57 protein-coding genes and 1 riboswitch (1 of these 58 running past the window's edge) are annotated in these 55,595 nt (G+C 68.0%); of the genes, 13 read left to right on the forward strand and 44 right to left on the reverse strand.

Features of this window, described 5'->3' with window-relative positions; translation table 11 throughout:
- Window positions 1-158: 158 nt before the first annotated feature.
- Window positions 159-1,679, forward strand: coding sequence for an aldehyde dehydrogenase (NADP(+)) (locus tag ABFX18_RS11420; protein WP_346058390.1), 1,521 nt, complete (start codon window positions 159-161; stop codon window positions 1,677-1,679).
- A gap of 122 nt (window positions 1,680-1,801) precedes the next feature.
- Here the strand turns inward: ABFX18_RS11420 and ABFX18_RS11425 are convergent, their stop codons facing one another.
- The 4 genes from ABFX18_RS11425 to ABFX18_RS11440 all read right to left on the reverse strand — a co-directional run bounded on the left by ABFX18_RS11425 (window position 1,802) and on the right by ABFX18_RS11440 (window position 5,027).
- On the reverse strand, window positions 1,802-2,155 hold the full coding sequence (locus ABFX18_RS11425) for a hypothetical protein (RefSeq protein ID WP_090147223.1): 354 nt from the start codon (window positions 2,153-2,155) through the stop codon (window positions 1,802-1,804).
- Between the two features lie 92 nt (window positions 2,156-2,247).
- Window positions 2,248-3,906, reverse strand: a complete 1,659-nt coding sequence (gene purH, locus ABFX18_RS11430; RefSeq protein ID WP_346058391.1) for a bifunctional phosphoribosylaminoimidazolecarboxamide formyltransferase/IMP cyclohydrolase — start codon at window positions 3,904-3,906, stop codon at window positions 2,248-2,250.
- 74 nt (window positions 3,907-3,980) lie between these two features.
- Window positions 3,981-4,586, reverse strand: coding sequence for a phosphoribosylglycinamide formyltransferase (purN, locus tag ABFX18_RS11435; RefSeq protein WP_090147218.1), 606 nt, complete (start codon window positions 4,584-4,586; stop codon window positions 3,981-3,983).
- Window positions 4,587-4,595: 9 nt separating this feature from the next.
- A complete protein-coding gene (locus ABFX18_RS11440; RefSeq protein WP_346058392.1) occupies window positions 4,596-5,027 on the reverse strand; it encodes an OsmC family protein in 432 nt (143 codons plus the stop codon).
- Between the two features lie 96 nt (window positions 5,028-5,123).
- Here ABFX18_RS11440 and ABFX18_RS11445 point away from each other — a divergent pair, with 96 nt between their 5' ends.
- The 3 genes from ABFX18_RS11445 to ABFX18_RS11455 are packed head-to-tail and all read left to right on the forward strand — an operon-like array spanning window position 5,124 to window position 7,437.
- Window positions 5,124-5,882, forward strand: a complete 759-nt coding sequence (locus ABFX18_RS11445) for a methionine ABC transporter ATP-binding protein (RefSeq protein ID WP_090147214.1) — start codon at window positions 5,124-5,126, stop codon at window positions 5,880-5,882.
- Window positions 5,879-6,559 carry a methionine ABC transporter permease gene (locus ABFX18_RS11450; protein ID WP_090147210.1) on the forward strand — a complete coding sequence of 227 codons (681 nt, stop codon included), beginning with the start codon at window positions 5,879-5,881 and terminating at the stop codon, window positions 6,557-6,559. Before ABFX18_RS11445 ends, ABFX18_RS11450 begins: the two co-directional genes overlap by 4 nt.
- A 53-nt stretch (window positions 6,560-6,612) precedes the next feature.
- Window positions 6,613-7,437 carry a MetQ/NlpA family ABC transporter substrate-binding protein gene (locus ABFX18_RS11455; protein WP_346058393.1) on the forward strand — a complete coding sequence of 275 codons (825 nt, stop codon included), beginning with the start codon at window positions 6,613-6,615 and terminating at the stop codon, window positions 7,435-7,437.
- Here the strand turns inward: ABFX18_RS11455 and ABFX18_RS11460 are convergent, their stop codons facing one another.
- The 4 genes from ABFX18_RS11460 to ABFX18_RS11475 form a co-directional block, all read right to left on the reverse strand.
- The gene (locus ABFX18_RS11460; protein WP_346058394.1) at window positions 7,438-8,004 is read right to left on the reverse strand and encodes a nucleoside/nucleotide kinase family protein; all 567 of its coding nucleotides are present in this window, start codon (window positions 8,002-8,004) and stop codon (window positions 7,438-7,440) included.
- Complete coding sequence (locus ABFX18_RS11465; protein WP_336661376.1) at window positions 8,004-9,584, reverse strand: ABC transporter permease; 1,581 nt, start codon at window positions 9,582-9,584, stop codon at window positions 8,004-8,006. Before ABFX18_RS11465 ends, ABFX18_RS11460 begins: the two co-directional genes overlap by 1 nt.
- A 119-nt stretch (window positions 9,585-9,703) precedes the next feature.
- On the reverse strand, window positions 9,704-10,789 hold the full coding sequence (locus ABFX18_RS11470; protein ID WP_346058395.1) for a thiamine ABC transporter substrate-binding protein: 1,086 nt from the start codon (window positions 10,787-10,789) through the stop codon (window positions 9,704-9,706).
- Window positions 10,783-10,891: riboswitch (TPP riboswitch) on the reverse strand. (Overlaps the previous gene by 7 nt.)
- Window positions 10,892-10,897: 6 nt before the next feature.
- Window positions 10,898-12,805 (reverse strand): cell division protein PerM, encoded by a 1,908-nt coding sequence (locus ABFX18_RS11475; protein ID WP_346058396.1) that lies wholly within the window; start codon window positions 12,803-12,805, stop codon window positions 10,898-10,900.
- Window positions 12,806-12,905: 100 nt separating this feature from the next.
- On the opposite strand from ABFX18_RS11475, the gene ABFX18_RS11480 reads away from it, so the two are divergent.
- A complete protein-coding gene (locus tag ABFX18_RS11480; protein ID WP_346058397.1) occupies window positions 12,906-13,895 on the forward strand; it encodes an epimerase in 990 nt (329 codons plus the stop codon).
- Window positions 13,896-13,901: 6 nt separating this feature from the next.
- Here the strand turns inward: ABFX18_RS11480 and ABFX18_RS11485 are convergent, their stop codons facing one another.
- The 7 genes from ABFX18_RS11485 to ABFX18_RS11515 form a co-directional block, all read right to left on the reverse strand.
- Entirely contained in the window at window positions 13,902-14,672 is a 771-nt protein-coding gene (locus ABFX18_RS11485; protein ID WP_336661372.1) for an ABC transporter ATP-binding protein, read from the reverse strand.
- Complete coding sequence (locus ABFX18_RS11490; protein ID WP_200329772.1) at window positions 14,669-15,493, reverse strand: ABC transporter permease; 825 nt, start codon at window positions 15,491-15,493, stop codon at window positions 14,669-14,671. The genes ABFX18_RS11485 and ABFX18_RS11490 overlap by 4 nt, the downstream gene beginning before the upstream one ends.
- Before the next feature lie 9 nt (window positions 15,494-15,502).
- Complete coding sequence (locus ABFX18_RS11495) at window positions 15,503-16,501, reverse strand: aliphatic sulfonate ABC transporter substrate-binding protein (protein ID WP_346058398.1); 999 nt, start codon at window positions 16,499-16,501, stop codon at window positions 15,503-15,505.
- Between the two features lie 169 nt (window positions 16,502-16,670).
- Window positions 16,671-17,573 (reverse strand): succinate--CoA ligase subunit alpha, encoded by a 903-nt coding sequence (gene sucD / locus ABFX18_RS11500; protein ID WP_090147185.1) that lies wholly within the window; start codon window positions 17,571-17,573, stop codon window positions 16,671-16,673.
- A gap of 30 nt (window positions 17,574-17,603) precedes the next feature.
- Entirely contained in the window at window positions 17,604-18,770 is a 1,167-nt protein-coding gene (gene sucC, locus ABFX18_RS11505; protein WP_200329776.1) for an ADP-forming succinate--CoA ligase subunit beta, read from the reverse strand.
- A gap of 84 nt (window positions 18,771-18,854) precedes the next feature.
- Window positions 18,855-19,868: a GGDEF domain-containing protein gene (locus ABFX18_RS11510; RefSeq protein WP_346058399.1), complete on the reverse strand. Its 1,014-nt coding sequence runs from the start codon at window positions 19,866-19,868 to the stop codon at window positions 18,855-18,857.
- Window positions 19,869-19,881: 13 nt separating this feature from the next.
- On the reverse strand, window positions 19,882-20,841 hold the full coding sequence (locus ABFX18_RS11515; protein WP_346058400.1) for a GGDEF domain-containing protein: 960 nt from the start codon (window positions 20,839-20,841) through the stop codon (window positions 19,882-19,884).
- Window positions 20,842-21,071: 230 nt separating this feature from the next.
- Between ABFX18_RS11515 and ABFX18_RS11520 the strand changes: the two genes are divergently transcribed.
- Window positions 21,072-21,713 carry a TetR family transcriptional regulator gene (locus ABFX18_RS11520; RefSeq protein WP_200329782.1) on the forward strand — a complete coding sequence of 214 codons (642 nt, stop codon included), beginning with the start codon at window positions 21,072-21,074 and terminating at the stop codon, window positions 21,711-21,713.
- An 80-nt stretch (window positions 21,714-21,793) separates the two neighbouring features.
- Here the strand turns inward: ABFX18_RS11520 and ABFX18_RS11525 are convergent, their stop codons facing one another.
- Window positions 21,794-24,364, reverse strand: coding sequence for an ATP-dependent helicase (locus tag ABFX18_RS11525; RefSeq protein WP_346058401.1), 2,571 nt, complete (start codon window positions 24,362-24,364; stop codon window positions 21,794-21,796).
- 89 nt (window positions 24,365-24,453) lie between these two features.
- Here ABFX18_RS11525 and ABFX18_RS11530 point away from each other — a divergent pair, with 89 nt between their 5' ends.
- Complete coding sequence (locus ABFX18_RS11530; protein WP_346058402.1) at window positions 24,454-25,473, forward strand: asparaginase domain-containing protein; 1,020 nt, start codon at window positions 24,454-24,456, stop codon at window positions 25,471-25,473.
- Between the two features lie 39 nt (window positions 25,474-25,512).
- Here ABFX18_RS11530 and ABFX18_RS11535 read toward each other — a convergent pair whose 3' ends face one another.
- Entirely contained in the window at window positions 25,513-26,559 is a 1,047-nt protein-coding gene (locus ABFX18_RS11535; protein WP_346058403.1) for a glycerophosphodiester phosphodiesterase family protein, read from the reverse strand.
- A 124-nt stretch (window positions 26,560-26,683) separates the two neighbouring features.
- On the opposite strand from ABFX18_RS11535, the gene ABFX18_RS11540 reads away from it, so the two are divergent.
- The gene (locus tag ABFX18_RS11540) at window positions 26,684-27,508 is read left to right on the forward strand and encodes a Bax inhibitor-1/YccA family protein (protein ID WP_090147165.1); all 825 of its coding nucleotides are present in this window, start codon (window positions 26,684-26,686) and stop codon (window positions 27,506-27,508) included.
- A 495-nt stretch (window positions 27,509-28,003) separates the two neighbouring features.
- Here ABFX18_RS11540 and guaA read toward each other — a convergent pair whose 3' ends face one another.
- The 7 genes from guaA to groES all read right to left on the reverse strand — a co-directional run bounded on the left by guaA (window position 28,004) and on the right by groES (window position 35,188).
- Entirely contained in the window at window positions 28,004-29,587 is a 1,584-nt protein-coding gene (gene guaA, locus ABFX18_RS11545) for a glutamine-hydrolyzing GMP synthase (protein ID WP_090147490.1), read from the reverse strand.
- 8 nt (window positions 29,588-29,595) lie between these two features.
- The gene (locus ABFX18_RS11550) at window positions 29,596-30,105 is read right to left on the reverse strand and encodes a DUF3817 domain-containing protein (protein WP_200329788.1); all 510 of its coding nucleotides are present in this window, start codon (window positions 30,103-30,105) and stop codon (window positions 29,596-29,598) included.
- 55 nt (window positions 30,106-30,160) lie between these two features.
- Entirely contained in the window at window positions 30,161-31,009 is an 849-nt protein-coding gene (locus ABFX18_RS11555) for an SURF1 family cytochrome oxidase biogenesis protein (protein ID WP_346058404.1), read from the reverse strand.
- A 10-nt stretch (window positions 31,010-31,019) separates the two neighbouring features.
- Complete coding sequence (locus ABFX18_RS11560; RefSeq protein WP_346058405.1) at window positions 31,020-32,141, reverse strand: GuaB3 family IMP dehydrogenase-related protein; 1,122 nt, start codon at window positions 32,139-32,141, stop codon at window positions 31,020-31,022.
- Window positions 32,142-32,299: 158 nt separating this feature from the next.
- Complete coding sequence (guaB, locus tag ABFX18_RS11565; protein WP_346058406.1) at window positions 32,300-33,802, reverse strand: IMP dehydrogenase; 1,503 nt, start codon at window positions 33,800-33,802, stop codon at window positions 32,300-32,302.
- Between the two features lie 75 nt (window positions 33,803-33,877).
- Window positions 33,878-34,801 carry an EamA family transporter RarD gene (gene rarD, locus ABFX18_RS11570; RefSeq protein WP_346058407.1) on the reverse strand — a complete coding sequence of 308 codons (924 nt, stop codon included), beginning with the start codon at window positions 34,799-34,801 and terminating at the stop codon, window positions 33,878-33,880.
- Window positions 34,802-34,891: 90 nt separating this feature from the next.
- The gene (groES, locus tag ABFX18_RS11575; RefSeq protein WP_346058408.1) at window positions 34,892-35,188 is read right to left on the reverse strand and encodes a co-chaperone GroES; all 297 of its coding nucleotides are present in this window, start codon (window positions 35,186-35,188) and stop codon (window positions 34,892-34,894) included.
- 235 nt (window positions 35,189-35,423) lie between these two features.
- Between groES and ABFX18_RS11580 the strand changes: the two genes are divergently transcribed.
- Both ABFX18_RS11580 and ABFX18_RS11585 read left to right on the forward strand, forming a co-directional pair.
- A complete protein-coding gene (locus ABFX18_RS11580) occupies window positions 35,424-35,903 on the forward strand; it encodes a DUF4190 domain-containing protein (RefSeq protein ID WP_090147152.1) in 480 nt (159 codons plus the stop codon).
- Window positions 35,904-35,943: 40 nt separating this feature from the next.
- A complete protein-coding gene (locus ABFX18_RS11585) occupies window positions 35,944-37,182 on the forward strand; it encodes a THUMP-like domain-containing protein (RefSeq protein WP_428833698.1) in 1,239 nt (412 codons plus the stop codon).
- A 71-nt stretch (window positions 37,183-37,253) separates the two neighbouring features.
- On the opposite strand, the gene ABFX18_RS11590 is transcribed toward ABFX18_RS11585, so the two are convergent.
- The 7 genes from ABFX18_RS11590 to glmS form a co-directional block, all read right to left on the reverse strand.
- The gene (locus tag ABFX18_RS11590; RefSeq protein ID WP_090147149.1) at window positions 37,254-37,712 is read right to left on the reverse strand and encodes a DUF981 family protein; all 459 of its coding nucleotides are present in this window, start codon (window positions 37,710-37,712) and stop codon (window positions 37,254-37,256) included.
- Between the two features lie 126 nt (window positions 37,713-37,838).
- Entirely contained in the window at window positions 37,839-38,921 is a 1,083-nt protein-coding gene (gene tsaD / locus ABFX18_RS11595) for a tRNA (adenosine(37)-N6)-threonylcarbamoyltransferase complex transferase subunit TsaD (protein WP_346058410.1), read from the reverse strand.
- Window positions 38,918-39,436, reverse strand: coding sequence for a ribosomal protein S18-alanine N-acetyltransferase (gene rimI / locus ABFX18_RS11600; RefSeq protein ID WP_346058411.1), 519 nt, complete (start codon window positions 39,434-39,436; stop codon window positions 38,918-38,920). The genes tsaD and rimI overlap by 4 nt, the downstream gene beginning before the upstream one ends.
- Window positions 39,433-40,077 carry a tRNA (adenosine(37)-N6)-threonylcarbamoyltransferase complex dimerization subunit type 1 TsaB gene (gene tsaB / locus ABFX18_RS11605; RefSeq protein ID WP_176698285.1) on the reverse strand — a complete coding sequence of 215 codons (645 nt, stop codon included), beginning with the start codon at window positions 40,075-40,077 and terminating at the stop codon, window positions 39,433-39,435. The genes rimI and tsaB overlap by 4 nt, the downstream gene beginning before the upstream one ends.
- Window positions 40,074-40,631: a tRNA (adenosine(37)-N6)-threonylcarbamoyltransferase complex ATPase subunit type 1 TsaE gene (gene tsaE, locus ABFX18_RS11610; RefSeq protein ID WP_346058412.1), complete on the reverse strand. Its 558-nt coding sequence runs from the start codon at window positions 40,629-40,631 to the stop codon at window positions 40,074-40,076. The genes tsaB and tsaE overlap by 4 nt, the downstream gene beginning before the upstream one ends.
- Complete coding sequence (locus ABFX18_RS11615; protein WP_346058413.1) at window positions 40,628-40,999, reverse strand: holo-ACP synthase; 372 nt, start codon at window positions 40,997-40,999, stop codon at window positions 40,628-40,630. The genes tsaE and ABFX18_RS11615 overlap by 4 nt, the downstream gene beginning before the upstream one ends.
- A gap of 67 nt (window positions 41,000-41,066) precedes the next feature.
- Window positions 41,067-42,917 carry a glutamine--fructose-6-phosphate transaminase (isomerizing) gene (gene glmS, locus ABFX18_RS11620; protein ID WP_346058414.1) on the reverse strand — a complete coding sequence of 617 codons (1,851 nt, stop codon included), beginning with the start codon at window positions 42,915-42,917 and terminating at the stop codon, window positions 41,067-41,069.
- Window positions 42,918-42,949: 32 nt separating this feature from the next.
- On the opposite strand from glmS, the gene coaA reads away from it, so the two are divergent.
- Window positions 42,950-43,942, forward strand: a complete 993-nt coding sequence (gene coaA, locus ABFX18_RS11625; protein WP_200329800.1) for a type I pantothenate kinase — start codon at window positions 42,950-42,952, stop codon at window positions 43,940-43,942.
- A 59-nt stretch (window positions 43,943-44,001) separates the two neighbouring features.
- On the forward strand, window positions 44,002-45,234 hold the full coding sequence (locus ABFX18_RS11630) for a coiled-coil domain-containing protein (RefSeq protein WP_346058415.1): 1,233 nt from the start codon (window positions 44,002-44,004) through the stop codon (window positions 45,232-45,234).
- A 101-nt stretch (window positions 45,235-45,335) separates the two neighbouring features.
- Here the strand turns inward: ABFX18_RS11630 and glmM are convergent, their stop codons facing one another.
- From glmM to ABFX18_RS11650, 4 genes are all read right to left on the reverse strand, one after another.
- Window positions 45,336-46,685: a phosphoglucosamine mutase gene (gene glmM, locus ABFX18_RS11635; RefSeq protein ID WP_090147139.1), complete on the reverse strand. Its 1,350-nt coding sequence runs from the start codon at window positions 46,683-46,685 to the stop codon at window positions 45,336-45,338.
- Between the two features lie 17 nt (window positions 46,686-46,702).
- A complete protein-coding gene (gene rpsI, locus ABFX18_RS11640; protein ID WP_090147138.1) occupies window positions 46,703-47,182 on the reverse strand; it encodes a 30S ribosomal protein S9 in 480 nt (159 codons plus the stop codon).
- Window positions 47,183-47,215: 33 nt separating this feature from the next.
- Window positions 47,216-47,662: a 50S ribosomal protein L13 gene (gene rplM / locus ABFX18_RS11645; RefSeq protein ID WP_010156429.1), complete on the reverse strand. Its 447-nt coding sequence runs from the start codon at window positions 47,660-47,662 to the stop codon at window positions 47,216-47,218.
- Between the two features lie 152 nt (window positions 47,663-47,814).
- The gene (locus tag ABFX18_RS11650; RefSeq protein WP_346058416.1) at window positions 47,815-48,708 is read right to left on the reverse strand and encodes a tRNA pseudouridine synthase A; all 894 of its coding nucleotides are present in this window, start codon (window positions 48,706-48,708) and stop codon (window positions 47,815-47,817) included.
- 97 nt (window positions 48,709-48,805) lie between these two features.
- Here ABFX18_RS11650 and ABFX18_RS11655 point away from each other — a divergent pair, with 97 nt between their 5' ends.
- Complete coding sequence (locus ABFX18_RS11655; RefSeq protein ID WP_346058417.1) at window positions 48,806-50,707, forward strand: acyltransferase family protein; 1,902 nt, start codon at window positions 48,806-48,808, stop codon at window positions 50,705-50,707.
- A 102-nt stretch (window positions 50,708-50,809) separates the two neighbouring features.
- Here the strand turns inward: ABFX18_RS11655 and rplQ are convergent, their stop codons facing one another.
- From rplQ to secY, 9 genes are all read right to left on the reverse strand, one after another.
- Window positions 50,810-51,292, reverse strand: coding sequence for a 50S ribosomal protein L17 (gene rplQ / locus ABFX18_RS11660; protein ID WP_090147135.1), 483 nt, complete (start codon window positions 51,290-51,292; stop codon window positions 50,810-50,812).
- Between the two features lie 45 nt (window positions 51,293-51,337).
- Complete coding sequence (locus tag ABFX18_RS11665; protein ID WP_058594071.1) at window positions 51,338-52,324, reverse strand: DNA-directed RNA polymerase subunit alpha; 987 nt, start codon at window positions 52,322-52,324, stop codon at window positions 51,338-51,340.
- 153 nt (window positions 52,325-52,477) lie between these two features.
- Entirely contained in the window at window positions 52,478-52,876 is a 399-nt protein-coding gene (gene rpsK, locus ABFX18_RS11670; protein ID WP_010156423.1) for a 30S ribosomal protein S11, read from the reverse strand.
- 47 nt (window positions 52,877-52,923) lie between these two features.
- On the reverse strand, window positions 52,924-53,292 hold the full coding sequence (rpsM, locus tag ABFX18_RS11675) for a 30S ribosomal protein S13 (protein WP_090147134.1): 369 nt from the start codon (window positions 53,290-53,292) through the stop codon (window positions 52,924-52,926).
- A 221-nt stretch (window positions 53,293-53,513) separates the two neighbouring features.
- Complete coding sequence (rpmJ, locus tag ABFX18_RS11680) at window positions 53,514-53,630, reverse strand: 50S ribosomal protein L36 (RefSeq protein ID WP_005050492.1); 117 nt, start codon at window positions 53,628-53,630, stop codon at window positions 53,514-53,516.
- A 69-nt stretch (window positions 53,631-53,699) separates the two neighbouring features.
- Window positions 53,700-53,921 carry a translation initiation factor IF-1 gene (gene infA / locus ABFX18_RS11685; protein ID WP_010156420.1) on the reverse strand — a complete coding sequence of 74 codons (222 nt, stop codon included), beginning with the start codon at window positions 53,919-53,921 and terminating at the stop codon, window positions 53,700-53,702.
- 192 nt (window positions 53,922-54,113) lie between these two features.
- On the reverse strand, window positions 54,114-54,956 hold the full coding sequence (gene map, locus ABFX18_RS11690) for a type I methionyl aminopeptidase (protein WP_336661356.1): 843 nt from the start codon (window positions 54,954-54,956) through the stop codon (window positions 54,114-54,116).
- A 3-nt stretch (window positions 54,957-54,959) separates the two neighbouring features.
- Complete coding sequence (locus tag ABFX18_RS11695) at window positions 54,960-55,559, reverse strand: adenylate kinase (RefSeq protein ID WP_200329809.1); 600 nt, start codon at window positions 55,557-55,559, stop codon at window positions 54,960-54,962.
- Window positions 55,556-55,595, reverse strand: the final stretch of a protein-coding gene (gene secY, locus ABFX18_RS11700) for a preprotein translocase subunit SecY (protein ID WP_090147129.1). It continues 1,286 nt past the right edge of the window; 40 of the gene's 1,326 nt are visible here — the last part of the coding sequence; the start codon falls outside the window, past its right edge; its stop codon occupies window positions 55,556-55,558. The genes ABFX18_RS11695 and secY overlap by 4 nt, the downstream gene beginning before the upstream one ends.

Genomic DNA, 55,595 nt, shown 5'->3' on the forward strand with positions numbered 1-55,595 from the left:
CGGCACAGATCACGTTTCGAACACGATCGCTGATGCCCCTCCCGCACGGTAGACCGGTCATCGACTGTGCATGAGAGACGGCACGACTCGACGTCGCGCCTGAAAGAATGGCAGCGGTTCCCGCAAGCACTGATGCCCCGACAACGAAGGATCGATGCATGACTCACGAAGCGCTTTCTCCTGATCTTGAGGCCGTCATCGCACGCGCCACCACCGCCGCACCCCACCTCGCCACCACCACCGCCAACCAACGAGCACGAGCCCTCGTCGCCATCGCCGACGCCCTCGAAACCGCATCACCCGACCTCGTACACATCGCACTCCGCGAGACCGGCCTCACCCAAGCCCGACTCACCGGCGAAGTCACCCGCACCGCCGTCCAACTCCGCCTCTTCGCCGACACCATCGTCGACGGCGGCTACCTCGACGCCCGCATCGACCCCGCAGACCCCGACTTCGCCCTCGGCCAACGCCCCGATATCCGCCGCACCCACATCCCCCTCGGCCCAGTCATCAACTTCTCCGCCTCCAACTTCCCCTTCGCGTTCTCCGTCATGGGCGGCGACTCCGCAGCGATCCTCGCAGCAGGATGCCCACTCATCGTGAAAGCCCACTCCAGCCACCCAGACCTCTCCGACGCCACCGCGGAAGTCGCCACACGCGCACTCACCCAAGCAGGCATGCCCGAAGGCACCTTCCAACTCATCCACGGCCGCGAAGCCGGAGTGCAGGTCTTGCAGGACCCCCGCATCAAGGCCGGATCCTTCACCGGCTCCATCCGCGTCGGCCGCATCCTCGCCGACATCGCCGCGAACCGGCCAGCACCCATCCCGTTCTTCGGAGAACTCGGCAGCGTCAACCCCGTCTTCATCACCGCCGACGCCATCACGGAACGCGCCGACGAGATCGCCACCGGCTACCTCGCCAGCGTCGCAGGCTCCGCCGGCCAGCTCTGCACCAAGCCCGGCTTCGCATTCATCCCCGCAGGCAGCGCACTCCCCCAGGCCATCACCCACAACGCGACCGACGTCCCCGAGCATCGCCTCCTCGACCCCCGCATCGCGAAATCCTACGACGAACGCCGCACCGCCGTACTGGGCACCGCCGGAGCGAACCCGCTGATCCCCGGCGGCATCCGCTTCGACGACGACGGACAGGGCTGGGCCACCCCCACCATCATCGCGATCAGCCTCGACGACTTCCGAACCGGACGCGACACCCTCCTCGAAGAATCCTTCGGCCCGCTCTCCATCCTCGTCGAAACCCCCACCGGCACCGACCTCGCAGCCCTCATGCCCGAGTTCTACGAAGGCAACCTCTCCGGCACCCTCCACATCAGCGAAGCCGAAGCCACCGGAGAAACCGACAACGCCCCCCAACTACGCGCCCTCATCGCCGCCCTCGCGAACCAAGTCGGCCGCGTCCTGTTCAACGGCTGGTCCACAGGCGTCGCCGTCACCCCCGCCCAACAGCACGGCGGCCCCTGGCCCGCGACAACGAACGACTCCTCCACCTCCGTCGGCACCGCAGCCATCACCCGCTTCCAACGACCCGTCGCCTACCAGAACGCACCCCAAGCACTCCTCCCCGAAGCACTCCAAGACACCAACCCGCTAGGCATCCCCCAACACATCAGCCCAGCAGGCCAATCACACCACTGGGGCACACGCTGGCACTAACCCCCACCGCAACCGACCCGCACGAACCCGAATCCACTGCGCGACGGGCGCAAATGGACCCGCCGGCACACAGCAAGACCCCCGAGAGGCTCAGCCTCTCGGGGGTCTTCGTTCATCGACGATCAGTGCCAGAGCACGGCGAGCACCACGTTCACCACCGACAATCCGGCGATGGCGCCCAGGAATCCACCCGGAACGGGCTGCTTCTTCCGGCCGATGAGCACGACTGCGATCAGTACGAGCAGCACGACGAGCTTCACGCCGATCTTCGCGTTGTTCGGCTGGCCTCCGGTCGCGTAGACCATGCCGACGAGCAGCAGGCCGGTCGCCAGCAGCAACCACGCGCCGTGCAAGATGCCAGGAGTGATACGAGCGCGTGCTTCCTTCACCGCCGACAACTGTGCGAGCGTGCTGCCGAACACCGCGCCGAATCCGACGATGTGCAGGACGATGAGTATTCCCTTGACGATTTCCACGTCTCGATTCTCCCGGGGCGAGCACCCTGCCGCAACGAAGGCGAGGCTTGCTCACACCAGATGAATGAAGGAAAAAACCGCAGATCAGAGGATCAGTGGAAGAAGTGCCGCTCGCCCGTGAAGTACATGGTCACGCCTGCTGCCTGAGCCGCATCGACGACCTCGGGGTCTCGGACCGACCCGCCCGGCTGCACGACCGCGCGCACGCCGGCGTCGAGCAGTACCTGCAGGCCGTCGGCGAACGGGAAGAACGCGTCGGAGGCGGCGACCGATCCTCGCGCGCGGTCTCCCGCGCGCTCCACCGCGAGGCGGCAGGAATCGACGCGGTTGACCTGGCCCATGCCGACACCGACCGAAGCACCCCCCTGCGCGAGCAGGATGGCGTTCGACTTCACGGCGCGGCTCGCACGCCACGCGAACTCGAGATCGGCGAGCGTCGCGGCATCAGCGGGCTCGCCCGTCGCGAGCGTCCACTCGGATGCCGGTGCGAAGGAGCGATCGGAATCCTGCAGCAGGAACCCACCTGAGACCTGACGCAGCTCCACGGGGTTCGGCTGGTAGTCGGCCGGCAGCACCAGCAGTCGCACGTTCTTCTTCTGCGTGAGCACGGCGAGGGCGTCGGGCTCGAAGCCGGGAGCGACGATGACTTCGGTGAAGATCCCGGCGACGGTCTCCGCCATCGCCTTCGTGACGATGCGGTTCGCCGCGATCACGCCGCCGAACGCAGAGACGGGGTCGCACGCGTGCGCGAGTTCGTGAGCGGCGGCGATCGGGTCGGCCGCATCTTCTGGCGCGACGGCGATGCCGCAGGGGTTCGCGTGCTTGATGATGGCGACGGCGGGGCGCTCATGATCGAACGCGGCGCGGAGCGCGGCGTCGGCATCGACGTAGTTGTTGTACGACATCTCCTTGCCGTGGAGCTGCGCGGCCTGTGCGATGCCCGATCCTTCGTTCTCCGTGAAGAGTGCGGCCCGCTGATGGCTGTTCTCGCCGTACCGCAGCACCGATTCGCGGAGCCCGAAGACCTCGTAGCCGACGTACTCCTCGGTGGTTTCGAAGATGCTGTCGATCGACGCCTCGCTCGAATCGGCTTCGGCGGCAGGCGCCTCGCCCCACTCGGCGTCCTCCTGCTCGAGGAACCAGTTCGCCACGGCGGCATCGTACTGGGCCGTGTGCACGAACGCCTCAGTGGCGAGCGAGCGGCGCTGGGCGAGCGTCGTTCCGCCGGCCCGCACGGCGGCGATGATCTCGTCGTAGCGTCCGGGCGAAACGACGATCGCCGCGTTCGCGTGGTTCTTCGCGCTCGCCCGCACCATCGCGGGGCCGCCGATGTCGACGTTCTCGATGACGTCGGCTGCCGGCTTGCCCGATGCGACCGTCTCTTCGAAGGGGTAGAGGTTGACGACCACGAGCTCGAACGCCGCGTAGCCCAGCGCGTCGAGCTGCGCGCGATGGTCGGCGAGGCGCAGGTCGGCGAGCAGTCCGGAGTGCACGGCGGGGTGCAGCGTCTTCACGCGGCCGTCGAGGGCCTCCGCGAATCCGGTGACCTCGGAGACATCGGTGACGGCGTGGCCCGCCTCGCGGATCGTCGCAGCGGTCGAACCCGTCGAGACGATCTCGACCCCGTTCTCGGCGAGCGCGCTGGCAAGGTCGAGCAAGCGCGTCTTGTCGCTGACCGAGATCAGCGCGCGTCGCACGGGCACGACGTCCCGGTGCTCGTAGAGGCTGGGGTCGTGGCTCTGAACTGCCATGCGGCGGGACTCCTTAGGTCGGTGTTCGCAGTCTGGATACGATTCGGGTGCTGAGGCGCTGATCGAGCGCAGGATCACCGCGCGCCGGGCAGCGCGAGCTCTCCGAGTGCGATCTCTCGCACGGTCTGCACGAGCAGGGGGCGTTCGAGCTGCTTGATCCGCTCGTGGAGCTCGGCTTCGGTCTCGCCGGGGCGGACGTCGACGGCGGCTTGTCGCAGCACCGGGCCGGTGTCGACGCCCTCATCGATGACGTGCACGGTGACCCCGGTGCGCTCGGCGCCGGCGGCGAGCGCGTCGCGCACCGCGTGGGCCCCGGGGAATGCGGGAAGCAGTGCCGGGTGCGTGTTGATGAGGCGGGGACTGAAAGCGCGCACGAAGCCCGGGGGAAGAATACGCATGAGTCCGGCACTCACCACGAGACCGGGGTGCGGGCCGGTGCCGACGTGGTGCTCTTGGATCGCCGCGGCGAGCACCTCGCCCCATGCCTCCCGAGAGTCCGAGTCGCGGGGTCGCACGACGAATGCGGGGATCCCTGCGGCGCGCGCGTGCTCCAGGCCGGGCGCGTCGGTGTCCGATCCGACGCAGGCGATCTCTGCCGGGAAATCGGGGTCGGCGGTCGCGTCGATCAGCGCCTTGAGGTTGCTGCCGCCACCGGAGATGAGAACCGCGATTTTCAGCACCGCATCAGTTTACGCGACGGCCGTCACCCGTACCGCCGAGCGACCGCTGAGCATGCGGGACACCGGGCAGCGCTCGTGCGCGGCTGCGGCGAGCGCGTGCGCCTCGTCGAGCGGTACGCCGTCGAAGCGCAGTTCGGCTGCTCCGGATAATTCGAACCCCTGGTCGGTCAGCGGGTGCAGCGAGATCTCCACGGTTGCTTCGACGTCGGTGCCCGGCCCCGCGACGACGCGAGCTGCCGCGTTCAGGCATGTCGCCCACGACAGGGCGAGCAGTTCCTCCGGGTTCGTGGCTCCCGCCCGGTTCTCCGCGGTCGGCGACGCGACGCGCACGCGCAGGCCGCCGTCGACGAAGCTCTCCCCGCTGATGCCGTCGGAGTTGCGGGCCACTGCGATGTAGATCGGTGGCTCGGGTGTTCGGTGCGTCGTTTCGCTGCTCGGCATGGTGCTCCTGACGTGACTTGCGGTTGCGGGCTGCGCACTCTATGTTAGACCCAGTCTAATTAATATGTTTCATGAAAGCACTGTGGTGAAGAGCTGATGAGCGACGCAACGACCACTTCGACGGCGGTCGTCTTCGACGGCGTGAGTCGTCGCTTCGTTCACGGTGAGGCGGAGGTCGACGCGCTCTCCGATGTCAGTCTTGACATTCCTCGCGGTTCGATCTTCGGAGTGCTCGGCGAGAGCGGCGCGGGGAAATCCACGCTGCTGAGACTCATGAACGGTCTCGATCTGCCGACCAGCGGACGCGTGATCGTCAGCGGTACGGATCTCGCCGCGCTCGGCTCTCGAGAGTTGCGCGCCATGCGGCACCGGATCGGCGTCGTCTTCCAGCACTTCAACCTGCTCGGCAATCTCACGGTGCGCGCGAACATCGCCCTCCCGCTGCGCCTGCAGCATCGCCGCGACCCCGCGCGCGTGACCGCAATGATGGAGTTCGTCGGGCTCGCAGGGCTCTCCGACCGCTATCCGGCTCAGCTCTCCGGGGGGCAGCAGCAGCGAGTGGCGATCGCCCGCGCACTCGTCACCGACCCTGAACTGCTGCTGTGCGATGAACCCACGTCCGCGCTCGACACGCACACGACGGCGGAGATTCTCGAACTGCTGCAGGCGACCCGGGCGGAGTTCGGAACGACGATCGCACTGGTCACCCACGAACTCGACGCGGTGAAGGCCGTGTGCGACGCCGCAGCGGTCTTCGAGCGAGGACGCCTGCTCGACATCGTCGAGGTTCCCCGAGTCGCACAGCACCGGGAGCCCCGATACCTCGATCACGTGAAATCGAGGCTCGCATCTTGAACTTCTGGAACGAGCTCGACCGTGTCTTCGGGGAGCACGGCGGAGAGATCGCCCGAGCACTGGGCGAGACGGGCTACATGGTGCTCGCGTCGATCATCGTCGCGGTCGTCCTCGGCACTCCGCTCGGCATCGTGATCACCCTCACACGACCGGGCGGCGTCATGCCGAGACGTGCGATCTGGAGCGCGGCCAACGCGTACGTCACCATCGTGCGCTCCTTCCCGTTCCTGCTCTTCGTCGTCTTCATGATTCCCCTCACGCGCCTCGTCTTCGACACGAGTTTCGGCACCGTGGCCGCGACCTTCCCGCTCGGCTTCGTCGCGGTCGCCATCTACGCCCGCCTCACCGAGCAGATTCTGCTCGAACTGCCGAGCGGATTGCTGCTCGCGGCGGAGTCGATGGGCGCGAGCATTCCGCAGACCGTGTTCCGCTTCCTCCTCGTCGAGGGGCGATCCGGTCTGGTCTACGCACTCACATCGGCGACCATCAGCTTCGTCTCCTACTCCACCGTGCTCGGCGTCGTCGGCGGAGGCGGCATCGGCGACTTCGCGATGCGGTACGGCTACCACCAGTACGACTTCACTCTCATGTACGTCACGATCGCGCTCATCGTCGCCTGCGTCATGCTGCTGCAGAGCGTCGGCACACGCGTCTCCCGCGCGATCGATCACCGCTGAGCGGTGCGGACGACCCTCCCCCTCGATCCCCCATCCTCGACAGAAAGCACCCCATGCGCCATCGCCTGATCATCACCGCCACTGCCGCCACCGCCGCTCTCCTGACCCTCGCCGGCTGCGCCACTGGCCCAGACGCTGCCGATGGCTCGGGCGCGGAAGGAGGCCAGGAGACGCGGACGCTGAAGGTCGCGGCGACCACCACTCCGATGACTGACGTCGTGGAGGCCGCAGCCGAGGCGATTGCGGCACCGTACGAGATCGAACTCGTCGAGGTCGCCGATTACGTGCAGCCCAATTCGATGCTGCAGCACGGGGAGCTCGACGCCAACTTCGTGCAGCATCCGCCGTTCATGGAAGAGTTCAACGCGGGCAACGACGCGTCGCTCGTGGTCATCGAGCCCGTGTATCTGACCGTGGTCGGGATGTACTCGAGCACGCACGCGAGCATGGACGAAGTGCCGGAAGGAGGCCGCATCGTCATTCCGCAGGACACCTCGAACGCCGCCCGGGCGCTGCAGATGGTCGCGAAGGCCGGACTGATCGAGCTCGACGCAGACGCCGACACCTGGTCGGTGACGGTCGACGACATCACGAAGAACCCCAAGAACCTCGATTTCGTGGAGGTCGACATCATGCAGCTCTCGGCGGCGTACCCTGAGGCCGACGCCGTCTTCCTGCACGGCACGTTCGCCCGCCAGCTGGGCCTCACACCGGAAGAGGATGCGATCGCCGTGGAGCAGGACCCTCAGTTCGCCGTTTCGCTCGTATCCCGCGAGGACAACGCCGATTCGCCGGAGGTCGCCGCACTCGCAGAGGCGTTCCACAGCGACGAGGTGCGTCAGGCGCTCGAGGACGCAGAAGTCCCGGTGGCCTTCTAATCACCCGATCGGGTCGTCGCAGGCGGAGATGGCGATCGTACGATCGGCGAGCTCCCACGGACGGTGCCACGCGTACAGCTCCTCCTCCTGGGCGGCCCAGCGGTCCCAGTGCGGGGCGTAGACCTCACCATCGCGTGCGAGCGCGCGGCGCTTTCGCGTCACCGCCTCGACCTCGAGCCAGACGCTGCGCACCCGAGGCAGTGCCGCTCCTGCGGCGGCGGCCCAGTTCTCGGCCGCTGCGAGGTTCTCAGCGGTAATCGCACCGCATCCCTCGATCACGAGCGGAACCCGCGGTTCGATGCGCTCGCGGGCACCGAATGCAGCCGCGATCCAGTCGTACGCACGATAGCTGCTCGTTCGCAGCGCGGCCGCGAGCGCGAGCGACCCGGCGGCGAGCCCATCCCACCCCGGGTACAGCGCCTCCACGTGCAGCACCTGCGCAGGCCGGAGCAGGGCCGCGAACGTCTGCACCATACGCTCCGCGAGATGCGTCTTCCCCGAGCCGGAGCGGCCGTCGATGAGCAGCACGTCGCAGTCGGCGAGCTCCTCGAGATCCAGATCCACCATCAGAACTCCCGGTTCCCGTCCGTGCGCCAGCGTTCGGCCGCCAGCATGATGCCGGCCGTCAGCACGCCGAGCACGACCGCCCCCGCGAGCCCGGCCCCGTAGCTCTCGGGTGCCTGATGGCCGATCAGCGCGGCGACCACGACCGGGAGCGTCTGCTCCCCGGGTCGCACGAGGAAGGACGTGGCTCCGAATTCCCCCAGCGAGGTCGCACAGGCGAAGCCGAGCGCGAGCCCCGCGGAACGTCCGAGCAGGGGCAGATCGATGGTGCGCAGCATCGCGAGCGGGCCGGCGCCGAGCGACGACGCCGCGTCGCGCAGCTCGGTCGGGATTCCCCGGAGCACGGGCAGCAGCGTGCGCACGACGAGCGGCAGCGCGACGAGGGCCTGAGCGATCGGGATCAAGACGGTCGAAGTTCGCAGATCGAACCCGATGCCGAGCGGCCGATTCATGGTCAGGAGCAGACCGAAGCCCAGTGTCACTGCTGATACGCCGAGCGGCAACATCACGAGCGCGTCGAAGGCCTCGATGCCCCGTCGGAGCGATCGGGTGCGAGGGCGACGGGAGAGGACGAGGGCCAGCAGCATGCCGAGCACGATAGCGATGAGGGCAGCCACCGCGGCGATGCGGAGCGAGGCTCCGATGGCCTCGAGCACCGTGCCATCGATCGGCAGCGCTTCCGGCGGATCTGCGAGCGCGGCGTAATTCGCCAGCGTCCACCTCCCTTCCCGGTCCCTCAGCGAGCGCGTCACCAGAGCGGTGAGCGGGAGCACATGCAGCAGCAGCAGCGTCGCCCCCACCAGCGTCAGCACCGGAGCATCGACTCGCCGTGGAGGCGTTCCGCGCCCCCGCTCCTCGCGCAGCACGACCGCGCGCTCTCCGGCGCGGCGCAACTGCGCCGACACGGCGAGCGCGGCGGCCACGATCGCGAACTGGGCGATCGACAGCACCGCCGCGCCGCGGAGGTCCAGGAACTGAACGGTGAGCCGGTAGATCTCCGTCTCCACGTTCGCGAAGGCGGTGCCGCCGAGAATGAGCACGATGCCGAACGAGGTGGAGCAGAAGAGGAACACGAGCGCCGCGGCGGACGCGATGGCGGGGCCGAGCGCGGGGAGTGTCACGATGCACCAGGCGCGCACCCGTGATGCGCCGAGCACTCGCGCGGCCTGCTCGGAGGTGTCGTCGAGGCGGGCCCAGAACCCGCCGACCATGCGGGCGACGACGCCGACGTTCGGAAATGCGAGTGCGAGTACGACCGCGGCGAAGCTCTGGTCCAGCCCCCACGATCCCAGCGGCCCTCCCGGTCCGAGCAACGCCGAGAATGCGACGCCGACGACCACCGAGGGCAGCACGAACGGCACCGTGAGCACCCCTTGCAGCACCCGCTTGCCGCGAAAATCGAGACGGTAGAGCGCGTAGGCGGCTGGTACCCCGAGCGCGAGGGAGAGCGCAGTCGCGAGCCCCGCTTGGGCGAACGTCTGGCCGATGACCCGCCAGGTGCGTTCCGCGCCGAACACCTCTGGCAGACCGCTCAGATCGAGTCGTCCCCCGTCGACGAACCCTGTCGCGACGAGCGAGAACACCGGCCAAACGAAGAACAGGGCGAGGAACGCGAGCGGCAGGGCCGCCGCCAGCGTCCACGCTGCAACGCCCCACGGGCCGAGAGCGGCACGTGGGGCGCCTCGGCCAGTCGGGCGGATGATCAGAGGCCGATCTGCTCGCTCAGGGCTTTGAGCCAGTCCTCGCGACCCGACTCGATCTCGCGGGAGCTGAGGTCGTGCGTCCGCCCCGGCGCGGGCGACGGCGCGAATTCCGTCCATGCCGAGGGCAGTTCCACAGCCGCATCGACGGGGTTCATGTACATCGCGTCCGGAATGGTCTGCTGGAACTCCTGCGACACGAGATAGTCGACCACGGCCTCGGCGCCGGCCTCGTTCTGAGCACCCCTCAGCACCCCTGCGTACTCGACCTGCCGCGTGCACGTGTCGAGCAGCGCGGCAGTGCTCGACGCCGTGCCAGCCTCGTCGACCGTGAAGGCCGGAGACGAAGCGTAGGAGACCACGATCGGCCGCGTACCCGCTTCGCCGCCCTGGGTGAACTGACCGTAATACGCGTCGCTCCACCCCTGCTCGATGCGCGCTCCATTGTCGACGAGCCGCTGCCAGTAGTCCGCGAAGCCGTCCTCCCCGAATTCGGCGACGGTGCCGACGAGGAACGAGGCCCCCGTCGACGAAGCGGTCGGGTCGAGCAGCACGGCGAGATCGCGATACTCCGGCTTCGCCAGGTCGTCGTAGGTTCGCGGCTCCGAGATCCCCTGATCCGCGAACCAGGCGGTGTCGATATTGATGCAGGTCGCGCCATGGTCCACTGCGACGAGGCCGGAAGCCGGATCGCCGTCGACGGCGAACTGCTCAGCGCCCTCGGGCAGCTGCGCTGGAGCGTAGTCGGCGACCACGTCGTTGTCGATGAGACGCGAGGCGAAGATGTTGTCGACGCCGAAGAACGCATCGGCGATGGGCGCACCCTGGGTGAGTACGAGCTTGTTCGTGAGCTCTCCCCCGTCGCCGGCTGAGACGACCTGTACGTCGTACCCGGTCGCTGCGCTGGCGGCCGCAGCGAAATCATCGTTCGGGAACGAGTCGTGGACGGCGAGCGTCACCGTCTTCGTATCCGGCGCTTGCTCCGCACCGCTCGCGCATCCGCTCGTTCCGAGGCAGAGCAGTGCCCCGAGCGCGAGCGCGGGCAGTGCGCGGTGCCGCGCACGATGAGAATTGGGCGTAGGCGTCATTGAGGCGTCCTTCCTCCGCTGGCATGAACCAGATCAGGTGAACGGTCGGAGCTCGCGTGCTCCCTCTCAGCCCCGCGCGCCGGGACTCCCGTGGATTGCCCTCTTACCCTAGTGCCCTCGCCCCGGCCACCGCCAACCCGATCGACGTTCGGGCTTCGACTCCTCCGCCGCGTCGTCGCTGGGCGTCGCCTCCGCGTCCCACGAATAGGCCTGCACGAGTGTCGCCTCGTCGATCAGCTCGTCGGAATCGCGACGGGCGTCGGGTCGTGACTCCGCCTCGCCCTCGTCCGAGGCATCATCGACTGTCGGCTCGTCGGAGCCGGAACGCAGCGGTTCGGCCGGCACGAAGGCCTCGGTATCGAACGCCTCGGTATCGAACCCCTCCGTGTCGAAGGTCTCGGTGTCGAACGTCTCGGTGCCGAACCCTTGACCGTCGCTCGCCTCGGCACGGGTCGGCTCAGTGCCGAATGTTTCGGCGTCGAAGGCCGCAGTGTCGAACGCGTCGGTTTCGTCACCTGCGGTACGCATCGCGTCGATCTCGTGCATGTCGGCGGTCGCGTCTTCGACAGCGCGCCGTCCTCTGGCGGCATCTCGATCCGCGGCCAGGACGAGTGCCTCGTCGACCGCCGTCTCGAAGTCGACGTCGTCGCTGTCGCCACCGGCGTCGGCACCGGCACCGACGCCGGCACCGACGCCGGCACCGGGAGCAGGGTCTGCGGCTGCTGCTCGGCCAGGCAGCAGACCGCCCGACGCAACCGCTGCTGGAACGACGGATGGCAGCGCGGCGCGGAACTTCGCCGCATCGAAGCGTCCCGCGATGACGCCGATGAGCAGGCCCCCGCCCACCTCGAGCGCGATGAGCCCCCCTGTGAGCCAGGGGTCGGGGCCGTTCGACGCGAGGCGATCCGGCCCCATCGACCCGCGCGCAAGGGCGCTCAGGCCGGCGACGGAGAGTCCTGACAGCACCGCGGCCAGCACCGTGATCGACACGGCGGCCGGCCACGAGGCCCGGCGCATCCCGGGTCGGCGCGCGAAGAGCACGCCGAGAGCGAGCGCGGCGATGACCAGTACTCCCGGGGCCAGCGCCCCGCGCTCACCCCAACCGTCGGGAAGCACGCCGAGCATGGGCAAGGCTGGGAGCGGGCCGAGCAGCGTTTCGAATGGGGTGACCGAGCTTCCAGCGCCGATCTCGAAGCCGGCTCCCGACATCCACGCGAGGCTCCACACGATCGCCAGCGGCACGAGCGCCAGTTGCGCGAGGAACAATGTGAGCGACCCGATGGGATCGAGCTGCAGACTCTGCGCCAGCGCCGTGACATCGGCATAGCCGACCGCCACAGCGACGGCGAAGCCCAGCGCGGCGATACCGAGCATCAGCGCGAACGCTGCCGCCGCGAGACGAAACATCTCGGCCGCACGGCTCGGCAATGCTGCTCCGAACCGGACCCCCAGGTATTCGAGCCCGCGCAACGCGATCCTCACGCCCGACTCCCACCACGGGTGCCCGTCGCGCCCGGCACGCACCAGGAACGCCGCGCACGATGCGGCACCGTACACGGCGGCGGCGCTGAGCGCTGCCTGGACCGCTGAGCCTTCGATCAGGGGCGCGGCGAGTGCCGCTGCGGCGAGGGCGACGGCCCCGAATCCGACGGCGCCGCCGAGCACGCCCATGGCGCCGACCCCGCCACGGCCGGCGAACCGCCATCCCGCGCGCAGTGCGAGCAGCACCGAGATGAGCGTGAAGCCGAGAGGAACGAGCGACAGGGTGAAGCTGAACGCTTCCGGCGCGAGCCCCAGGCCGAGCGCCGTCTCCGCTGACAGCGAGAAGTGCAGCGGCACGAAGTGCGCCAGCAGCCAGATGCCCGTCACGTCGGCCGCGACCGACGCCGGTTCGGCCGCGAGGCCGAAGGTGATGACCCAGACCAGCACTGCGGGAACCGCGACGACGGCGATTCCGGCGAGCGCCACGGCGACCGCCTCGATTGCGGCGATCACCGCGGTCACCAAAGATCTCATTGCCAGAATCTTACTCCGAGCGGTGCCCCGAATTCCCTGGTCCCGCTGCCGTAGGGTGAGGGGTCAGCTCTCGAATCGCGCACGGGAAGGCCGGGCACTCATGCCGCACGCTCCGCTCCAACGCTCGGCCGACGCACCGCAGGGGCGGGTCGTGATCACCGGAGCGGGCGGCTTCATGGGCCGATATCTCGCGGACCGGTACCGAGATGCCGGGCGCGACGTCATCACGGTGGGTCGGTCCGGATCGAACATCAGCTGGAACAACGCCGCTGCACTCCGCGACGCAGTGGACGGCGCGTCGCTCGTCGTCGGCCTGGCGGGCAAGAGCGTGAACTGCCGCTACACGGCTGCGAACCGCGCCGAGATCATGCGATCCCGCGTCATCACCACGCAACGGCTCTCGCGGGCCATCGCTTCGGCCGCCGACCCTCCTCCGGTCTGGTTGAACGCCTCCACGGCGACCATCTACCGGCACGCCGATGACCGCCCCATGACCGAGGCCGGCGGCGAGATCGGTTCGGGCTTCTCGGTCGGCGTCGCGCAGGCGTGGGAAGCGGCGCTGATGCGCGATGCACTGCCCCGCACGCGTCGCGTCGCACTGCGCACCGCGATCGTGCTCGGCTCCGGTGGGGTGCTTCCGACGATTCGCGCTTTGGCTCGCCTCGGTATGGGCGGATCGCAACTCGACGGCCGCTGGCCGGTGACCCGGGCTCGTCGGCTCGCGGGCACTGCGCACCGGTTCGCTGCGCGCGGCGGTTCGCAGATGTTCAGCTGGATCCATATCGAGGACGCCGCGCGGGCCCTCAATTTCCTGGAGCAGCATCCAGAGCTCGACGGCGCCGTGAACCTGAGCGCACCGAACCCGGTCGACAACCGAACCTTCATGCGCACGGCGCGCAGCGTACTCGGGGTCGCGATCGGCCCGCCGCTGCCCCGCTGGGTGCAGGAGATCGGTGCGATCGCGATCCGAACCGAGACGGAACTCGTGCTCAAGAGCCGGTGGGTGCTGCCCGAACGATTGGGCCGGTCGGGGTTCGCGTTCCAGTACCCCGAGCTCGAGCCCGCGCTGCGCGCGGCGTACCGCAGGTGACCGCTGCTATTCGGCGCCGTGGATTAGCCCGAGGATGCGGTCTTGCAGATCCTGGAACTCGACAGTGCGCTCGGACGCCAGGGTGCGCGGCCGCTCGATCGGCACGTCGACGATCTGCTGCACACGGCCCGGACGCGGACTCATCACGATGACGCGATCGCTCGTCACTACGGCTTCACCGATGTCGTGGGTCACGAGGAGCACCGTGATGCGGTGCCGTTCCCACACCTCGAGCAGCAGTTCTTGCATGGTGCGGCGCGTGAGAGCGTCGAGCGCCCCGAATGGCTCGTCCATGAGCAGGATCTCCGGTCCGTAGCTCAGCGAGCGCGCAAGTGCGACGCGCTGCTGCATGCCGCCCGAGAGCTCGACCGGCCGTGCGCGTTCGAAGCCGTCGAGGCCGACGAGGCCCAGGAAGTCCCGAGCCCGATCCGCCCGATCGGCCCGGGAGAGGCCCCGCTCGCCGCGCAACGCGAATTCGACGTTCTGCTGCACCGTCAGCCACGGCATGAGCGTCGCGTGCTGGAAGACCACACCGCGGTCTCTGCCCGGCCCCGTGATCGGAGCACCGTCCACCTCGAGTGTGCCGGACGTCGGTTCCTCCAGACCGGCGATGAGCGACAGCAGCGTCGACTTGCCGCAGCCGGAAGCGCCGACGATCGAGACGAATTCGTTCGTTCCGACCTCGAGGTCAACGCCCTCCAGAGCCGTGACGCTCCCGAATCGCTTCACGATGCCGGCCGCCCGCAGTTTCGGCGACGCGGGGTGCTGAGCGCTCATGGGCGACCCTCCTGATACGCGAACATGCGCCGACCGGCCGCGCGCATGGCCTGATCGAGAATCAGCCCGAGCACACCGAGCACGAACACGTACCCGATGATCAGGTCGGTCTCGAAGAATCGCTGCGCCACCGTGATGCGGTAGCCCATGCCACTTGAAGCGGCGACGAGCTCTGCGACGACGAGCCAGGTCCAGGCCCACCCGAGCGTGATTCTCAGCGCGTCCCAGATGCGCGGCATCGCCGACGGCACGACGATCCGCACCAGCAGTTGCCCCCAGCTCAGCCCGAGAGTCTCCCCCAGACTCACCAGCGTCCGCGGGGTGCGCCGCACCGCGTCGGCCACCATGAGCACCTGCTGGAAGAAGGTGCCCATCCAGATGATCAAGAACTTCTGATTCTCGTCGATGCCGACCCAGACGATCGTGAGTGGAACGAATGCGACGACCGGCATGTACCGGATGAAATCCATGAGCGGCTCGAGCGCGGCTTCCACCCGGGCGTTCACACCCATGAGCGTGCCGACCGGGATCGCCATGACGGTCGCGATCACGAAGCCCATGAGAATGCGGAAGGAGCTGACCCCGACGTCGCTCCACAGCTCGCCGTTCGCAACCTGCCGGCCGAGAGCCTCGAGCACCGCGCCGGGGCCAGGAAGGAACATCGGGTCCGCGAGACCCGTCGCGCCGGCCGCCCACCACACGGCGATGAGCAGCACGAACGTCGTGCTCGCGATCGCGAGGTACGCCGGTCGCCCGATCGGTCGTCCGATGCGCGCACGCCGACGCCGCAGCGCCGGAACGGTGTTCACGGGTCCCGCCATGATTGCCGGTTACTCCCCGAGGAACTCGGCGCGGATCGCGCTCGTCGCGTCGACATCGCCCGAGATCAACCCGATGCGCTGCGCCACCTCGGCGAGAGCCGGCAGCGTCTCGTCGGCGTAGTCGCCCGAGAGTTGATCGCGGTTCTCGGCGAGCGAGTAGTAGTGCACGCCGGCGAAGGCGGTTTCAAGATCGGCAGGGTCGGAGCCCACCCCTGCGGCGATGATGCCCTGCGCGGCCTCGGTGTCGCTCTCGTAGTACGCGACGGAATCGTCCCACGCGGCGAGCACGTCGCGCACCTCGTCCGGACGCTCGTCGAGCACGTCGTTGCGCACGACCAGCACGTCCGTGATGAGCCCGGGGAACTCTCCGGCGGTCACCACGGCTTCGGCTCCGGCGTCCGAGCCGAGCGCCTCGCTGATGTACGGCTCGTACGTCACCCCGGCGTCCACGCGGCCGGCGAGCAGCATGGGCGTCACCTTGTCAGCAGACGACTCGACGACCTCGATGTCGTCGAAGTCGAGGCCGGCCTCCTCGAGCGCTTCGGCGATCAGGATCTCGCTCGTGGCGCCCTTCTCGAACGCCACCGTCTTGCCCTTGAGCCCCGCCACATCATCGATGCCCGAAGTGCTCAGGATCGCGTCGGCTTCAGTGGCCGAGTCGAGCATGAGCACGATCGAGACGTCCACGCCCTCCTCGATGAACTGCAGTGCGGCCTGAGCGCCCACGTTCGCCATGTCGAGGCGATCGGCGGCGAGCGCGGCGTTCACGTCGGAGTCGGCGTTGAAGCTCGACAGCTGCACGTCGACTCCGCGGTCCTCGAAGAAGCCCTGGTCCTCGGCGACGTACCACTGCCCGTATCCGAGCCAGGGCTGCGTGCCCATGCGCAGCGCCTCGCCGGACGCTTCGTCGGACGAGCCGCCCGACTGCGTCGAGCAGCCCGTGAGCGCGAGGGCGATCGCTGCCGTTGCGGCGGCGGTGAGGGAGAGCGTGCGGGTGAGGCGGGTCACGGCGGTCCTTTCGAAGTGGCGCGGCCGGGGGGCGCGCGGAGGCGCGACTTCGCGCACAACCTCTCCAGTTTACGGGAGACCGCGCGGATTCGTCCCGTGCTCCTTCCGAACGCGAGCGGGGCGGCCTCCCGAAGGAGACCGCCCCGCTCTGGCAGAGATGCGCCGGTGCTTACAGTGCGTTGAACGCCTCGCGCAGCAGGTTCGCCGTTTCAGTCGGCGTCTTGCCCACCTTCACGCCTGCAGCCTCGAGGGCCTCCTTCTTCGCCTGCGCCGTTCCGGCCGAACCGGAGACGATCGCACCTGCGTGGCCCATCGTCTTCCCCTCGGGAGCCGTGAACCCGGCGACATAGCCGACGACGGGCTTCGTCACGTTCGCCTTGATGTAGTCGGCGGCGCGCTCCTCGGCGTCGCCGCCGATCTCGCCGATCATCACGATGGCGCGGGTTTCGGGGTCGGCCTCGAACGCGGCGAGCGCGTCGATGTGCGTCGTACCGATCACCGGGTCCCCGCCGATGCCGATAGCCGTCGAGAAGCCCAGGTCGCGCAGCTCGTACATCATCTGGTACGTCAGTGTTCCCGACTTCGAGACGAGGCCGATCGGGCCCTTGCCGGTGATCGTGGCCGGCGTGATGCCTGCGAGCGCCTCGCCAGGGGTGATGATGCCGGGGCAGTTCGGGCCGATGATGCGCGTCTCGTTGCCGGTCGCCTGGGCGTGCGCCCACAGCTCGGCCGAGTCCTTCACCGGCACGCCCTCAGTGATGATGACGAGCAGGCCGATTCGGGCGTCGATGGCCTCGATGGCGGCGTCCTTGGTGAACGCCGGCGGCACGAACGCCACCGATACGTTCGCCCCGGTGGCCTCCATCGCCTCGGCGACCGAGGCGAAGACGGGAAGCTCGACGGTTGCGCCGTCGGCGTCGACGTGCGAGACGGTGGTGCCGGCCTTGCGGGCATTCACTCCCCCGACGACGTTCGTCCCCGCGGCGAGCATGCGCGCGGTGTGCTTGGTGCCCTCGCCGCCGGTGATGCCCTGGACGATGACCTTGGAATCCTTGTTCAGGAAGATCGACATGGTGGTTCTCCTGCAGTCTTTCGTCTCGGCTCAGCGGGCGTTCGCGAGTTCGGCGGCCTTGTCGGCGCCCTCGTCCATCGTGGCGGCCTGCGTCACGAGCGGGTGGGCAGCCTCGTTGAGAATCGCGCGGCCCTCTTCGACGTTGTTGCCGTCGAGACGCACGACGAGCGGCTTGTTGGCGGCGTCGCCGAGCTTCTTCAGCGCGCCGACGATGCCGTTGGCGACCGCATCGCAGGCGGTGATTCCGCCGAATACGTTGACGAACACCGACTTCACCTGCGGATCGCCGAGGATCACGTCGAGTCCCGCCGCCATGACCTCTGCAGACGCGCCGCCGCCGATGTCGAGGAAGTTGGCGGGCTTCACGCCGCCGTGGTTCTCGCCCGCGTAGGCGACGACGTCGAGCGTCGACATGACGAGCCCGGCGCCGTTGCCGATGACCCCGACCTCGCCGTCGAGCTTCACGTAGTTCAGGTCCTGCGCCTTGGCCTTCGCCTCGAGCGGATCCTCGGTCGACTTGTCGGCGAGCTCAGCGTGCTGCGGCTGACGGAAGTCGGCGTTCTCGTCGAGGGATACCTTGCCGTCGAGGGCGATGACGTCGCCGGCGCCGGTGAGCACGAGCGGGTTCACCTCGACGAGCGTGGCGTCTTCGCCGACGTACACCTCGTAGAGCTTCTGGAAGACGGGAACCACCTTCGGGATGAGCTCCTCGGGGAACTTCGCGGCCCGGGCGATCTCCTCCGCCTTCGCAGCGTCGATGCCCACGATCGGGTCGACGGCGATGCGCGCGAGCGCTTCGGGCTTCTCCACCGCGAGCAGTTCGATCTCGACGCCGCCCTCGACCGAGGCGAGCGACAGGTACGAGCGGTTGGCACGATCGAGCAGCACGGAGAAGTAGAACTCCTGCGCGATGTCAGCGCCCGCGGCCACCATGACGCGCTCGACGACGTGTCCCTTGATATCGAGTCCGAGAATCGACTGCGCCGCCTCGAACGCCTCATCGGGGGTCTTCGCGACCTTCACGCCGCCGGCCTTGCCGCGGCCTCCGGTCTTCACCTGCGCCTTCACGACGACGACGCCGCCGAGCTTCTCGGCGGCCGCGCGCACCTCTTCCGGGGTGTCGGCGACGATGCCGGCCAGTACCGGCACCTCGTATCGTTCGAATAGATCTCGTGCCTGGTACTCGTACAGATCCACGTACTGTCCTTTGCTTGGGAGTCGGGGTGATCCGAGGCAGAAAAATGTCTCGATGTCGAGGTAACTCGACCGGTACTCAGCCTATCATCGCGTGATGGGCGTCCCTCGACCGCCTCCCGGCTTCGCGCGATACAGCTCGGCGTCCGCCCGCGCGAGCACCGCGTCGAGCGGTTCGCCCGCGCGGGCCGTCGCGATCCCCCACGACCATGAGAAATCGGAGTCCCTCCGGAGCCTCCCGAGCTGCTCCTCCACTGCGGCTGCGTCGCCGCGGAAGACCAGCGCGAACTCGTCCCCGCCCAGCCGCGCGACGAGCCCGCCTCGACGCGCGGTGGTGCCGCGGCGGCCCACCAACTCGTTCCACGCATCCACGCTCGCCGAGAGCGCGGTATCGCCGGCCAGATGCCCACCGGCATCGTTCACACCCTTGAAATCGTCGAAGTCGAGCATGGCGACGGTGACGGGTTCGCCGCTGCGGGCCGCTCGGCGCCGCACGACCCCGGCGAGTTGCTGCAGCCCGCGACGATTCAGCGCCCCGGTCAGGGAATCGAGTCGCGCCTCCTTGCGCAATTGACGCTGCACGGTTCTCGCCCCTTCGAAGCAGAACAGCGCGACGAGGATCGCGTAGCCGACCATCATCCTGGGGTCGGATACGCCGTTTCCGAGGTCGGGGTTGAGGTGCAGGATGAACAGGAGGCGCACGACACCGAGCCCGATGAGGGCGCGACCGAGCAGCGCAGGGTAGAACCACCCGATGTACAGCGCGATGAGCGGAAGCTCGAGGAGAGCGTTGATCTCGGCGTGCACATGGATCGAGGCGAGGAGGAAGTAGGTCGACAACGACTCGATGCCGGCGAACATGACGAGCCCGGCCCAGAGCGGGTACCGGCGCCCGAGCACCAGCGGCAGCACGGTTGCCACGATGTAGAAGGTGAGCCACAGCGAGACTGCAGATCGGTTGAGGTGCGGGTGGGGCAGGAGGAGATCGAAGACGAAGACGGTTGCGAGCAGCAGCGGGACGGCTGCGCTCATGTACGAGAACGGCGTCTGCCTGCGGTCGAAGCGTTCCCACGCGTCGCGCACGACAGCTCTCGCGCTCACGCGGGGCCGGCGGCTATCCATGCGGCACCTGCCGCTTCAGCCGCTTCTGCGCGTACAGCGCCGCGTCGGCGCGCTGCAGGAGTGCGGCGAGGTCGTCGCCGGCGGCGTACTCGCTCGCACCCCACGACCACGGGTGCGTGGACGCGGCCTGCAAACGCTCGACGATGGCACTCGTTTCCGCGCGATCCGTATCGGGGAGGAGGATCGCGAACTCGTCGCCGCCGAGCCGACCGATGACGTCGCTGCCGCGCAGTTCGCTTCTCCATGCGCTCACGGTCGTTTCGAGGGCCCGGTCACCGGCGGCGTGACCGTGCGCGTCGTTGACCTGCTTGAAGCCGTCGAAGTCGATGGCCAGCAGCGACATCGGAGTGGTGCGACGTCGCAGCCTGACCGCTGCCCGCTCGAAGAACGGGGCCCGGTGGAGAGCTCCGGTGAGCGCATCGGTGGCATCGACGCGTTTCGCTCGACGCCAGAGATAGTTGCCTGCGATGTAGCAGAAGAGCAGACTCAGCAGGCCGTGCACCGCCACGGGGGCGCCGATGCGTCCCTCGGGGTTGAAGAGCGGGTTGGAGACCATGACCATCCCGAACACCGCCATGCACAGCGCGATCAGCGGCAGGGCGAGACGCGGCCGCACGAACCAGCCGAGGTAGAAAGCGACGATGGGCAGCTGCTGCAGCGCGGAGATCACCGTTTGCGGGTCGTCGGCCAGGCTCAGGAAGTAGGCCTGGGCCACCAGGAAGATGAAGACGGCGACGATGCCCACCCACCGAGGGAGGCGCCGTCCCAGGAAGAGCGCCGTCACGGCACTGGTCAGGGTGATGACGAGCAGCGCCCAGTTCAGCGCGCGATGCTCGATGTAGTCGGGGAAGAGCAGGTCGACCGCGAGCGTGAGCGACATGAGCACGGCGGCGAAGGTGATGTACCACGAATGCGCGTCGTGTCTGCGGAGGAATGCCGTCGCCGAGGGCATACTCCGCCCTCCCTTCGATGCGGTGCGCATCCCCCGTCTTCCCCAGCCGTCCGGGTATAGGGTACACACTTCCGCGATCCGGGCATATGGCGAGATTCTCGGTTCGACGCAACATTCGCCGTACATCTTCCGTTCTCTCAGCGATGAAGAATACACTCGATCGCGCTGCGGCCGCCGGCCTCCCCGCTCCGGGGCGGGTATTCGAGTCGGCGCGGCAGGAGAGAAGTCACGTGAGCACTACGGAGGAGGCCCGCCCCGAGGGCCTGCGAGCACGCAAGCGCCGGCGCACCGAGAACGCCATCGAGTCATCGGCGGTGCAGCTCGCCCTAGAGCTCGGCGTCGAGCACGTCACGGTCGATGCCATCTGCGAACGCGCCGATATCTCTCGGAGCACCTTCTTCAACTACTTCCCGTCCCGAGACGATGCGATCGTCGGGCGAGCGATCGACATCCCGGACGGCGAAGCCGCGTTCGCCGTGCTCGACAGCACGCCGGACGATCTTCCGCTGGGTCTCTTCCGTCTGCTCTTCGCGGCCATCGGCCACCGCAGCGTCAATGCCGACATTGCGCGGGATCGAGGCCGTCTCGTCGCCGAGCAGTACGAGGCCGGGCGTTTGATGATGATCTCGATTCTGGAATCGGGCTACCAGCTCGACGCGGTCGCGGTGGCGTGGCTTCGGGCGCACCCGGAGCACGCGAAGCTGGACTCACCGCAGCGGGAGTCGGCGCTGGCCCTCGCGCTCGTGCATGGCGCGATGACGGCGCAGATGGCCGAGTGGACGGCGGGAAGCGGCGACGTGAGCGCCGACGAGTCGGACTTCTTGCGCATCGCGGCCGACTTCCGCCGACTGCTCGGCGCGAACGCGGCGTAGGCGTAGGCGTAGGCGCCGCGTTCCCTCGCGCCGCAGCGTTCTAACGTGCGTCGCCCAGGTATTCGACGAGCGGCGCCTACTTATTCGACGACCTTCTCGATCGGTGCGAGCTTCACGAGCAGCTTGCGCTCTCCGACGGTGTCGAATACCACGTGGGCGATGCGCTTCGTTCCGGAGCCCGAGATTCCCGTGACCCTGCCGTCGCCGTACTCGTCGTGCCGAATGCGGTCTCCTGTTGCGAGCTCGAGGTCGCCGTTGTCTCTCACCGAACCGTCGACGAGGTTCGGGAAGCCACCCCCGCTCGCTTGAGCCTCCTTCGCAAGTCGCTTCCGTTCGCGCCACTTGTCGAGCGCGGATTGCATGTTCCCGCTCGCGGGCTCGCTGACTGCGGCCGATCCAGAGCCTCCTCCGCCTCCGGAGAACGACACTGTGGAGTCCGTACGGGTGCGCGACCAGGATCCGTTCGATCCCGGTGAGCGGGGTGCGTTCAGCGCGCGCGAAGCGGTCCCGCCCCGTCCGGTCACCTCGCCCGGCGACTGCCGCCAGTCGATGAGCCCTTCGGGGATCTCCTGCAGGAACCGCGACGGCATTGCGACGGAGACATCGCCGAACGTCGCACGGGTCGAGGCGAGTGTGAGGTACAGACGCTCGCGCGCTCGCGTGATGCCGACGTACATCAATCGGCGTTCCTCGTTGATGCCGCCGATCTCATCGACAGACATCTGGTGCGGGAGGAGTCCTTCTTCGACTCCCGTGATGAAGACGGCTGCGAACTCGAGGCCCTTTGCCGTGTGCATCGTCATCAGCGACACGGTGCCGCTCGAGTCGTCGAGGTCGTCGGCGGCGGCGACGAGACTCACCTCGGTCAGGAATGCGAGCAGACCCGCGCCTGGTTGCTTCACGTCGAACTCGCGCGCCACGGCGAGGAGTTCCTCGAGGTTCTCAGCGCGGGCATCGTCTTGCGGGTCGCGCTTCGCCCGCAGCTTCTCGATCATGTCGGTCTCGTCAAGCACCAGCTTCATCACGTCGCCGACGGGGGCTGGGACGGCGTCTTCACCCGCGACGTCGGTCGCACCGCCACCGGCGGCCATCCGTGATGCCCGCACGAGCATCTCGCCCAATCCGCGCACGGTCGCGCGGATCTTCGGGCCGATCGCCGTGACCTCCTCCGCTCGCAGCATTGCTTCGTGGAACGACAGGCCGTTGGCTTCCTGGAAGTTCGCGAGATGGGCCTCCGCCATCGCGCCGACCCCGCGCTTCGGAGCGCCGAGGAGGCGCGACCACGCGATGGGGTCGTACGGGTTCGCAATGCTCGTGAGGTACGCCATCGCGTCTTTCACCTCGGCGCGCTCGTAGAACTTCGTGCCGCCGAGCACGCGGTAGGGAATGGCGGATCGGATCAGCAGCTCTTCGAGGGCGCGCGTCTGGGAGTTCGTGCGGTAGAAGACGGCGATGTCGCTGTAGGCGACGCCCGCGCGGTGCAGGTCCTCGATCTCCTCCGCGACGAAGCGTGCTTCATCGTGCTGCGAGTACCCGGTGAAGCCAACGATGCGCTCGCCGTCGCCCTCCGACGTCCACAGCCGCTTCTCCTGGCGGTCGAAGTTGTTGCCGATCACGGCATTCGCCGCTGACAGGATGTTCTGCGTCGAGCGGTAGTTCTGCTCGAGTTTCACGACCTCGGCGCCGGAGAAATCGCGCTCGAACTCGACGATGTTGCGAATGTCGGCGCCGCGGAACGCGTAGATCGACTGATCGGAGTCGCCGACGACTGTCAAGCTCGCGGCGGGGATGCGGCCGGAGGCGTCGAGCTCGCGCTCGCGCGCCGGCGGCACGAGGCGCTCGACCTCTTCCGGTTCGATGGGCCGCGTGAGCTCGCGGATCAGCGAATACTGCGCGTGATTCGTGTCCTGATACTCGTCGACGAGAATGTGACGGAAGCGGCGCTGATAGATCGCAGCGACATCGGGGTGCGAACGGAACAGGTGCACGGTCTGCCCGATGAGGTCGTCGAAGTCGAACGCGTTCGCACGCTTCAGCTCCTGCTCGTACATTCTGAAGATCTCGACGAACAGCCGCTCACGAGGGTCGTTCTCGTTCATCGTCGCCGCGTGCGTCGCGGCGTCGACCAGCTCATTCTTGAGTTTCGAGATCTTCGAACCCGAGTTCGCCGGAGTGAAGCCGTACGTGTCGGCGTCGAGCTCCTTGATGATGCGCTTCAGCAGCGCACGGGAATCGGCGGAATCGTAGATCGTGAAGCCGGACACATAGCCGAAGCGCTCAGCCTCGCGACGCAGGATGCGCACGCACGCCGAGTGGAAGGTCGAGACCCACATGCCCTGCGATGCGTCTCCGAGCAGCCCCTCGATGCGCTCCCGCATCTCGGCCGCGGCCTTGTTCGTGAACGTGATGGCGAGGATCTGGCTCGGCCATGCCTCGCGCTCGCGAATGAGATGCGCGATGCGATGCGTCAGCACCCGGGTCTTGCCCGAGCCTGCTCCCGCGACGATGAGCAGCGCGGGTCCGCGAGTCGTCACCGCTCGCGCCTGCGCGGGGTTGAGACCGTCGACCAGGGGGTCGTCGGCCGTGCCGTTCGCGCCGGTTCCGCCGCCGACCGGGAGACCTGAAGGGTCGAGAAGTTCGAAGTCGCTCATCGTGCCCCCAGTCTACGAGGCGCCTCGGACATTCGGCCTCGCTGGCCCGGCGCACGGCCAACGCCCTCCGATCCCGCAGAATAGGAGTTATGTCATCCTCCGCCACTCGGCGCCCGTCCGTGCTCGTCTTCGCCACCGGTGGAACGATCGGCATGCGTCGCACCGACAGCGGCCTCGCGCCCGATCCCGAGTTCCCCGAGATCCTCGAAGACCTCGTCGCGCGCATCTGCCTCCCGCTCGGCGTCGAAGCCCGCGTCAACCATCTCTCACCCGCGATCGACAGCGCGAACGCCGACGCCGATACCGCTCCGAAGATCGCACGCGCGGTGCGCGCCCGCGTACGCACTCAGCGCCCCCGCGGCGTGGTCATCACCCACGGCACCGACACCCTCGCGTACACAGCGGCCCGGCTCGCGTTCGAGCTCGGCGATCTCGGCGTGCCGGTGGTCGTCACCGGCAGCCAGCTGGCCCACGGCGAGGAGGGCAGCGATGCGATCGGCAATCTCACGCTCGCCATCCGTGCTGCGGTGAAGGCCGCGCCCGGTTCACCGGCCGCGATTGCGTTCGGCGGCGACCTGCTCCCGGCTGTGCGGGCCACCAAGCACGACAGCGTCGCGCTCGCGGCGTTCCGCGCAGAGCTACCCCTCGCCGCGGGCGCCGCCGGCGTGCCAGCGCCACCGCACGTCGACGCCGGATCCGCAGTGCCGAGCGCGCCATCGCGCGTACTCGCGTTTCGATTCGTTCCCGCCGTGACCTCCGATGATCTGCGCGCTTCGGTGGGCGGACGCCCGCAGGGCCTCGTACTGGAGTGCTACGGCAGCGGCAACGGCCCGATGGCTCGCCCCGGCATGCTCGGCACCCTCCGAGAGCTCTGCGCCGCAATGCCCATCGTCGCGGTGACGCAGTGCACGACGGGCGGCGTCGACCTCAACCGCTACGCCGTCGGCCGTGAGCTCGCCGCGGCCGGCGTCATCGACGGCGGCGATATGACGCTCGAAGCGGCTGCGGGAAAGCTCGGCTTCCTCCTCGACCGCCGCCACAGCGATGCCGAGCTGCGCGCCCTCATGCTGCAGAATCTCGTGGGCGAGCGGACGAGCACGCCCGCCTGAACCGCCACGCGCGGCTCAGGCCAGCACGCTGCGCACGTCTCAGGCCACCGCGCCATCGCGCATGGCGACGCCCAGATCGGGGTGGTCGACGAACACGCCGTCGACGCCCGAGCTCGCAATCATCGAGAACTCGGCGAGCCAGTCGCCCCACTGCGCCGTGGCCTCCGGTTCCTCCCCCGTGCGCTGAGCATGACTGCGGAAGGCCCGGTTCAAGAAGCGGTTCTCCGGACGCAGCGTCCAGGTGAACACCCGGAGCCCCCTCGCGTGCGCTCGCTCGACCAGATTGGTCGGCCCGAGAGCCTGGCCGAGCACGCCGACGCGCAGCAGATTCGCCTTCGCGACGCTGATGCCGTCGACCCGCCCCGCGAGGAGGTCGAGCCCCGCGTCGCTCCGATACCACGCATAACTGCGCGGCGGCGCCTCTCCGACCGGTTCGTCGGCCGGAGACCCGAAACGCTCCGCGAGGAACACGAAGGCGGCCTGCACCTCCGCAGCACGCAAACGATCGAGCACGCCCAGTTCGAACGACTCGATCACCAGCACGTCTGCGCGATCCGCCCAGCCGCACGCAGCGAGCTCCGCGCACAGGATCTCTGCGAGATCGATCCCGCGATCCTCATAGAATCGCGCGTGCTTCACCTCGACCACCACGCCGATGTCACGGCCGGACTCAGCACTGTGCGCATCGACGATCGCGAGCACGTCGCGCAGGCGCAGGATCCCCTCGGCGCCGTCGAACACCGTGTTGTCGGGGCGCACCTGCGGAAGGCGCTCGCGACTTCCGAGCACGGCGAGCTCGTCCCAGGTGAAGTCCTCGGTGAACCACCCGGTCAGCCGTTCACCGTCGACCGTCTTGGTCGTGCGGCGGTCGGCGAACTCGGGGCGATCAGCGACATCGGTGGTGCCAGAGATCTCGTTCTCGTGCCGCACGACGAGCACGCCATCACGCGTCGCGACGATGTCGGGCTCCACGAGATCCGCGCCCATCTCGCACGCGAGACGATAGGCCGACGCCGTGTGCTCGGGGCGGTACCCCGACGCTCCGCGGTGGCCGATGATGAGCGGGCGGCGTTCCAGGCTGACCATGGCTTCAGCCTAGGGCAGGCGACCGTTGCGCCCTCGGTGAACGGCGTCCAAGAGTCACAGCCGATCCGAAGCGCCGACTCGATACACTGAATCAGACCCATACGCCTGGAAAGGATCCTGACGCATGAGCAACCCGGCTCTCAGCAACAACCCGGCACTCAACGGTAAGACACTTACCGCCGATGAGTTGCGCCGCATCTACGAACAGCCCGCTGCGCAGACCCAGCGTCCGGGTGTCGACACTCCCGCGGCGGAGGCGTCGTACGGGGGCATCCAGCATCCCCCGGTCGCACCATCCGACAAGCCGATGACGTACGAGAACACGATCTCGAAGACCGTCATGCTCTTCGTCATCGTGCTCGCCTTCGGTGCCGTCGGATGGTTCATGCCGGCTCTCGCACTCCCGGCCGCGATCATCGGCCTCGTTCTCGGTCTCGTGAACTCGTTCAAGAAGCAGCCGAGCGTGCCGCTCATCGTCTTGTACGCGGTCTTCCAGGGCGTCTTCCTCGGGGGCATCTCGGGCATCTTCGAATCGCAGTGGTCGGGTATCGTCTCGCAGGCGATCATCGGCACCCTGGCCGTCTTCGCGACGGTCCTGATCCTGTTCCGCAACGGCAAGGTGCGCACCAGCCCGAAGATGAACAAGATCTTCATGGTCGCGATCTTCGGGTACCTCGCGTTCTCCCTCGTCAACGTCGTGCTCATGCTCACCGGCGTGAACCAGGACCCCTGGGGCATGCGCAGCGGCCCGCTGGGCGTCGCGATCGGCGCGCTCGCCGTACTGCTCGCCTCTTACTCGCTGGTCATGGACTTCGAGCTCATTCAGAACGGTGTCAAGAATCGCGTCCCCGAGAAGTGGGCATGGTCGGCCGCATTCGGTCTGATGGTCACGCTGATCTGGCTCTACGTGGAGATCCTGCGCATCCTCGCGATCCTGCGCGGCGACTGACCAGTTCTTCGATACGCACGTCACACGAACGGGCTCGGCGCTTCGGCGCCGGGCCCGTTCGTCTATCTTGGCCTTGGGGGCGCCGCGACCGGGAGGGGCTGCGCTCGGCCTTCCTGGCCTCCGGCATTCCCATCTTCGCGCCTCTCCGGCATTCGACCTTCAGAGTCTGGGCCCTTCCGGCATTTCCGGCCGTCCTCACTCGCGCGAGAGCGCAGTTCGTGCGCACGCCGGACAAAGCGCGGTGCCGAACTGCGCTCTCGCGCCCCTGTCGCGACCCTGCTCACCCCACGCAGCCCCCGAGCATCGGTCGCCGCCACTCGATCGCCGCCGATCGAGTGCCACCCTGCGCACTTCCACTCGCGCGAGCAACAGAAAAGCCCGGCCGAAGCCGGGCTGTTCTGCTACTCCCACTCGATCGCCGGCGATCGAGTGCCACCCTGCGCACTTCCACTCGCGCGAGCAACAGAAAAGCCCGGCCGAAGCCGGGCTGTTCTGCTACTCCCACTCGATGGTTCCCGGCGGCTTCGACGTGACGTCGAGCACCACCCGGTTGACCTCTGGGACCTGATTGGTGATGCGGTTCGAGATGCGCGCCAGCACGTCGTACGGCACGCGCGTCCAGTCCGCGGTCATGGCGTCCTCTGACGAGACCGGGCGCAGCACGATGGGATGTCCGTAGGTGCGGCCGTCCCCCTGCACCCCCACGGAGCGCACGTCGGCGAGCAGTACCACGGGGCACTGCCAGATCGTGTTGTCGAGGCCGGCGATCGTGAGCTCTTCTCGCGCGATCGCGTCAGCCTCGCGAAGCACCTCGAGGCGCTCCCGCGTCACCTCGCCGACGATCCGGATGCCGAGGCCGGGCCCCGGGAACGGCTGGCGCCCGACGATGGCTTCGGGGATGCCAAGTTCGCGGCCGATCGCGCGCACCTCGTCCTTGAACAGCGCACGGAGGGGTTCGATCAGCTCGAAGTCCAGGTCCTCGGGCAGGCCGCCGACGTTGTGGTGCGACTTGATGTTCGCGGTGCCCGATCCTCCGCCCGACTCGACCACGTCGGGGTAGAGCGTTCCCTGCACGAGGAACTTGATGGGCTCGCCCTCCGCTTTGGCCTCAGCGACGAGGTCGAGCTGCACCTGCTCGAACGCGCGAATGAACTCGCGGCCGATGATCTTTCGCTTCTGCTCCGGATCCGTCACGCCCGCGAGGTGGCCGAGGAAGGTGTCAGCGGCTTCGACGGTGACGAGACGCACGCCCGTGGATTCGACGTAGTCCTTCTCGACCTGCTCGCGCTCACCCTTGCGGAGCAGCCCATGATCGACGAATACGGCCGTGAGCTGGTCGCCGATCGCCTCGTGGACCAACGCCGTCGACACAGCCGAGTCGACGCCGCCCGACAGCGCGGAGATCACGCGGGCGCTGCCGACCTGTTCGCGGATGCGCGCGACCTGCTCGGCGATCACATTGCCGGCGTTCCAGTCCGGCGCGATCCCGGCGACGTGGTGCAGGAAGTTCTCGAGGATCTGCTGCCCGTGGTCCGAGTGCTTCACCTCGGGGTGCCACTGCACGCCGTACAGCTTGCGCTCGGCGGAACCGAACGCGGCGACGGGCGTCACCGCGGTCTTCGCGAGCACCTCGAATCCTTCGGGCGCCGCCTGAACCGCGTCTCCGTGACTCATCCAGACGTTCTGAGCATTCGGCTGCCCGCCGAGAAGCGCCCCGCCGTCACCGACGACGTGCGCATCAGTCGCGCCGTACTCGCGGTCGCCGGTGTTGCCGACGGTGCCGCCGAGAGCGCGGGCCATCACCTGGAAGCCGTAGCAGATCCCGAGCACCGGAATGCCGAGATCGAAGACGCTCGCGTCGAATGCGGGGGCGCCTTCCTCGTACACCGACGAAGGACCGCCCGAGAGCACGATGCCGAGCGGGTTGCGCGCCTGCACGTCCGCAGCGGTAATGGTGTGGGGCACGAGCTCGGAGTAGACGCCGGCTTCGCGCACGCGTCGCGCGATGAGCTGCGCGTACTGCGCGCCGAAATCGACTACGAGAACCGGACGGTGATCCGTCTCCGGCTGTTCTGACAGTGTCGCCATTATCGCTCCAGTGAGCCTTTCGAGGTGGTGGCGGACGATGCCGCAGCGGTCGGGTGTGAAGTGTCGGGCGCGAGCGCGCTCTCGCGAGAATCGAGGAAGCCGTCGACCTCGCGAACGATTCGGGCTTCGAGGAAGAACGACATGAACGGGATGACTCCGCCGAGCGCGATGAGGAGGAACCGCATGAAGCCCCAGCGCATCGGGCTCCACAGCAGGAAGTCGGAGATGAGATAGACCACGTAGAACCAGCCGTGCGCGATGAGGATCGCCTTGAACAGGTCGAATCCGCTCGCCTGGAAGTCGGATTCGAGGCCTTCGGGCGCGAGCTCGTAGAAGTGCGCGAAGCCGTCTTCGGTGAAGAGGTACAGCTGCACGTTGAACGCGTACTTCATCACCATGACGGCGCAGAGCATCAGCAGCATGACACCCGTGACCACCGAGGTCACCTTGTAGAAACTCAGGGCTTTGCGAATACGGGGGTAGTCGGCGGGCTTGGGCTGCAGCTGCATGGCTTCCATTCTACGGCGGGCGAACGACACCGATGACCGAGGTGCCGTGGGAGGATCAGGGGGTGGTTTCCGCTTCGAGCAGGAGCATCTCGTGCTCCTTCTCCCACGCGTCTCTCGCGAGGCGATACCAGAAGAAGACGGCGAAGCCGCCGAACACGAGCCATTCGATGGCGTAGAACACGTTCAGCCAGTTCACGGCGTCGGCCGGCAGCGGAGCGACGGAATCGATCGCCTCGAGCGCCGCGTCGTCGAGGACGGCGGCTGATCCTGCATCGTCGTGCAGCACCAGGTAGCCGGAGTAGACAGGCCCGTCCACGGAGCCCCAGAGGTTCGCGAGCGCGGCGGGCACCATGGCGTGCATCGTCATCGGGTCTTCGTCCGCGTCGGGCACTCGGGGCGCTTCGGGTGGCATGTACCTGCCCGTGAGTTCGAGGGTCTCTGCCGTCTGGTCGCCGTCGGCGAGCGCATCGGCGGCCCGCTCGGCCTCTGCAATGGAAGGAGCCCACCCCACGGCGACGGCGAGGTGCGCGCCCGGCTCCGCGTCGGGCCCGTCCGTCACCAGGTTGCCGACGACCCACGCCCCGCTCGCACCACCGTTCTCGCGCGGTGACACGACGGAGAAGTCGTCAGCGACGAACGTCCCGTCGAGATGCACGACGACGCCTGCTGCGGCGTCGGTGACCCCCTGCTCGAAGGAGGTCACGCTCGCGAGCGGCCGCTCCGACTCGGTGTCCACCTGGTCCTGCTGCTGCGACTGGACGGCGATGCCCGCCTGCCACTGCGCGAGCGCTGCGAACGCGACGGCGACGCCGAGCGCCAGCAGGAGGGCGAGGATCCAGCTCGGCCGACGCATCACCTGGGCGAGCGTCGGCTCACCCAGGTATTCCAGCTTGCGCGAAGACACGGTGCGAGGCTTAGCGCTCGGCGTAGACGACGCCGACGCGCTGGAACTCCTTGAGCTCCGAATACCCGGTCGTCGCCATCGCGCGGCGCAGTGCGCCGATCAGGTTCGCACTGCCGTCGGCCACGTTCGCCGGGCCGTTCACGATCTGGGCGAGCGGCGCGACCGAACCGACCTGCACCCGCTTGCCGCGCGGGAGGTCCTCGTGGTGCGCCTCCTGGCCCCAGTGCCATCCGCGACCGGGTGCGTCAGACGCCTTCGCGAGCGTGCTCCCCAGCATCACCGCATCGGCGCCGCAGGCGATCGCCTTGATCAGATCTCCGGAGGTGCCGAGGCCGCCGTCGGCGATGACGTGCACGTAGCGGCCGCCCGACTCGTCGAGGTAGTCGGAGCGCGCACCGGCTACATCGGCGATCGCGCTCGCCATCGGTGCGCGAATGCCCAGTGTGGCGCGCGTCGTCGACGACGCTCCCCCGCCGAAGCCGACGAGCACGCCGGCCGCACCGGTGCGCATGAGGTGCAGCGCCGACTGGTACGTCGCGGCCCCTCCCACGATGACGGGAACGTCGAGCTCGTAGATGAACTGCTTCAGGTTGAGGGGTTCGCGGCCCTCCTGCGAGACGTGCTCCGCCGAGACGGTGTTCCCGCGGATCACGAAGAGGTCGACGCCAGCGTTCACGACGGTCTCGGTGAACTGAGCCGTGCGGTGCGGTGACAGCGCACCGGCGACCGTGACCCCGGCGTCGCGGATCTCGCCGAGCCGCGCGGTGATGAGCTCTGCTTGGATCGGAGCCGCGTACAGCTCGCGCATCCGCGCCACCGCCGCGAGTTCGTCGTCGACGGTCGCGAGTTCCGCGAGGAGCGGCTCGGGATCCTCGTGACGCGTCCACAGACCCTCGAGGTTGAGGACGCCGAGACCGCCGAGCTCGCCGAGCGCGATGGCCGCGGCGGGAGACATGACGGAGTCCATCGGAGCGCCGAGCACCGGGATGTCGAATTGGAAGGCGTCGATCGACCACGCGGTCGAGACGAGCTCCGGGTCGCGCGTGCGCCGCGTCGGCACGATGCCGATCTCGTCGAAGGTGTACACGCGCCGTGCACGCTTACCGCGGCCGATCTCGATCTCGTTACTCACCCGCCCAGTCTATCTGGCGGCGGCTGAGCATGCCGAGCGCGCGGGCCGCGTCTGCCTGCTGCCGGAGCCGGGCGAGGTGCATTCTGCGGCCGGGATGTGCCCTGCACACGCAGAAGGGCCCGGATCGAAACCGACCCGGGCCCTTCGCCGTGCACGTCTCAGCGCTTGTAATTCGGCGCTTCGACGACCATCTGCACGTCGTGCGGGTGCGACTCCTTCAGCCCCGCCGACGTGATGCGCACGAAGTTGCCGCGCTCCTTGAGGTCGGTGATCGAACGGGCGCCGACATAGAACATCGACTGACGCAGGCCGCCGATCATCTGGTGGCTGACGGCTCCGACCGGTCCGCGGTAGGGCACCTGCCCTTCGATGCCTTCAGGAATGAGCTTCTCATCGCTCGGCACGTCCGCCTGGAAGTAGCGGTCCTTCGAGTACGACGTGCGCTCGCCGCGCGTCTGGAGAGCGCCGAGCGATCCCATGCCGCGGTAGTTCTTGAACTGCTTGCCGCCGACGAAGACCAGATCCCCGGGGCTCTCATCGGTACCGGCGAGCAGGGAGCCCATCATGACCGAGGACGCACCGGCGACGAGCGCCTTGGCGATGTCGCCCGAGTGCTGCAGACCGCCATCGGCGATCACGGGCACACCCGCAGGGGTCGCGGCTTTCGCCGCTTCGTACACTGCCGTGACCTGGGGCACACCGACACCCGCGATGACGCGCGTCGTGCAGATCGACCCGGGGCCGACGCCGACCTTCACCGCGTCTGCGCCGGCATCGACGATGGCTTTGGCGCCCGCGAACGTCGCGACGTTGCCGCCGATGACGTCGACGGCAGCGAATGCCGGGTCGGCCTTGATCTTCGCGATGATGTCGAGCACGCCCTTGCTGTCACCGTTCGCGGTGTCGACGACGAGCACATCGACGCCGGCCTCGACGAGGGCGCTCGCGCGCTTCCATGCGTCGCCGAAGAACCCGACGGCGGCTCCGACGCGCAGCCGACCTGCTTCGTCTTTGGTGGCGAGCGGGTACTGCTCTTCCTTGTCGAAGTCCTTCACCGTGATGAGGCCAGTGAGACGACCCTCTTCGTCGACAAGCGGGAGCTTCTCGATCTTGTGCTTGCGGAAGATCGCCGCCGCGTCTTCTCGGGAGATCCCGCGAGGCCCGGTGATGAGCGGCATGCGCGTCATCGCGTCCTCGACCCGCACCTGGGAGCGGTCCTTCGGATCGATGAATCGCATGTCGCGGTTCGTGATGATGCCGAGCAGCACATCGTTGGAGTCGACGACGGGGAGACCCGATACGCGATACTCACCGCAGATCGCATCGACTTCTGCCACGGAAGCGTCGACGGAGGTCGTCACGGGGTTCGTGATCATGCCGGCTTCGCTGCGCTTCACCCGGTCGACCATCTCGGCCTGATCCTGGATCGACAGATTGCGGTGCAGGATGCCGAGACCGCCGTTGCGTGCCATGGCGACCGCCATGCGGGTCTCCGTCACCGTGTCCATCGCCGCCGAGATCAACGGGATCTGGAGCCGGATGCGCCGGGTGAGCTGGGTCGAGGTGTCCGCCTCGCTGGGGATGACGTCGGTGTGCGCGGGCAGCAGCAGCACATCGTCGTAGGTCAGACCGGTGAACGCGAAGGGGTCACGCTGTTCCATGGAACCTCTATCTGTGTAGTGGGTGGGGCTCTCAGAGATTCGCGGGCGACCGGGATGCGGCGCCCGTACCGTCTCTCAGTCTAGGGGAATCGGGGCCGTGTTGACCTGCGCCGTCGGCGAACGCCGGAGTTGCAGCACCATGTCGACGATCAGGATCACGAGCGCGATCCAGACGCCGATGAAGCCGATCCAGCGTCCTGTCGTGATCTCCTCCTGCGTGACGAATGCACCGTAGAAGAATCCGAGGATCGGCGTCAGGAACTGCAGGAATCCGATGTGCGCGAGCGGCAGTCGTCGGGTGGCTTCGCCGAACAGGATCAGCGGGATGGCGGTCACGATGCCGCTGAACAGCACCAGCGTGGTGATGCCGGTGCCGAACGTGAAGGCCGTCAACCCGGAGGTCGCCGCGATCAGGCCGAGCTGCACCGCGGCGACCGGAAGGGTGGCGAAGGTCTCGATCGTGAGCCCGGTGATGCCGTCCACCGTTTCGCCCGCGTGCTTGTGCACGGCCCCGTAGAGACCGAAGGAGAGCGCGATGCCGAGGGCGATCCATGGGAAGGAGCCGTACGCGATTGCGGCGATCAGCACGCTGACGCCCGCGATGATCACCGCGATCCACTGCAGGCGGCTGAGGCGCTCCTTGCGGAACACGACTCCGATGAGAATGGTGAACAGCGGATTGATGAAGTAGCCGAGCGACGTCTCGAGCACATGGCCGGTCATGACGCCGATGATGAAGATCTGCCAGTTCGCATACAGGAAGAGCGCGGAGAGCGCGAACCATCCGAGCAGTCTGGGAGTGCGCAGGATCACCGCGACTCGCTGCCACCGCCGTGTGACGGTGACGAGCAGTACGCAGAAGATCAGCGTGGTCGCGACCCGCCAGGGCACGACCTCGAGGGGGCCGACCATCGCGATGAGTCCGAAGTAGAAGGGGAACGCGCCCCACCAGAGATATGCGCCGAGACCGAATCCGAGTCCCGCACGTGTCCGCTGCATCGAAGCAGTCTACTCCCGACGCACCCCCGGGTACGACAGCGGCCCCGCCGATCCCGGAGGATCGGCGGGGCCGCTGCGGAAGCGCCGCTGTTAGCGGGTGACGACGGCGAGGATGTCGCGAGCGGAGAGGACGAGGTAGTCCTCACCGCCGACCTTGACCTCGGTGCCGCCGAACTTCGAGTAGATCACGATGTCGCCGGTGGCGACGTCGAGCGGGATACGGGTGCCCGAGTCGGAGATTCGACCGGGACCCACCGCGACAACTTCGCCCTCCTGGGGCTTTTCCTTGGCGCTATCGGGGATCACGAGACCGGAAGCGGTGGTCTGCTCTGCCTCGACCTGCTTGATAACGATACGATCCTCGAGCGGCTTGATGGCGACCGACACGGTTGACCTCTTTCCAATGTCTGAAGTGTTTCCGCGCCCGCCCCATGCGAGCGCGTCTACCCAGAGTCTATGGCTCCCGTTGGCACTCGTGCAAGGGGAGTGCCAGCGTCGCGGCACGGAATCGCCGACAGCGAACAGTGCGCCGTGCCTAGAATGGAATCACGCCCTGGACTGGCATCGCCAGCGGGTCCGCGGCTCGCACCCGCTTGATTCGACGCCAACCGATGGAGGAGCAATGTCCACGCCTCAGTACCCCGAGCAGCCCACCACCCCCCTGCCGCACCTGGACCAGGACGCGACCCCGGGCCAGCAGGGCCAGACCCCGCCCCAGACGAGCGCTCCGCAGCCCCCCGCGTACCAGCCGCCGCAGAGCTACAGCTCGCAGGCGTACGGCTCGCAGGGGTACGGATCGCGGTCGACGGCGCCCATCCCGACGGGGACCACCCTCGACAAGACGAACACGTTCGCGTTCCTCTCGATCATCTTCGCATTCCTGAGCCCCGTCGCCGGAATCGTCTTCGGGCACATGGGGCTCAGCCAGATCAAGCGCACGGGTGATTCGGGCCGCGGCATCGCGCTGACCGGGCTCATCATCAGCTACGCCTACTTCGTGCTGCTCGCACTCTTCATCGTCGTGTACATCGGCTTCCTCTTCACCATCTTCGCGGCTCTGGGAAGCTCGCTGTCAGGTTTCGATTCCTACTCCTCGTACTGACATGACTGATGCGCCGAGCGCATCGGGGCGGCCTCGGAGCATGGCTCCGGGGCCGCCCCCATTCGTCGAGCCCCCGCCCGGTTGGGAGTTCCTCCTCACCGATCAGGGTCTCGCCGCTCTCGCCGAGGCGACCCTCGAACTCGAGAGCGGCGCCGCACCGGACGCGGTCAATCGCCGCCTGAGGACGCTCGGGCGAGCGCCCGAGGAAGCAGCCGCCCTCCTCACGCAGGCGCAGTTGCGCGAACGGGCGCGTGCGAAGTTCGGTCCCCTCGCGAGCGAACTGCTGTTCACTCCGGCTGGGCTGGAGCAGGCGAGCAGGATCTCGGTGTCGCGCGGACATGCGGCCCGGTTCAGCGACGCCGGATGCGAACGGGTGGCCGACCTCGGCTGCGGCATCGGCACGGAATCGATCGCGATGCTCGAGCATGGCATCGCTCCCGAGGCTGTGGAACTGGATGGGTTCACCGCTCGACTCGCCGAGCACAACCTCGCGACCGTCGCCGCCCGGCGCGGGAGCCGCGCCCCTCGCGTGCGCACGGCCGACGCCGTCGATGTCGACCTCTCGGGAATCGACGGAGCGTTCCTCGATCCCGCGCGGCGCACCGCTGGACACCGCGAGACCCGCCGCCTCTCCTCCCCCGACGACTATTCGCCGTCGCTCGATTTCGCCTTCGGCATCGGATCTCGGATGCCGACGGGCGTCAAACTGGGTCCGGGGCTCGATCGAGACCTCATACCAGGAGAGGCAGAGGCCCAGTGGGTCTCCGTCGACGGGCATGTCGTCGAGACCGCGCTCTGGTTCGGCGCGCTCGCGAGACCAGGGATCGCTCGCGCGGCACTGGTGCACCGGGGCGGCGAGATTCACGAGATGACGGCGTCTGGCGATGCTCCCGATGTCGACGTCCGTTCGATGGGCGAGTATCTCTACGAGCCCGATGGGGCCGTGATTCGCGCGCGTCTCATCGGTGCGCTTGCAGAGCATCTGGGCGCTGGCATGATGAGCGCCGGCATCGCGTATCTCACCGGAGACGAACTGGTCGCAACGCCGTTCGCGCAGACCTTCCGCCTGCTCGAACGGCTGCCCGTCAAGGAGAAGGCTCTGCGAAGGGTGCTCGCCGCGCGGGGCATCGGCACGCTCGAGATCAAGAAGCGCGGCGCCGACGTCGATCCCGCGGCCTTGCGCGCGCGACTGCGCCTGCGCGGAGCGGAGCACGCCACCCTGCTGCTCACGCGCGATGAGACCGGAAAGCACTGCGCGCTCCTCGCGGAGCGCTGCTGATCGCATCCTGTGCATCGCACGGAAGGCCCGAGGCGGATGCGCCCCGGGCCTTCGCACATGCAGCGGACTCGTTACTGGTCCAGCTGCTCCAACTGCTGCTGCAGGTTCGGGTCGTTCAGCGCGGCGCCGATGACGAGCGCAACGACGATCATCGCGATGATCGAGATGACGATGGCGAGGGCGCCGGTGATGATGCCGGTGAGGGCCATCCCCTTCGGCTGCCCCTTCTTCCGCGCCACGATGCCGAGCACCAGCGCGACCACGCCGCCGATGATGCCGACGATGCTCACCGGCCACGAGATCAGGAGGCTCACGATGCCCACGATCATCGACGAGAGCGCGAGCCCCTTCGGCTGAGCAGGACCGCCCGAGTATGCCGGAGCGCCGGGGTTCGTCGCTGCGGGGTCGTACGCCGGAGCGCTCGGCGCGGTGTGCGCGTTCGGAGTGTGCGCGTTCGGGGTGCCGGACGGCGCGGGCGGGGGCGGAACCGGGTTCGAATTGCGGTCGTTGCCTGGCAGATTGTCGGACATGATTCTCCTTCGATCAAACGTCGATGAGGCGCATTCCCCCATTCTTCCTTCAAAGATAACGTTCAGCTTCAGCGAATGGCGAGTTTTCTCCCGGACCTGAAGCGGCCTTGACAGGCGGCTTCTCCGTCAGAGCACCTGCACCTGCTGCACCGGGAGCGTCGAGTCGGCTCCGAAGGAGAGCCCGGACGGCTCATGCCCGCCGGCTACGAGCTGAGCGCCGAGGGAGGCGATCATCGCGCCGTTGTCGGTGCAGAGCGACAACGGCGGAACGCGCAGTTCGATCCCCGCCGTCGCCGCTCGCTCCGTCGCCAGCTCGCGGACGCGCGCGTTGGCGACGACACCCCCGCCGAGCAAGAGGCGCGGCACCCCGAGGTCGCTGCAGGCCGCGACCGCCTTCGTCAGCAGCACGTCGGCGACGGCCTCCCGGAAACTGGCCGCCACGTCCGCCACCGGCACCGATTCCCCGGCCGCCACGCGCTTCTCGACCCATCGCGCGACCGATGTCTTCAGTCCCGAGAACGAGAAATCGTAGCGGTGACGCTCCAGATCCTTCGGCAGCGTGAGGCCGCGCGGGAAGCGAATCGCGTGGGGATCACCCGTCGCAGCGACCCGGTCGATCTCGGGGCCTCCCGGGTACGGCAGACCGAGCAGGCGTGCGACCTTGTCGAACGCCTCCCCTGCGGCATCGTCGATCGTCTCGCCGAGCATCTCGACGTCGGACACGAGATCGCGCACGAGCAGCAGCGAGGTGTGGCCCCCGGAGACGAGCAGGGCGATCGTCGGAAGCTCGAGCTCGCCGACGGCGCCCACGGCTCCGCGCAGTCCGTCGCCGTGCAGCAGGTCGGCGCCGACGTGGCCGACCAGGTGGTTCACCGCGTACAGCGGCTTGTCGAGCGCCACCGCCAGAGCTTTCGCAGCTGAGACTCCCACCATCAGGGCGCCCGCGAGCCCCGGGCCCGAGGTAACCGCGATGGCGTCGAGCTCTTCGAGCGCAACGCCGGCAACCGTCAGGGCGCGCTCGATCGTCGGGGTCATCGCTTCGAGGTGCGCTCGCGCAGCGACCTCCGGAACGACGCCGCCGTATCTCGCGTGCTCGTCCATGGACGAGGCGATCGCATTGGCGAGCAGCGTGCGCCCGCGCACGATGCCCACACCGGTCTCATCGCAGCTCGTCTCGATGCCGAGAACGAGCGGGTCCGTGCTCGTCATGCCTGATCCCCCATCGCCCGTCCGCTCCGTGTGCGCCCGCCCATCGCGAGCCGCATCACAATGGCATCGACGCCTTCGGGTTGGTAGTACCGCGGTCGCGTGCCGATCCCTTCGAATCCGAGGCTCTCGTAGAGCTTCTGCGCCACCGGGTTGTCGGCGCGCACCTCCAGAAACACCTCGTTCACCCCGCGCGCTTCGGCCCCGTCGAGCAGCGCATCGATGAGACGACGGCCCTGCCCGGTCCCGCGCACGTCCGGATGCACGGCGATGGTCTGAATATCCGCTTCCGCCCCGAGCGCCAGCATGCCGGCGTACCCCAGCACCCGACCGCGCCCGTCGACGAGCACACGGTAGTCGCGGTGGTCGCCGACGAGCTCTTCGCGCATCATCGAGCGGCTCCAGGCTTCGGCGCCGAACACGGATGTCTCAAGCGACCAGACGGCATCGAGGTCATCCAGAGTCGCGCTGCGCAGCACCGGGCCCGCGGCCGCCGGGCTCGTGTCGGACGCGCTCATGTCGAGACCCGCTTCGGCGCAGTAGGTTGCGCGACATCCGGGGCCCGGAGGTAGAGCGCACGGTCGTCGTCGAACGGACGGTTCGACGCGAGGCGGCGGGCCGCCACCCGCACGAGCGAGGCTGCTGGAATGCGCTCGGGCCAGATGTCGCCCGGACGCTCGACGTATTCGGCACGGGTCAGCAGAGACGGACCTGCGGTGGCGACGGGCAGTCCGGCCTCGTCGAGCGCGGAGAACTCCGTCACGAAGAGCTCTCGCCTGCGCGCGTCCTGCACCACGCGCAGATGCTCGGGAGCGCCCTGTTCGAACGCGTCGAGCGCGACTGCGGCGTGGCCCTGCACGGGGAGCACTGGGACGCCTCGCCCCAGCGCGAATGCGTGGGCGGCCGCGATGCCCACCCTGAGTCCCGTGAACGGGCCCGGCCCGATTCCCGCGACGACTCCCGTCACCCGGGCAGGATGCGTGCCGGTCGCGCGGAACACCTCATCGAGCAGTCGGCCGATGGCCTCGGCGTGCCCCCTGGGGTCATCGCTCACCGCCACGCGGATGCGACCGCTCGCTCCGAGTGCGACGGTCGTACCGATGGCGGTATCGATCGCGAGCAGCACGTGCTCCCCGAGCTCCGGCGCGTTCACGTTCATCCCAGCACTCCTCCGGCCCAGCGCGGACCGTACCCGTTGACGGTGATCCGACGCGGTTCGATCAGCGTCTGCGACCAGTCTTCCATCTCAGCAGCGGCACCCTTCCCCGCCTGCGGGGCATTGCCGTCGAATACGGGATCCGGATCGTCGGCCCCGACCGGGCGCTCGATCACGATCTCGATCCAGTCCGTTCTGGTGTCGACGATGCCGGCGCCCCACTCCGCGACCACAACGGATCCTTCGAAGTCGAGGTCGAGGTCGTCGAGCTCATCGGGACCGTCGAGCCGATACGCATCGACGTGCACGAGCGGCGCACCCCCGACGAGCGAGGGATGCGTTCTCGCGAGCACGAAGGTCGGGCTCTGCACGGGACCGCGTACTCCGAGCCCTTCGCCGATTCCACGGGTCAATGTCGTCTTGCCCGCGCCGAGCGGGCCGGTGAGGATCACCAGATCGCCTGCGCGCAGCACCCGTCCGAGTCGCGCGCCGAGCGCTCCCATGGCGTCGGGATCGGAGACGTGATGCAGTTCCTCGACGCTCTTCTCGACCGTCACCGCGTCGCTCCCGTCGTCCGCTCTTCGACGACGACGAACGCCGTCGCGAATCCCCCGTCGTGCGTCATCGACACGTGCGGCAGTGCGGCGCGCCTGCGTTCGAGCACGGCGAGCAGCGGGCCCGTTCGCACGAATGAAGGCGCGCGGTCGTCCGTGCGCTCGATCTCCATGTCATGCCACCGCAGACCATCGGAGCCGCCCAGCGCCTTGATGAGCGCCTCCTTCGCGGCGAACCGCGCCGCGAGCGAGCGCACGGGTCGGCCGCGCTCAGCCCCGGTGAAGAGGCGCGCACGCAGCCGCGGCGTACGTTCGATGGTGCGCTCGAACCGAGCGATTTCGACGGTGTCGACGCCGATTCCGAGTATCATCACGCTCCTCACACGTCGAAGCTCTCCGGCCCCGGCGCCCCCTGCTTCGCCCTGCTCGTCGGATCGTCTACTCGACCGTGACCGACTTGGCGAGGTTGCGCGGCTGGTCGACGTCGAGCCCCTTCGCGGTCGAGAGCTCGAGAGCGAACCACTGCAGCGGAATGACCTGCAGGAGCGGCTCGAAGAGGGTGTCGGCCAGCGGCAACCGCACGACGTCGTCCGCGTAGGGCAGCACTGCGGTATCGCCCTTCTCGACCACGGCGATGACCCGTGCGCCACGGGCGCGGATCTCCTGGATGTTCGAGACGACCTTCGAGTGCATGATCGGCGACGTCCGCGGGCTGGGAACCAGCACGAACACCGGCTGACCATGATCGATCAACGCGATCGGGCCGTGCTTGAGCTCCCCGGCGGCGAAGCCCTCCGCGTGGATGTAGGCGATCTCCTTGAGCTTCAAGGCGCCTTCGAGTGCGATCGGGTACCCGACGTGACGGCCGAGGAAGAGCACGGACCGCGTGTCCGCCATCCAGTGCGCGAGCTGTGCGATCTGGTCGCGTGTCTCGATCGCCTCCGCCACCTTCGCGGGCAGCGCCTCGAACTGCTCGACGGCTCGCGTCTGCTCCTCAGCGGAGAACGTTCCGCGAACACGCGCGAGATGCAATCCGATGAGGTAGATCGCAGTGATCTGGGCGACGAACGCCTTGGTCGAAGCGACCGCGACCTCGGGGCCGGCGTGGGTGTACACCGCAGCGTCCGACTCGCGCGGAATGGTCGCGCTCTGCGTGTTGCAGACCGAGATCGTCGTGACCCCGCGCTCGATGGCGTACTTGACCGCCATCAGGGTGTCCATGGTCTCGCCCGACTGACTGACCGAGATGACCAGCGTGCGGTCAGAGAGCACCGGGTCGCGGTACCGGAACTCGTGGCTGAGCTGCACCTCGACGGGAACGCGCGCCCACTGCTCGATGGCGTAGGAACCGACGTGCCCCGCGTACGACGCGGTGCCGCAGGCGATGATGATGATGCGGTCGATCTCGCGCAGGCGGTCGTCGCCGAGCGCTGTCAGCTCGGGAATCTCGACCCCCGCGCTCGAGATGCGGCCCCGGAGCGTGTTGCCGACGGCGTCCGCCTGCTCGTTGATCTCCTTCGCCATGAACGACGACCAGCCGCCCTTGTCGGACGCGTCAGCATCCCACTCGACCTCGAACTCCTCGAACTCGACCGTGTTGCCGGAGAAGTCGGTCACGCGCACCTCGGCGGGCGTGATGATCGCGATGCTGTCTTCTTCGACTGCGACGGCGCGCTTGGTGAACGACACGAAGGCGGCGACGTCCGATCCGAGGAAGTTCTCGCCATCGCCGAGGCCGATCACGAGCGGTGAGTGATGGCGAGCCGCGAGGACCTTGCCCGGCTCGTCGCGGTGCATCGCGAGCAGCGTGAACGTGCCGTGCAGGCGTGCGACCACGGCGCGGAAAGCCGTTTCCAGATCGCCCTGACGTGCGACCTCGAGGCCGAGCAGCGCCGCGACGACCTCGGTGTCCGTCTCGCTCAGCAGCTCAACGCCCGCCGACTCCACTTCGCTGCGCAGCTGCGCGAAGTTCTCGACGATGCCGTTGTGGATCACCGCGAGCTTGCCCTCGTCGCCCAGATGCGGGTGAGCATTCACATCGGTGGGTCCGCCGTGGGTCGCCCAGCGAGTGTGGCCGATGCCGGTGCCCGAGGCGTCGAGGGGACTCGCCTCGAGGAGGTCCTCGAGGCGCGCGAGCTTGCCCGAGCGCTTCCGCACGGAGAGCGATCCGTTCGTATCGACGACGGCCACGCCGGCGGAGTCATAGCCCCGGTATTCCAGACGTCGAAGCCCGTTCAGCAGTACCTCGACCGTGTCGTTCGGGCCGATATATCCAACGATTCCACACATGCGGCCTAGTTTAGTGGCACCATTGATGCACGATGACCCAGAACATCTCCCCTCCCGGTGCAACCGTCACGACCGACACGCACCCGCTCATCCGCCCCGAGTTCACTTCTCCGTTCACGGAGATCGGCCGCGACGAGTGGGCCCGGTTGGCCGGAGAGACTCCGATGCCGCTCAGCGAGGGCGAGATCGCAGCGTTCCGCGGCCTCGGAGAACCGCTCGACATGGCGGAGGTGTCTCAGGTGTACCGCCCGCTGAGCCGGTTGATCAACCAGTACGCGATCGCCGCGCGCGAGATGCATCAGCGCACCCGGGGGTTCTTGCAGCGCGGCGGGGAGCGCCAGAGCCCGTTCGTCATCGGCATCGCGGGGTCGGTCGCCGTCGGCAAGTCCACTGTGGCGAGGATCCTTCGGGATCTGCTGGCGCGCTGGCCTGAGACGCCGCAGGTGGAGCTCATCACCACCGACGGCTTTCTCTACCCCGCGGCAGAACTCGAACGACGCGGCATCGCCCACCGCAAGGGTTTTCCGGAGTCCTACGACCGGCGCAGTCTGCTCCGCTTCGTGTCGCAGGTGAAAGCCGGCGTCGATGAGGTCAGGGCGCCCCACTACAGCCACATCGTCTACGACATCGTTCCCGGCGAGTACACCGTCGTCCGCCGGCCCGACATCCTGATCGTCGAGGGACTGAACGTGCTGCAGCCCGCATCGATGGCTCATCCGCTCGCCGTCAGCGATCTCTTCGACTTCTCCGTGTACGTGGACGCCAGATCCTCCGATATTCAGCGCTGGTACCGGCAGCGGTTCCTGAAACTGCGGGAGAGCGCCTTCGCCGACCCCAGCTCGCACTTCCGGCGCTTCGCCACCATCGATGACGATGCGGCGCTCGCGATCGCCGACGAGTTCTGGAACAACATCAATGAGCCCAACCTCGTCGAGAACATCAGGCCGACGCGGGCGCGGGCGAGTCTCGTGCTCCGCAAGGAGTCCGATCATCGCGTGCAGAAGGTGCTGCTGCGCAAATTGTAGGTGGAGCCCCTCGCGGCTCGGCAGGCTCCGGCGCCCCGGCATCGTTTACGCTGGAGGCTATGCGTCATCACCGTTCCATTCGTGGCGCCCTGATCGCGGGGCTCGCCGCTTCGCTCGTGCTCGCGGGAACGATACCGGCGATCGCCGTCGACGGCAGCGCGAGCGACTACGCCACGTGGTCGGAGGTGCGGGCGGCGCAGGACTCCGAAGCCGCCGCCGAAGCCGAGTACGCGCGTCTGCAGCGTGCACTGCAGCAGTCCAGCGATGAAGCGACAGCCGCGACGTCGGCTGCAGCGAGTGCCCATGGCCGCGCGAGAGAGGCGCGCGAGGCGGTCGAGGCAGCGGTCGCCCGTGAAGCGGCATTGCAATCGCGCATCGAGCAGGCCGAGCAGTCGTTCGGCGACAATGATGAGGCGGTCGGCCGAATGGTCTCCTGGATGTACACCAACGGCACGGGGCTCGCGAGTGCGAGCGCGCTCGCGACCGCGTCCGATCCCGAGGAGTTCATGGCGAAGTTCAGCATGTCGTCTCAGGTATCAGGCACCTGGAACGGCATCGCGGAACGTGCGAAGACGGAGGTCAATTCGGCGGCATCCCTCCACGACCAGGCTGCGGACGCGAAACGCGAGCGGGAGCGTCTGGCCGACGAGGCCGAGGCTGCCGCTGCATCGGCGGACCGGGCGCAGCAGGATTCGGACGCCGCAGTCGCACGCGCGGGTGAGCGGAGCGAGACGATGTACGCCCAGTTGGCCGCCCTGCGCGGTACGACGGCTGAAGCGGAGCGTCAGTATCAGATCGGCCTGCAGGTGGCCGAGCAGGCCGCAGAGCAGGAGCGGCAGCGCGAGGAGGCGGCGCGGCAGCAGGAAGAGCGCGACCGGACTGCGAATCCCCCGGCGGAGCCTCCTGCGGGCGGGTCGGAGTCACCCGGGGGCACCGATCCCGGCACGGGCGGCGGCGATCCGGCCGGCGGTGTCGGCGTCGACCCGGCCGGCGCCCAGGCCCACGCTCGTTCGTCGCTCGGCGCCTACGGTTGGGGTGACGACCAGTTCTCCTGCCTCGTCCCGCTCTGGAACGGGGAATCTGGCTGGCGCGCCGATGCGCTCAACCCCTACAGCGGCGCATACGGCATCCCCCAGTCTCTGCCTGCCGAGAAGATGGCCACTGCTGGCCCCGACTGGCGGACGAACGGCAACACGCAAGTGGACTGGGGTCTCGCCTACATCCAGGCGGCATACGGGAGCCCGTGCGCGGCCTGGGGCGCTTGGCAGGCGCGAGATCCGCACTGGTACTGACGCGGCTCCGACCGGCGCTGCGCGGGAGCGCCGAGGCCCGCTCAGCAGAAACGCCGGCGCCCGACCCCCGGAGGGGTCGAGCGCCGGCGTTGTGCGAAGCTTCAGACGGCGAGGCGTTCGAGCACGATGCCCGCGAGATCATCGGCGAGTCGCTGTGCATCCTCCGCATGCTCGGCTTCCACCATCACGCGGACGACCGGCTCGGTGCCGGAGGGGCGAAGGAGCACTCGTCCGTTACCCGCGAGCGCGATCTCGGCCTGACGCACCGCCTGCTGCAGCACCTCATCGCCGTGCACACCGGTGCGATCGACTCCGCGAACGTTCACGAGCACCTGCGGGTACACCGTCATGCAGGTGGCGAGCTCCGCAAGCGACTTCCCGGTGCGCACGACCTCTGCGGCGATGTGCAGACCGGTCAGGATCCCGTCGCCCGTCGTCGCGTGATCGCTCATGATCACATGACCCGACTGCTCCCCGCCGAGGGAATACCCCTCGGCGTTGATCGCCTCGAGCACGTACCGGTCGCCGACGCCCGTCTCGACCACGTCGATGCCGTTGTCTGCCATCGCGAGCTTCAGGCCGAGGTTCGACATCACTGTGGCGACGAGCGTGTTGCGGACGAGCTTTCCGCGGCGCGCCATCGACAGTGCGAGGATCGCCATGATCATGTCGCCGTCGACGACCTCGCCGGCAGCGTCCACGGCCAGGCAGCGATCGGCATCGCCGTCGTGCGCGATCCCCAGATCGGCGCCGTGCTCGATGACCGCGGCGGCCAGCGGCTGGAGATGCGTGGATCCCACGCCGTCGTTGATGTTGAAACCATCGGGGTCGTTGCCGATGACGGTGACGCGCGCCCCAGCATCGGTGAACACGTCGGGCGAGATGCCGGCCGCTGCGCCGTGCGCGCAGTCGAGCACGACGTGAACTCCGTCGAGGCGCGTACCCTCGAGCGTCCCGAGCAGATGCACGAGGTACCGATCCTCCGCATCCGCGAAACGGCGGATGCGTCCGACCTCCCGGCCGGTGACGGCCACGACCGGACCGTCCATCGCGGATTCGATCTCGTCCTCGACGTCATCCGCGAGCTTGCGACCGCCCTCGGCGAAGAACTTGATCCCGTTGTCCGCTGCCGGATTGTGCGAGGCCGAGACCATGACGCCGAAATCGGCGCCGGTGTCTGCCACGAGATAGGCCGCCGCCGGAGTCGGGATCACGCCGGCGTCGAGCACGTCGACGCCCGCAGAAGCGAGACCGGCAGAGACTGCCGCGGAGATGAACTCGCCGGAGACGCGCGGATCACGCGCAACGACGGCCACAGCACGACGGCTCTCGCCCCGGGCAGAACGCCCGAGAACGAGAGCCGCAGCGCGAGCGAGGCTGAGGGCCAGCTCGGCAGTCACATCGACGCCAGCCAGCCCTCGAACCCCATCGGTGCCAAATAGGCGTCCCATGTGTTGGAAGCCTCGATTTAGCGCTTCGAGTACTGCGGCGCCTTGCGGGCCTTCTTGAGACCGGCCTTCTTGCGCTCCTTGATGCGCGCATCGCGGCTCAGGAAGCCGGCCTTCTTCAGGGTCGCGCGGTTGTGCTCTTCGTCGATCTCGTTCAGCGCACGAGCGATCGCGAGACGCAGCGCGCCAGCCTGGCCCGAGGGGCCGCCGCCGCCGATGCGAGCGATGATGTCGTACGAGCCGTTCAGCTCGAGAGCGGTGAACGGATCGGTGATGAGCTGCTGGTGCAGCTTGTTCGGGAAGTACTCCGCGAACTCGCGTCCGTTCACCGTGAAGGTGCCCGAACCGGGGATGAGGCGCACGCGGGCGATGGCCTGCTTGCGGCGGCCCACTGCTGCACCGGGAACGGTGAGCGCGGGACGGGGCGACGCGACGGCGGCCTGGCCGGCCGGCGTCTCGGTGGTGTAGCTCTCGGTGGCCACGGTCTGCTCTTCAGTCACTGTGAATTCTCTCTCTGAGGTCTCGGGGCGCGATTACTGCGCGACCTGGCCGAAGGTGTAGGGGGTGGGCTGCTGAGCAGCGTGCGGGTGCTCAGCACCTGCGTACACCTTCAGCTTGCGGAACAGATCGGCGCCGAGCGAGTTCTTCGGAAGCATGCCGCGGATGGCCTTCTCGACCGCGCGCTCCGGGTTCTTCTCGAGCAGCTCGGTGTAGCTGACCGAACGGAGACCGCCCGGGTAGCCCGAGTGACGGTAGGCGCGCTTGTTCTTCGCCTTGTTCCCGGTCAGCACGACCTTGTCGGCGTTGATGATGACCACGTAGTCGCCCATGTCCATGTGGGGCGCGAAGGTGGTCTTGTGCTTGCCGCGGAGCAGAGCCGCTGCGTGCGATGCGAGGCGACCGAGCACCACGTCGGCTGCGTCGATGACGACCCAATCGTGCTTCTGCTCGGCGGCCTTCGGTGAATACGTGCGAGTCACTTGTGTGCTGCTTTCTGTCGAATTGGAGGAGTTCGTGAATCCCACTCCGGTGCGTGGTCCCCGAGGGGTGCGCGCGCGGCTGGAGGGCTCAACAAATCGGGTGCTTTCGCACCAAAGATCAACACTAGCACAGAACGGACGCCGGGGCCCGCTCAGTCGATCGCGCTGCGGCGCGCTCGTGTCGCCGCGGCGCGCGCCTCGAGGGCATCGTTCGACGGATACGCGATCTCCTCGAGCGAGAGCCCGTGTGCCGGCATCACCGTGAAGCGGCTCGTCCGCGCGCGCGCATCGCGGAGCGCGACGAGCTCCTCGTGATCGATGCGTCCGCTTCCGACCGCGACGACCGCTCCGATGAGCGCACGCACCATCGAGTGGCAGAATGCGTCGGCCTCGATCCGAGCGGCGTACGCGCCGTCCTCCGCGCGCCTCCACTCGAAGCGCAGGAGGTCGCGCACGGCCGTCGCCCCCTCGCGGGCTTTGCAGAACGTGGTGAAGTCGTTGAGACCGAGCAGCTCGTCTGACGCGCGTTGCACGGCGTCGAAGTCGAGGGGGCGTGGAACCTCGGCCGTGTACCGCGCGACCAGAGGATCCTTCCGCATTCCAGCCCCGATGAGTCGATACTCGTACCTGCGCCTGAGCGCGGAGAAGCGGGCATCGAAGGCCGCGGGGACGACGTGCGCCGAGTGCACGACGACGTCCGGGGCTGCACGGCTGACGATCCCGGTCAGCTTCCGCGCGCGAAGGCGGGCGAGCTCGGGGGCTTCCCAGGCGGGTTCCTCAGGTCGGCGCCGCGCGGTCCATTTCTCGAGTTGCGCAGGGGTGACGTCCAGATGCGCCACTTGACCGCGCGCGTGCACTCCTGCATCGGTGCGCCCACCGACGGTGAGGCGCACGGAGGCGGGGTCGTCGACCCGCAGCAGCATTGCGAGGGCGCCTTCCAGGCTCCCCTGCACGGTGCGCAGGCCCGGCTGTGCGGCCCAACCCGAGAAATCGGTGCCGTCGTACGAGAGATCGAGCCGCAGGCGTACCGAAGCAGAGTGGTGCATGCATCGATCCTGCCAGATGCCTCAGCGTGCCGGTCAGGGCGCAACGTACACTGGATGCCCGAGGCGCCCCGGCCGGGACCGCGCCGCACTCGACACTATGACTCAGACTCCTCCGACACGTGCACTCCCCCGCGCCGACCGGCTCGGGGGGCTCGACGGTCTCCGCGCCATCGCGGTCGGCCTCGTGCTCTGCTACCACCTCTTCCCCGGCCCACTGCCCGGCGGGTTTCTGGGCGTCGACATCTTCTTCGTCATCAGCGGCTTTCTGATCACCACGCTGCTGCTGCGAGAGCATGCGAGCACGGGGCGAATCCGGCTCGGTCACTTCTGGCGACGTCGCGCTCGACGTCTGCTCCCAGCGCTCGGGCTGGTGCTCGCGGTCTCGACAGCCGTCGCGGAGCTCGTCGACCGCGACCTCCTCGTCGGAATCGGACGTCAGATCGCGGGCGCCGCATTCTTCGTCGGCAACTGGACCTCGATCGCGGCCGGCGCCGACTACTTCGCGCGAGATGCCCCCGAGCTCTTCCGCAACACCTGGTCCTTGGCGATCGAGGAGCAGTACTACATCGTTCTCCCGCTCCTGCTGCTCGTCATCGTCAGGATCCGGGGCCGCGTGCTGCGCGCGCTCCCCCTCGTCGCGCTCGGCACGGCCTCCGCGTTCCTCATGATCGCGCTCTCCGCTGGCGGCGCTGAGCCGACCCGGGTGTACTTCGGTTCCGATACGCACTCGTTCGGGCTGGCATTCGGCGCGGGCCTCGCACTCCTCACGACAGGAAGGTCATCCGAGCTGCCGCACCGGGGACCGGGCCGGTACGCCCAGCTCGCGTTGACCGGTATCGCCCTGGCCGGGCTCGGCGTACTGGGCTGGCTCGCGGTGACCCTGCAGGAGGGCGGCGAGCAGAGCTTCGCCTGGGGCTTCCAGTTGGCCTCCCTCGCCGCACTCCTGACCGTGTGGGCGGTGACGAGGCCGGGCGCATGGATCGGTGCGGCGCTCGACGCACGGCCTTTGCGGTGGGTCGGAGAGCGCTCGTACGGCATCTACCTCTGGCACTGGCCGTTGCTGCTGCTCGTCGCAGCGGGCCTCGGAACGGGATCGCCGTGGATCGTGGGCGCCGTGACGTTGGCGCTGACTCTCATCACGGCGGCGCTCTCGTTCCGATACATCGAGGAGCCCGTGAGACGGTTCGGCCTCAGGCGTTCACTCATGCTCCTGGCGCGGCCCGACCGAGCGTTCCGAGGCCGAAGGATTGTTCCGGCCGTGGTGGCTTCCGTGCTGGTCCTCACCGTGCCGGCCACCGTGTTCGCCGTCGCCACGGCGCCCGCGCAGACCTCAGCAGCAGATGCTGTAGAACGAGGCGCAGCCGCGCGCGATGCGTCGCAGTCGGAGGCATCTGAGGCAGCGGGCGCCGACGACGGACCGGACGCGAGCTCAGCTGCTGCCGCCGCAGGCGAGAGCTCGACGAAGCCCGACGAGCCGATCGCCGCCGCCGGTGCCGACATGAGCGCCATCGGAGACTCGGTGATGCTGGCGAGCCTCCCCGAGCTCGAGGAGCGTTTTCCGGGCATAGCGATCGACGCATCCGTATCGCGCAGCATGGGAGCCGGCGTCGCACTCGCATCGGAGCAGGCGGGTACCGACGTCCTGCGCCCCGTGCTCCTCGTCGGCCTCGGGACCAACGGGCCCGTACGACTCGAAGAACTCGACAGCCTGCGACAGTCGGCTGGCGACCGGCTCATCGTGCTCGTCAACGCGCACGCGGATCGCGACTGGGTTCCCGGCGTCAATGACGCTCTCACGGCCTACGCCGACACCCATCGCGGCGTCGTCGTCGCCGATTGGGAGGGGACGATCTCCGCCGCCCCGCCGTCCGCGCTCGCGGGCGACGGGATCCACCCGAACCCGAGCGGCGGCGAGCTCTACGCCGACTGCGTGGAGAACGCTCTCGAAGAGCTGCAGCGCCCCGGCGAGGGCATCGGCTACGCGTTGCCGCGCCGCTGACCGAACCGCCGTCGCGGGAGATAGGCAACCGGCGCCCCTGCAACCCGAAAGCCCCCGGTGCGCAGAACGCAACGGGGGCTTTCGAACAGTCGAACGAGGAGGCTACTCGGCCTTCTCCTCGGCGGGTGCCTCGGTGGTCTCCTCAGCGGGCGCCTCGGTGGTGGTCTCCTCAGCGGGCTCTTCTGCAACCGGAGCGGCGGGCTTCTCAGCCTTCGGCTTCGGCGTGACCGGCTCGAGCACGAGCTCGATCACGGCGAGCGGGGCACGATCGCCCTTGCGGAATCCGGTCTTGACGATGCGGGTGTACCCGCCCTCGCGGTTCTCGACGAGCGGTGCGATCTCCGTGAAGAGCTCGTGGACAACCGACTTGTCGAGGATCTGACGCATGACGCGACGACGCGAGTGCAGGTCTCCCCGCTTCGCGAAGGTGACGAGGCGCTCGGCGACGGGCTGCAGGCGCTTGGCCTTCGTCTCCGTCGTCTGAATGCGCTTGTGCTCGAAGAGCTGCGAAGCCAGCTGGTTCAGCATCAGACGCTCGTGTGCGGGGCCGCCTCCGAGGCGGGGGCCCTTGTTGGGCTTGGGCATTATTTACTCCAGTAAGTGTGCGGTCGGGCGGACAGTGCCGAACCGTTAGTTGTTGTCGTCTTCGTAGCTGTAGAACTGCGCACCGTCGAACCCGGGCACCGCGTCCTTGAGCGAGAGGCCCATCTCGGTGAGCTTGTCGCGCACCTCGAAGACCGACTTCTGGCCGAAGTTGCGAATGTTCATCAGCTGCGCCTCGGAGAGCGCTACCAGCTCGCTCACCGTGTTAATGCCCTCGCGCTTGAGGCAGTTGTAGCTGCGCACCGAGAGATCCAGATCCTCGATCGGGATCGAGAGCTCACCCTCCGCGACGACCTCGACCGGCGCGGGGCCGATCTCGACGCCCTCGGCCGCGGTGTTCAGCTCGCGCGCGAGCCCGAAGAGCTCGACGAGCGTCGAACCTGCAGACGCGATCGCGTCGCGCGGGGAGATGGCGGGCTTCGACTCGACATCGACGACCAGGCGGTCGAAGTCGGTGCGCTCGCCGGCTCGGGTCGCTTCGACGCGGTACGTGACCTTCAGCACCGGCGAGTAGATGGAGTCGACCGGGATACGGCCGACCTCAGCGTCCTCGTTGCGGTTCTGAGCGGCCGAGACGTATCCGCGGCCGCGCTCGATCGTCAGTTCGAGTTCGAACTGAGCCGAGTCGCTGAGCGTTGCGATGACGAGCTCGGGGTTGTGCACCTCGACACCCGCCGGAGCCGAGATGTCGGCGGCGGTGACCTCGCCGGCGCCGGTCTTCCGGAGGTACGCGGTGATCGGCTCGTCATGCTCGCTCGAGACGACGAGATCCTTGATGTTGAGGATGATCTCGGTGACGTCCTCGGTCACGCCCGGGATGGTCGTGAACTCGTGGGCGACGCCCTCGAAACGCACGCTCGTGACCGCGGCGCCGGGGATGGACGACAGCAGGGTACGACGCAGCGAGTTGCCGAGCGTGTAGCCGAAGCCGGGCTCAAGCGGCTCGATGGCGAAACGCGAACGGAACTCGGAGATCGATTCTTCAGTCAGAGTGGGTCGCTGTGCAATCAGCACGGTGTGTGATCCTTTCGCTGGAGTCCGCTATATGACTCATGCGGTATCGGGATTGAAGTGGGCTGAAGCACCGGGGAGAGCCGGTGCTGAATACGACGGATCGCCGCCACTGGGGCGGCAGTCGCGCCGGCTCGCGCCGGCGCGACCTTCCGATCAGACGCGGCGACGCTTCGGCGGACGGCAGCCGTTGTGCGTCTGCGGCGTCACATCGTTGATCGAACCCACCTCGAGGCCAGCGGCCTGCAGCGAGCGGATCGCGGTCTCGCGGCCCGAGCCCGGGCCCTTGACGAAGATGTCGACCTTCTTCATGCCGTGCTCCTGCGCCTTGCGCGCAGCGGACTCAGCGGCGAGCTGAGCGGCGAACGGAGTCGACTTGCGCGAACCCTTGAAGCCGACGCCGCCTGAGGAGGCCCAGCTGATCACGGCACCGGTGGTGTCGGTGATCGAGACGATCGTGTTGTTGAAGGTCGACTTGATGTGGGCCTGGCCCACGGCGACGTTCTTCTTGTCCTTGCGACGCGGCTTGCGAGCCGCGGTCTTTGGTGCAGCCATTGAGTGTTCTCCTGAAAAGCTCTGTGTGTAGGTCTAACGGACCGGCGTTACTTCTTCTTGCCGGCGACGGTGCGCTTCGGGCCCTTGCGGGTACGAGCGTTCGTCTTGGTGCGCTGACCGTGCACAGGCAGGCCCTTCCGGTGGCGGAGCCCCTGGTAGCTGCCGGTCTCCACCTTGCGGCGGATATCGGCTGCGACCTCGCGGCGAAGATCGCCCTCAACCTTGAAGTTGCCTTCGATGTAATCGCGAAGCGCGACCAGCTGCTCATCCGACAGGTCCTTGACGCGGATGTTGCCATCGATGCTGGTGTCGGCGAGCGTCTTGAGCGCGCTCGTGCGCCCGACGCCGTAGATGTAAGTGAGTGCGATCTCAACGCGCTTATCGCGTGGGATGTCGACTCCTGCGAGACGTGCCATGTTGGCTCTCCTTGCGGATCGTGGAGGTGTGGTGCGCATCGGGGGTTCGGGCCTCCGGCCCGAGGTGTCCCCTGCACGAAATGAGGTGGGCTGGTGAGCTCACCGCGGATCTCTCACGGACGCTGCGCGTTCCGATTCCATGAGATCCGCGCAGGTTCTTCGATGCGCTGGATCAGATATTCAGTTGTGTGTTCTGCAGAGCCGCCGGCGACGGCAGGGACTCAGCCCTGGCGCTGCTTGTGGCGCGGGTTGCTCTTGCAGATCACCATGACGCGTCCGTGGCGGCGAATGACCTTGCAGTGATCGCAGATCGGCTTGACGCTGGGATTGACCTTCATGATGGTTCCTTCGTGTGTATCGCTGTCCTCGTACTCGCGGAGTGCCGCGAGTCGTTACTTCCCAGCGACCTACTTGTAGCGGTAGACGATACGGCCGCGGGTCAGATCGTAGGGCGTCAGCTCAACGATCACGCGATCCTCGGGAAGGATGCGGATGTAGTGCTGACGCATTTTGCCTGAGATATGAGCGAGCACTTTGTGTCCATTGGTCAACTCGACGCGGAACATCGCGTTGGGCAGAGCCTCGACGATGTGTCCCTCGATCTCGATGACGCCGTCTTTCTTCGCCATAGCCTCACTATCGCTTGCGTAGGTGTACTGGTCATGCGAATGCTCAGCTTCTGCGTCTCCGACCGCGGTCCGACTACGGTCGGCGCGAACGCAAAAGCAGGCGCAAAGCACCAAAGATCAAGAGTACTCGGCGTGTCGCCTTTTGTAAAGCTCGCCGAGTGTCGCGTCGTGGCGGACGCGGTTCCTGCGTCCCTAGACGAACGGCACGGGCCGGACTCCGAGCGGCTCGAGGCCGCTCGCTCCCCCGTCGGGTGCGGTGAGCACCCAGATGCCGCGCTCGTGCACGGCGACGCTGTGCTCCCACTGCGCGCTCATGGATCCGTCGGCGATCGTCACCGTCCAGTCGTCGTCCTCGACCACGGTGTCGATCCCGCCTGCCGAGATGATGGGTTCGATCGCGACGACGAGCCCCGGCTTCACCTCCGGCCCGCGTCGGCGCGTCGGCACGTTGAACACCGGAGGATCCTCGTGCATGCTGCGACCGATGCCGTGACCGATGTAGTCCTCGAGCACCCCGAAACTGCTGTGGGCTCTGACGTAGGCGGCGACGGCTTCTCCGACCTCTCCGAGGTGCGATGCCGAAGCGAGACGCGCGATCCCCCGCCACATCGCCTGCTCGGTGACATCGCTGAGATGCTGGTTGGCCGACGTCCGCTCCGGGTCGGCGTGGTCGGGCAGCACCGCTGTGAATGCAGCGTCTCCGTGCCACCCGTCTACCACTGCCCCGGCATCGAGAGCGACGATGTCGCCCGCTTCGAGCGGACGATCTGTCGGGATCGCATGAACGACGTGCTCATTCACGTTCGCGCAGATCGTGTGGCGGTACCCGGGCTCCAGCATGAAGTTCGGAGATCCGCCGTGCTGCCGGACGGCGCGCTCAGCGATCGCGTCGAGCTCGAGCGGGGTGATTCCGGGAGCCACCTCTGCCCGCATCGCGGAGAGCGCGGCCGCCGTGGCGCGACCGGGAGCGATCATCTGGCGGAGCTGCGCCGGCGTCTTGTAGATCGAACGTCGCAGCAGGCCTCGACGCGCCAAGGGCTACTGCCCGACTCGCGCGTTCAGCTGCGCAGCGAGGCCCTCAGCGATCCGCTCCGACACCTCGTCGACGGAGCCGAGCCCGTCGACGGAGACGAGGATGCCCCGCTTGGAGAACAGCTCGATGAGCGGTGCGGTCTGCTCGGCGTACACGTCCTGGCGATGACGAATGACCTCTTCGGTGTCATCGGAGCGCCCCTCGACCGCCGCTCGCTTGAGCAGACGTGCCACGACCTCCTCTGGGTCCGCTTCGAGCAGCACGACGGCGTCGAGCGACGAGCCGTTGAGCATCCCGTCGAGCGCGTGCACCTGGTCGACTGTTCGCGGGTACCCGTCGAGCAGGAATCCCGAAGCCGCGTCGTCCTGCGAGAGGCGATCGGCGACAATGCGGTTCGTGAGCTCGTCTGGCACCAGCTCGCCCTGTTCGATGATGGCCTGCACCTGCTGCCCCAGTTCCGTACCGCCCTGGATGTTGGCGCGGAAGATGTCACCGGTGGAAATCGCCGGAACCTGGTAGCGCGCTGCGATCCGACCGGCCTGCGTGCCCTTGCCGGCTCCGGGCGGGCCGATGATCAGCAGTCGCGCGGTCGTCTCTGCGGTCACTTGAGGAGCCCTTCGTAGTGGCGCTGCTGCAGCTGC

This window comes from Leucobacter alluvii, from assembly GCF_039530485.1.
In the GTDB taxonomy this organism is placed as follows: domain Bacteria; phylum Actinomycetota; class Actinomycetes; order Actinomycetales; family Microbacteriaceae; genus Leucobacter; species Leucobacter alluvii.

What these genes read in the sequence shown, in the direction of transcription:
- ABFX18_RS11485 (WP_336661372.1), bottom strand. Translation starts at nt 14,672, where the DNA reads ATGAGCGCTCAGCACCCCGCGTCGCCGAAACTGCGGGCGGCCGGCATC.
- ABFX18_RS11650 (WP_346058416.1), bottom strand. Translation starts at nt 48,708, where the DNA reads ATGCACCACTCTGCTTCGGTACGCCTGCGGCTCGATCTCTCGTACGAC.
- ABFX18_RS11530 (WP_346058402.1), top strand. Translation starts at nt 24,454, where the DNA reads ATGTCATCCTCCGCCACTCGGCGCCCGTCCGTGCTCGTCTTCGCCACC.
- ABFX18_RS11475 (WP_346058396.1), bottom strand. Translation starts at nt 12,805, where the DNA reads ATGAGATCTTTGGTGACCGCGGTGATCGCCGCAATCGAGGCGGTCGCC.
- tsaB (WP_176698285.1), bottom strand. Translation starts at nt 40,077, where the DNA reads ATGAACGTGAACGCGCCGGAGCTCGGGGAGCACGTGCTGCTCGCGATC.
- ABFX18_RS11525 (WP_346058401.1), bottom strand. Translation starts at nt 24,364, where the DNA reads ATGAGCGACTTCGAACTTCTCGACCCTTCAGGTCTCCCGGTCGGCGGC.
- glmM (WP_090147139.1), bottom strand. Translation starts at nt 46,685, where the DNA reads ATGGGACGCCTATTTGGCACCGATGGGGTTCGAGGGCTGGCTGGCGTC.
- ABFX18_RS11615 (WP_346058413.1), bottom strand. Translation starts at nt 40,999, where the DNA reads ATGATACTCGGAATCGGCGTCGACACCGTCGAAATCGCTCGGTTCGAG.
- rarD (WP_346058407.1), bottom strand. Translation starts at nt 34,801, where the DNA reads ATGCAGCGGACACGTGCGGGACTCGGATTCGGTCTCGGCGCATATCTC.
- ABFX18_RS11550 (WP_200329788.1), bottom strand. Translation starts at nt 30,105, where the DNA reads ATGCAGCTGCAGCCCAAGCCCGCCGACTACCCCCGTATTCGCAAAGCC.
- ABFX18_RS11585 (WP_428833698.1), top strand. Translation starts at nt 35,944, where the DNA reads ATGGCTCCGGGGCCGCCCCCATTCGTCGAGCCCCCGCCCGGTTGGGAG.
- coaA (WP_200329800.1), top strand. Translation starts at nt 42,950, where the DNA reads ATGACCCAGAACATCTCCCCTCCCGGTGCAACCGTCACGACCGACACG.
- ABFX18_RS11490 (WP_200329772.1), bottom strand. Translation starts at nt 15,493, where the DNA reads ATGGCGGGACCCGTGAACACCGTTCCGGCGCTGCGGCGTCGGCGTGCG.
- ABFX18_RS11580 (WP_090147152.1), top strand. Translation starts at nt 35,424, where the DNA reads ATGTCCACGCCTCAGTACCCCGAGCAGCCCACCACCCCCCTGCCGCAC.
- ABFX18_RS11590 (WP_090147149.1), bottom strand. Translation starts at nt 37,712, where the DNA reads ATGTCCGACAATCTGCCAGGCAACGACCGCAATTCGAACCCGGTTCCG.
- ABFX18_RS11535 (WP_346058403.1), bottom strand. Translation starts at nt 26,559, where the DNA reads ATGGTCAGCCTGGAACGCCGCCCGCTCATCATCGGCCACCGCGGAGCG.
- glmS (WP_346058414.1), bottom strand. Translation starts at nt 42,917, where the DNA reads ATGTGTGGAATCGTTGGATATATCGGCCCGAACGACACGGTCGAGGTA.
- ABFX18_RS11460 (WP_346058394.1), bottom strand. Translation starts at nt 8,004, where the DNA reads ATGGTGGATCTGGATCTCGAGGAGCTCGCCGACTGCGACGTGCTGCTC.
- rimI (WP_346058411.1), bottom strand. Translation starts at nt 39,436, where the DNA reads ATGAGCGCGTCCGACACGAGCCCGGCGGCCGCGGGCCCGGTGCTGCGC.
- infA (WP_010156420.1), bottom strand. Translation starts at nt 53,921, where the DNA reads ATGGCGAAGAAAGACGGCGTCATCGAGATCGAGGGACACATCGTCGAG.
- sucD (WP_090147185.1), bottom strand. Translation starts at nt 17,573, where the DNA reads ATGTCGATCTTCCTGAACAAGGATTCCAAGGTCATCGTCCAGGGCATC.
- ABFX18_RS11515 (WP_346058400.1), bottom strand. Translation starts at nt 20,841, where the DNA reads ATGCCCTCGGCGACGGCATTCCTCCGCAGACACGACGCGCATTCGTGG.
- ABFX18_RS11445 (WP_090147214.1), top strand. Translation starts at nt 5,124, where the DNA reads ATGAGCGACGCAACGACCACTTCGACGGCGGTCGTCTTCGACGGCGTG.
- rpmJ (WP_005050492.1), bottom strand. Translation starts at nt 53,630, where the DNA reads ATGAAGGTCAATCCCAGCGTCAAGCCGATCTGCGATCACTGCAAGGTC.
- ABFX18_RS11655 (WP_346058417.1), top strand. Translation starts at nt 48,806, where the DNA reads ATGACTCAGACTCCTCCGACACGTGCACTCCCCCGCGCCGACCGGCTC.
- ABFX18_RS11420 (WP_346058390.1), top strand. Translation starts at nt 159, where the DNA reads ATGACTCACGAAGCGCTTTCTCCTGATCTTGAGGCCGTCATCGCACGC.
- purH (WP_346058391.1), bottom strand. Translation starts at nt 3,906, where the DNA reads ATGGCAGTTCAGAGCCACGACCCCAGCCTCTACGAGCACCGGGACGTC.
- ABFX18_RS11455 (WP_346058393.1), top strand. Translation starts at nt 6,613, where the DNA reads ATGCGCCATCGCCTGATCATCACCGCCACTGCCGCCACCGCCGCTCTC.
- ABFX18_RS11540 (WP_090147165.1), top strand. Translation starts at nt 26,684, where the DNA reads ATGAGCAACCCGGCTCTCAGCAACAACCCGGCACTCAACGGTAAGACA.
- ABFX18_RS11470 (WP_346058395.1), bottom strand. Translation starts at nt 10,789, where the DNA reads ATGACGCCTACGCCCAATTCTCATCGTGCGCGGCACCGCGCACTGCCC.
- guaB (WP_346058406.1), bottom strand. Translation starts at nt 33,802, where the DNA reads ATGGAACAGCGTGACCCCTTCGCGTTCACCGGTCTGACCTACGACGAT.
- tsaD (WP_346058410.1), bottom strand. Translation starts at nt 38,921, where the DNA reads ATGACGAGCACGGACCCGCTCGTTCTCGGCATCGAGACGAGCTGCGAT.
- rpsK (WP_010156423.1), bottom strand. Translation starts at nt 52,876, where the DNA reads ATGGCTGCACCAAAGACCGCGGCTCGCAAGCCGCGTCGCAAGGACAAG.
- ABFX18_RS11630 (WP_346058415.1), top strand. Translation starts at nt 44,002, where the DNA reads ATGCGTCATCACCGTTCCATTCGTGGCGCCCTGATCGCGGGGCTCGCC.
- ABFX18_RS11440 (WP_346058392.1), bottom strand. Translation starts at nt 5,027, where the DNA reads ATGCCGAGCAGCGAAACGACGCACCGAACACCCGAGCCACCGATCTAC.
- rplQ (WP_090147135.1), bottom strand. Translation starts at nt 51,292, where the DNA reads ATGCCCAAGCCCAACAAGGGCCCCCGCCTCGGAGGCGGCCCCGCACAC.
- ABFX18_RS11480 (WP_346058397.1), top strand. Translation starts at nt 12,906, where the DNA reads ATGCCGCACGCTCCGCTCCAACGCTCGGCCGACGCACCGCAGGGGCGG.
- rpsM (WP_090147134.1), bottom strand. Translation starts at nt 53,292, where the DNA reads ATGGCACGTCTCGCAGGAGTCGACATCCCACGCGATAAGCGCGTTGAG.